Genomic DNA, 57,260 nt, shown 5'->3' with positions numbered 1-57,260 from the left:
ACATCCGCGCGGCGTGAACTATGCTGCAAAAATGACATTCTGTTGGGCGATTTATCGTGAAGAAGCGGCCTGTTCAGTAAGATATGCCAGATTTTTGCCATCTGAGGAGAGCAATGATGCCTGCGCAATTTTATCAACAACTTCGTCAGCAACTTGATGATGCACGTCAGGAAGGACTGTTTAAACAGGAGCGGATCATCACCTCTGCCCAGCAGACGGAGATCGCAGTGGGCAGCGATCCGGCAGTGATTAACTTCTGCGCCAATAACTATTTAGGTCTGGCGAACCATCCGGCGCTGATTCAGGCGGCGAAAGCGGGGATGGATTCGCATGGTTTTGGCATGGCGTCGGTGCGCTTTATCTGCGGCACCCAGGATAGTCATAAGCAGCTGGAAAAGCGGCTGGCAGATTTTCTGGGCATGGAGGATGCCATTCTTTACTCCTCCTGTTTCGATGCCAACGGTGGCCTGTTTGAAACCCTGCTTGATGCCCAGGATGCAATAATTTCCGACGCGTTGAATCACGCCTCCATTATTGATGGCGTCCGGCTGTGCAAAGCGCAGCGATATCGCTATGCCAATAATGACATGGTGCAGTTGCGCGCCTGTCTGCAGGAAGCGCGCGATAAAGGTGCCCGTCATATTTTGATCGCAACTGATGGCGTCTTCTCTATGGATGGGGTGATTGCGAATTTGCCCGCCATCTGCGATCTGGCAGATGAGTTCTCCGCGCTGGTGATGGTGGATGACTCCCATGCGGTGGGCTTTGTCGGGAATGCCGGACGCGGAACCCATGAATATTGCGACGTCATGGGTCGGGTCGACATCATTACCGGCACGCTGGGTAAAGCGCTGGGCGGCGCGTCCGGAGGCTACACTGCAGCAAAAGCTGAAGTAGTGGAGTGGCTGCGTCAGCGCTCCCGTCCTTATCTGTTCTCCAACTCACTTGCCCCGGCTATTGTAGCTGCCTCGCTGCGGGTGCTGGATCTGCTCAGCGAAGGCGATGGGCTGCGTCAGCGTCTGTGGGATAACGCCCGTTACTTCCGGGAGCAGATGACGGCCGCGGGCTTTACGCTGGCCGGTGCCGACCACGCCATTATTCCGGTGATGCTGGGTGAAGCCAGCGTCGCCCAGCAGTTTGCCCACCTGCTGCAGCAGGAAGGTATCTACGTGACCGGTTTCTTCTATCCGGTGGTGCCAAAAGGTCAGGCACGCATTCGCACCCAAATCTCTGCGGCGCACACCCAGCAACAACTGGAGCGTGCGGTGGCGGCCTTTACCCGCATCGGCAAACAACTGGGCGTCATCGCCTGAGGAGTCCGTCATGAAAGCACTCGCCAAACTGAAGAAGGAAGAGGGCATCTGGATGGTGACCGATGCGCCGGTTCCTGAGCCCGGTCATAATGATCTGCTGATTAAAATTCGTAAAACCGCCATCTGCGGCACCGATGTCCATATCTATAACTGGGATGACTGGTCACGCAAAACCATCCCGGTACCGATGATTGTCGGTCATGAATATGTGGGTGAGGTGGTTGCGATAGGACAGGAAGTGAAAGGCTTTACGATTGGCGATCGGGTCTCAGGTGAGGGGCATATCACCTGTGGGCACTGCCGCAACTGCCGCGCTGGACGCACGCATCTATGCCGGAATACGATGGGCGTGGGCGTTAACCGCCAGGGGTGCTTCGCGGAATATCTGGTCATTCCGGCCTTCAATGCGTTCAAAATACCCGACAATATTTCTGATGAGCTGGCGGCAATCTTCGACCCCTTCGGCAACGCCGTACATACCGCACTGTCGTTTGATCTGGTCGGCGAGGATGTGCTGATCTCCGGCGCAGGCCCAATTGGCATTATGGCTGCAGCGGTCTGTCGCCATGTCGGCGCACGTAACGTTGTGATCACGGACATCAATGAGTACCGCCTGGAGCTGGCGCGGAAAATGGGTGTCACGCGTGCGGTCAATGTGGCGAATGAGAACTTGAGGGATGTGATGCATTCACTGGGTATGACGGAAGGGTTTGATGTCGGTCTCGAAATGTCCGGTGCACCGCCTGCGTTTCGTAGCCTGCTGGAGGTGATGAACCACGGCGGGCGCATCGCACTGTTGGGCATTCCGCCGGGGGAGATGGCGATCGACTGGAATCAGGTGATCTTCAAAGGGCTTTTTATCAAGGGAATTTATGGCCGCGAAATGTTTGAAACCTGGTACAAGATGGCAGCACTGATCCAGTCCGGCCTCGATTTAACGCCTGTAATCACCCATCGTTTTGGCATTGACGATTTCCAGCAGGGCTTTGATGAGATGCGTTCAGGACGTTCGGGAAAGGTGATACTGAACTGGAATTAAAACAACGGCCGCCGGGGCGGCCGCCTGATTAGCCTTGCTTTTTCTCTTCATCGGTCAGGTAGCGGACTTTACGCGTATAGTCCTGGCCTTTAAAGTTCAGCGGCTGTTGCGGATCGGTCAGGTATTTTTGCCATTCCGACAACGGGAATCCGCCGTGAGCGCCAACCACTTCAGGTGGGATCACCGCCGACTGTCCGCCAATTTTCTTCGAGACTGGCCAGTTAGCCCATTCCCCCAGATTGACGGTTTTAATATCCAGCATGTCCAGTAACACCGCCAGCGGGAGCTGATCGGTAGGCGGCTGGCTGTCGTTCATTAAATTCCAGGTATCATTAAACAGCGTCAGCCACAGCGGTGAAATACGCTGCCAGACTTCTCGCGTAGCAGCCAGGTAAGCGCCGTTAACGTGGTCTGTCAGATAGGGCCTGATACTGTGCGGATAATAGGCGGGAATCGCTTCATCCGGCGCTCCCTCCAGCTTGGCAATCATTTTCCCCTGACGAAAACTGGAGTAAAGATGGCCTGGACCCATCATGATTTCAGGCATCTTAAGCAGATTGAGGTCGGAATCGATCATCAGAATGCCGTCGCCTTTTGCCTGCAGGGGCGCCTGCAATTTGATTAAACGGCTGCGATAGATCTGTTTGTAACGGTAGCTCTCTTCCCGGTGTGGGACATCCAGCGTTGCCACGCGGGTTTTTACGGGCAGGCTGCCAAAGGCGTGAGTGGGCTGATCGCTGACTATCACAATCTCTTCTGCTTCTGTCGCAAAGCGCGCCGCAAAATCAGCACTGAGCAGGGCTTCTTCAATATAGTCCGCGCCAGTGCAGGGAATCACGACAGACGTGACCGGCACAGTGCCCTGAACCGCTCTATTCGAATAAGGCAGGTTATGGCGCGCTCTGATATGACGGTAACGGGGATTCAAAAAATTAAGCATGAGGTTTCTTTTTGGCGACGCTTTGCAAAATATTCTCGACGCCGCTGATATAGGTTTCAATAGCGTACTGTTCACGTACGCGTTTCGCTGCCGCATTGGTCAGGCGCTGACGTAACTCCGCATCCTGCCACAGCGCAGTCAGATGCTGTGTCAGTTGCAACACGTTGCCATAATCAAACAGCAACCCGGTTTCATCATGACTGATCAATTCGGCAGTGCCGACTACGCGGGAGCCCACGACGGTGGTATTTACCAGCATCGCCTCCAGCACAACCCGTGGCAAGCCTTCACTGCGTGAGGCAAGAATAAAGGCATCAAAGGCTGTAAGGTAATCCATCGCATTGTTCTGGAAGCCCGTAAAGACCACGTGATGCTGGATGTTCTCTGCGGTAGCCAGTTGCAACAGATGCTGAAGCTCCGGGCCCGCTCCGACAATCATCATTCGCCAGTCTGCATCGGGGTTGGCGCGTTTAAAACGGCCCAGAGCCTGCAGAATGTGGTGATTAGATTTACGTAATATCAGGGAGCCGATCGTGCCAAACACAAAGGTCGACGGTGAGAGTTTAAAACGCTGGCGTACGTCAAGACGGCTGGGCAGAGGCTGGTGGATATCGATAGCATTACTGACGGTAAAACAGCGCTCCGCTTCCACGCCATGGCGGCGTAAGGTGTCACTAACACCCTGTGACACGGCAATGACCGCCTGACAATCCTGATTAACCATGTTAACCAGCCGCGGTTCCAGAACCGGATCGATACGGCAGTGCTGAACCACCGCGACCGGCAGGCTGCGCGCCGCCAGATAACCTTCCACATTGGTGCTGGGCTGGTTATTCATGTAGAGCGTGTCAAATTTCCCCAGTTGCAGCAATGAATTGATTTTGATGGCATTAGGCATAATGCGCCAGTGTGTATCAACTTTATCAATGGTGCGTTTCCTGAGTTTTTTATTGAAAAACAGCAGCGCCCGTGCGGCTTCTTTTATAAATTTGGCCCAGCGTGGTTGCCTGATTTGCGGAATAAAAAAGACCGGAATAGCCAGCGCATTCAGCGTGGCTTCGATGGTTTCGTCGTTGCCACGGCTGTAGTTGTGATAGAAGCAGCAGGTAATATCGAACTTTTGACGATCGATACGTTTCAACAGCTCCAGCATGCTGTTGGTGCCGCCGCCCCACTCTCTGCCGTTGTCCAGCAGCAGGATTTTTTGTTTATTAATCGTCATCCCTACACTGTTCCCGCAAAGCCCGTTATTGCCCGACCCAGGATTATAGTAATTTCTGTGCATAAATGAACGCTAAGCTCAGCACTTAGCATTCATGGCAAATTCAGAACAGATTTTTCAGCGTCTTAAACAGCGGACTGTTATTCACACTTTCGGCAATGACTGTCAAGGCTCTGGTCGCCGGAACCGGCGTCAGCGGCTGCTTCGGTTTACATATGTCGGCAGGCCGGAAGCGTGGCGTCACCGGTTTTGTCGGTGCCACAGGCATCCGTGCGTTGTTGTGAAGAGATTCGTTCAATAGCTCGCTGGGGCGAACCAGCGTAATGTCGGCTGGCAGCGTGGGTAACATCTGCTGCAGCACCCGTACGGTGTTAGGGTGAGGATGCCCAATGGCAATGGCGTACCCATCGCGCTGCGCCAGCTTTACCGCCCGACTGAACTGCTGGCGGATGGCGTTGATATCCTGGCTGTCATCAAGGAAGACCCGGCGTTTTAACACTTTGACCTGGGTACCCTGAGCGGCAGGAATAGCCTGACTATTGGCGATGGTCATGCTATCAAGAAAGTAGAGATTATAGTGGTTCAGCGCCTGCATCACCTTCTGCATACCGGGCAGGCTTGAGGTCATCCTGCTGCCCATATGATTGTTCAGACCCACGGCATAAGGCACGTTGTTAACCGCATTGCGCATGATGCGGGCGACCTCTTCGCTGCTCATCTCCGGCGTTAAGGTATCTTTTTCCAGCGGCTGTTTGCTCAGCGGCGCCATGGGCAGATGGATCAACACTTCGTGACCCCCCTGATGCGCTTTAATTGCCATTTCACGGGCATGGGGTGCGTTGGGTAATACCGCTACTGAAATAGCCTGGGGCATCTGCAGGACCTTGTTCTCTTCTGCAGGGCGATAGCCAACATCATCAATGACAATGGACAGTTTGCCCGCCTGCGCAGCGGAGCAGAACAGCAGGGCGCTCATCAGAACGGGGAGTTTTCGACGTTGCAGCAAAACTTATTTTCCTAACCACGGGAGTGGATTGACGGCCTGTCCCTGACGTCGGATTTCAAAATAGAGCGATGGGGTACCGCGGCCACCACTGGTGCCCACCAGTGCAATAGGCTGTCCTGCCTTCACCTGCGTACCCACGCTCACCAGCGCACTTTGGTTGTAGCCATACAGACTCATATCACCTTTACCGTGTTCCAGCACCACCACCAGACCGTAGCCCTGTAACCAGTCGGCCATCAGCACACGGCCATCGGCGATAGCTTTCACCTCGGTACCTTCCCGCGCATCAATTACCAGGCCTTTCCAGCGAAGTTCACCCTGTAGTTGTTCACCAAAGCGATGTTCAATGCGTCCGCGAACCGGCCACAACGCCTGACCGCCCGCACGACCGAGCCCACCAGTACGCGCCACCAGTTCGCGTTCGCTCTGGGTCGGCTGATAGCTGGAGCCTTTGGCTTTCGCCTGCGCCTGACGCTGACGCACTTTTTCAGCCTCACGCGCTTCGCGGGCTGCACGCTCGCGCGCCTCACGTTCCGCCCGGGCGATTTTATCCTGCAGACGGCTTTCATTCTGGCGCATCTCGACCAGATCGGCCTGATCTTTTTCCAGCGCGCTTTCCAGCGACGTCAGGGTTTTTTTACGTGCTTCGCTCGCCTGTTGCAGCTTCTGCTGCTGGCCCTGCTGCTGTGCCAGTAAGTCTTTCTGCTGCTGTTGCTTTTGCTCAAGTGTGACGCGTTGCTGATTTAAGTCCTGACGCGTCTTTTGCAGCGATTCAATGCTTTTCTGGCGGGCAGCATTCATATAACCAAAATAGGCCAGAATACGCTCACTGCGCTGGCTCTCTTCACCGCCCATCAAAAGCTGTACTCCGTTGTGCTTACCCTGACGAAACGCCGCATCAAGCTGCTCGGATAACAGGCTTTCCTGTTGGGTTTGCTGTTTTTCAAGACGGGCGATGGAGGTGGTGAGCTGTTTGATCTCACTATTCAGGGCGCTGAGGCTATTGCGGGTGTCACGCAGCTGACGGCTTGCCTGCGCGATGATTTTTTCCTGGCTTTGCAGCTGATCCAGTAATTTGCTGCGTTGCACCTTCTGCGCTTTGACGCTTTTCTCTTTCTCAGCAATGTTTTGCTGGATGGACTGCAGCTGAGATTTGCTGTCTTCTGCACTTTGGGCTGCGGCAGGCAATAACAGTGCCCCCGCACAAAGCAGGCTAAGGGAGAGGCTGGACAGGTGTATGAACAACGGCAGGTTATCGCCGTTGCGACGGGTCCTTGTGTGCGAAACGGTTGTTTTTCCCTTCATAGGCCAATGATTATTCCACGATGAACCGCCGCTTACCAGTGCTCCCCACTGGCATTTGCTTTTCCAGTTATGTCTACTTTCGCAATGACATACATTAAGCCTTACGCCATTTTTGCTATTCAGCCACTTTTTTTGGAAAATGGCGCACAAATCGATACTCTGGCCGCATAGCATCTGTACATGCGAAGTGGCGCAGGTATACTCAGAACCCTTGTTTTAGCTTATTAGCCCGGTCTGGAGTCGTTACCCCTCATGCAAGAAATTATGCAGTTTGCAAGCAATCACCCCATCCTGAGTCTGGCATGGGTCGTTTTACTCGTTCTGGTGATTGTGACTACCGTTAAAGGAATGTTCTCTAAGGTAAAAACGATCAGCCGCGGTGAAGCAACCCGCCTGATTAACAAAGAGGACGCGGTAGTGGTAGACGTGCGTTCGCGCGACGATTTCCGCAGAGGGCATATTTCAGGCGCTGTAAATGTGGCAGCCGCTGAGATTAAAAAAGGCAACATCGACGAACTGGCAAAGCACAAAGCACAGCCCATAATTGTGGTATGTGCAACCGGACAAAGCGCGGGTGATTCTGCTGCGCACCTTAGCGCTGCAGGCTTTGAGCAGGTTTCAGTGCTGAAAGATGGTATCAGTGGCTGGAGTGGTGAAAATCTGCCATTAGTCCGCGGTAAATAATCATACAGAGGTGTTGATCATGGCAAATGTTGAAATGTATACCAAGGCCACCTGTCCTTACTGCCATCGGGCGAAGGCGCTGTTAACGCAAAAAGGCGTATCGTTTCAGGAGATCCCTATTGATGGGGACATGGCGAAACGCGAAGAGATGATCAAGCGTAGCGGCCGTACCACCGTGCCTCAGATTTTTATTGATGCGCAGCACATTGGCGGCTGCGATGACTTATTCGCACTCGATAATCGCGAAGGTTTAGATCCCTTACTGCAGGCGTAATTTTACGCCGGACAATCTCATACATAGGATTTGGTCACATGTCAGAACATAACTCGAACGAAATGCAATTCCAGATTCAGCGCGTCTTCACCAAAGACATCTCTTTTGAAGCGCCTAATGCCCCGCAGGTTTTCCAGAAAGAGTGGGAACCGGACGTTAAACTGGATCTGGACACTGCATCTTCTCAGCTGGCTGACGAAGTTTACGAAGTGGTACTTCGTGTGACTGTAACCGCGACTGTGGGCGAAGAGACGGCTTTCCTGTGTGAAGTTCAGCAGGCCGGTATCTTCACCATCAGCGGTATCGAAGGAACGCAGATGGCACATTGCCTGGGTGCATACTGCCCGAACATTCTGTTCCCGTACGCTCGCGAATGCATTACCAGCCTGGTATCCCGTGGTACCTTCCCGCAGCTGAACCTGGCACCGGTTAACTTTGATGCGCTGTTCATGAACTATCTGCAGCAGCAGCAAGGTGAAGAAGGTGCTGAACCACATCAGGATGCCTGATGGAAACTCACGCTTCGATTAGCGTCATCGGTGCCGGTTCTTACGGCACCGCTTTGGCGATTACGCTGGCCCGTAACGGCCATCCGGTGCTGTTGTGGGGACATAACCCGACGCATCTGGCTCAACTTCAGAATGACCGCTGTAACACCGCTTTCCTGCCCGATGTGCCGTTTCCCGACAATCTTTCCCTTGAATCTGATCTGACCAAAGCTATTGCTGCCAGCCGCGACTTATTGATCGTGGTGCCGAGTCATGTCTTTGGCGATGTGCTGCAGCAGATCAAGCCTCATCTGCGACCAGACTCACGCATTGTCTGGGCGACTAAAGGGCTGGAAAAAGAGACGGGTCGTCTGCTGCAGGATGTGGCGCGTGAAATTGTCGGCGATACTATTCCGCTGGCCGTCATCTCCGGACCCACTTTTGCGAAAGAACTGGCAGCCGGATTACCGACCGCCATCGCGCTGGCCGCAACGGATGCGCAGTTTGCAGACGACCTGCAGCAGAAACTGCACTGCGGTAAGAGCTTCCGTGTTTATAACAACCCTGACTTTATTGGCGTACAGCTCGGCGGCGCAGTAAAAAACGTGATTGCTATCGGAGCCGGAATCTCCGACGGAATAGGTTTTGGCGCGAATGCGCGTACCGCACTGATCACCCGCGGTCTGACTGAAATGAGCCGGTTAGGTGCAGCGCTGGGTGCCGATCCCACGACGTTTATGGGCATGGCCGGTCTGGGCGATCTGGTACTGACCTGTACTGATAATCAGTCGCGTAACCGCCGTTTTGGCATGATGCTGGGCCAGGGCGAGGATGTAGATAGCGCACAACGCATTATCGGACAAGTTGTAGAAGGCTATAGAAACACCAAAGAAGTCAAGGCATTGGCTGCGCGGCTGGGTGTGGAAATGCCGATTACCGAGCAGATTTATCAGGTGCTGTATTGCGAAAAACCGGCGAGAGATGCAGCATTGAGCTTGCTGGGACGCACAAGGAAGGACGAAAACAGCACTTGCTAACGCAGGACGCGTAGCATCATTACCTGCAGCGCCCATTCAGGCGCTTTTTTTATCGGGAGAAAGCAGCAATGTCGTCTGATGAGTTAGAACTGGTCTGGAACAATATCAAAGCAGAAGCGCGTGCCCTGGCTGATTGTGAGCCGATGCTTGCCAGCTTCTTCCACGCGACATTGCTAAAACATGAAAATCTCGGTAGCGCACTGAGTTATATGCTGGCCAACAAGCTGGCTAACCCGATTATGCCCGCCATCGCCATTCGTGAAATCGTTGAAGAAGCCTATCGTGAAGATCCGTCGATGATTATGTCAGCGGCTTACGATATTCAGGCTGTGCGTCAGCGCGACCCGGCAGTGGATAAATACTCTACGCCGCTGCTCTACCTTAAAGGTTTTCACGCCTTACAGGCCTACCGCATTGGCCACTGGCTGTGGAATGAAGGCCGACGCGCACTGGCGGTTTACCTGCAGAACGAAATCTCTGTCTCCTTTGCCGTCGATATTCACCCCGCCGCCCATATTGGCCACGGCATTATGCTCGACCATGCCACAGGCATAGTGATTGGTGAAACCGCCGTGGTGGAAAATGATGTTTCGATTCTGCAATCGGTGACGCTGGGCGGTACCGGCAAAACCAGTGGAGACCGTCATCCGAAAATCCGTGAAGGGGTGATGATTGGTGCCGGCGCGAAAGTCCTTGGCAATATTGAAGTCGGCAAGGGAGCAAAAATCGGTGCCGGTTCCGTGGTGTTACAGCCCGTGCCGCCGCACACCACTGCCGCAGGCGTTCCCGCGCGTATCGTCGGTAAGCCAGGCAGTGAGAAGCCGTCGATGGATATGGATCAGCACTTCAATGGCAGCCTGGCCGGTTTTCAGTTTGGCGACGGCATCTAGTCTTTGATCAGCGCGCCCGCGTAATCAAGCTGGCGCCACGCTTCATAAACCACAACCGATACAGCATTCGACAAATTCATACTCCGGCTTTCTGCTCTCATCGGGATGCGGATTTTTTGCTGCGCCGGTAACGCGGCCAGGATCTCGGCAGGCAATCCGCGGCTCTCCGGCCCAAACAGCAGATAATCGCCCGCCTGATAGGCGACGGCGCTGTGTGCAGGCGTCCCTTTGGTCGTCAGTGCAAACAGACGCTCAGGCGACTCAGTGGCGATAAACGCCTGATAGTCAGCATGGAATTTGATGGCGGTGAATTCGTGATAATCAAGCCCGGCGCGACGTAAGCGCTTGTCATCCCAGGCAAAGCCGAGCGGCTGAATCAAATGAAGCTGGAAGCCCGTATTGGCGCAAAGGCGGATGATATTGCCGGTATTCGGCGGAATTTCTGGTTCAAACAAGACAATGTTAAGCATAAGGCCCCCGATGACAGGGGCCGAAGCATAGCAAATTATTGACGGCCGGAGGAGTAGAGCGGCAACCAGAGGGTCAGACGCAAACCGCCTAATGGACTGTCATCGGCTTTAACCCAGCCGCGATGTTGCTGCACGGCCGTTTCGACAATTGCCAGGCCAAGACCGGTGCCGCCTGATTCGCGATCGCGCGCTTCATCGGTTCGATAGAAAGGACGGAAAATCTGTTCACGATCTTCCGGACTCACGCCAGGACCATCATCATCGACGTGGACCGTGATACCGGAAATATCAACGGAGAAGCTGACGCTGATGTGCGTGTGTGAATAGCGCAGCGCATTGCGCACAATATTTTCCAGCGCACTCTCCAGCGCATGAGGGTTCCCATAAAGCGGCCACGGGCCTGGCGGATAGGGGATATCCATCTTCTTGCCCATCTGCTCAGCTTCGAAACGGGCATCTTCCAGCACCCCATTCCACAATTGATTTGCCTTCATTGCTTCGCTGACCAGCGCATTTTTATGCTGGGTGCGGGAGAGCACCAACAGATCGTTAATCATGCCATCGAGACGCTGTGCTTCCATCTCAATGCGGCCCAGCTCTTTACCTTCACCCTGACGCCGACGCAGCAGGGCGGTAGCCAGTTGCAGGCGGGTCAGTGGGGTGCGAAGTTCATGACTGATATCCGATAACAGACGTTGCTGACCGGTCATCATCCGTTCCAGCGCACTGACCATCTGGTTAAAGCTGGAACCCGCAGCCAGAAACTCCTGCGGACCCGACTCCAGTTCCGGATGCTGACGTAGATTCCCGCTTGCGACTTCGTCAGCAGCATATTTCAGCTTACGTGCCGGACGTGCCAGGCTCCAGGCCAGCCACAGCAGCAGCGGTGAGCTGATGAGCATGGTGACGATAAGCAGCAGCAACGGACGGTCAAACAGCAGATTGACGAAGTCGAGCTGAGAGCTATTGGCGGGACGGATCATGTAAAGCTGGTAGTTATCTTCGCCATCGCGAACGGCAAAAGGCCCTACCAGCTCAACGCGACCATATTTCTTCTTCTGAGGATGATCGGCATTGTCAGACTGGCCGATAAAATTGCGGATAACCTGCATTTCATTATGTTGCGCGCCAATCACCCGACCTTCACTGGTTACTAACAGCAGCCGCTGACCCGGCGGTGCCCATTTTTCCACGGCACGAAACAGACGACGCCACCACATCAGATCGTTAGGGGGATCCTGTGACAGCTCTGCTTCAACGTGTTGCTCAATCATGATGCCCTGCCGCTGTTCACTTTCCAGCAGCGAGGTCATCTGTCGTGAATCGAGCTTGGGAACCATCAACACCAGCATCAACACCAGCGCCAGCGTCAACCAGAAGATGGCGAAGATACGGGTGGTCAGACTTCCAATCATGATGCGGAAACCATCAGGTAGCCACGGCCACGTAAGGTTTTAAACCAGGGATGACCATCACGGCGCTCAGGCAGCTTGCGACGCAGATTCGAGATATGCATATCAATGGCACGGTCAAAAGGTGTCAGGCGTTTGCCCAGCACTTCCTGGCTCAGATGTTCACGCGACACGACCTGGCCCAGGTGCTGCGCCAGCAGATAGAGCAGGGTGAATTCTGTGCCGGTCAAATCCAGCGTAACGTCATCAAAACTGGCCTCCTGACGGCCGGGATTGAGTCTCAGACAGTCCACTTCCAGTGTGGGCGAGCTGTTGTCGTGTTGCTGCTGTTCACTCCAGTTAGAACGCCGCAAAATAGCGCGGATACGCGCCACCAGCTCGCGATCGTTAAACGGCTTAGGCAGATAGTCATCTGCGCCCAGTTCGAGGCCCAGAACACGATCCAGCTCGCTGCCGCGCGCCGTTAGCATGATGACGGGGGTTTGATGTTGCTGACGCAGTTCTTTCAGAGTGTCGATACCGTTTTTCTTCGGCATCATGACATCCAGTAAAAGCAAATCAATCGAGTTATCGATCAGGTTCAGCGCTTGTTCACCATCACTGGCGACGACCACTTCAAACCCTTCCATTTCTAACAGTTCTTTCAAAAGCGAAGTTAATTCGCGGTCGTCATCTACCAACAGGATTTTATTCATTTTTGTAGCCCTCCGCAGGCAAAATACCGTGTTCCTGGCGCACCTATCCATCGCTTTACGTAGTTTTACACCCCGTGACGGATGTTTGCAGCTGTCGCCGTACACTGGCTCTCGTTGAATCGCAAAACGGAACGAACTGGAGTATACGATGCGCAAATTAACCGCCGTCGTCCTTGCCTCAGCGATGGCTCTGAGTGTCGCCAGCGCAGATGCTAAAGATGCGACGACGATTGACGAGATGCATCATGGCGGATTGCCGACAGGCAGTATGACGCAAAATCCGCAAAGCCACATGTTCGACGGCATCGAGCTGACTGAAGAACAGCGTCAGCAGATGCGAGACCTTATGCAACAGGCAAGACATGATCGCCCGGTCGTTCATATTGACGATATCGCTGCATTACACGAATTAGTGACTGCAGACCAGTTTAACGAAGCGGCCATTCGCCAAAAGGCGGAAGTCATCGCCAGAGTTCAGGTTGAACAACAGGTCGAGATGGCGCGCGTACAGAATCAAATGTTTCAACTGCTAACGCCGGCCCAGCAGTCCGCGTTACAGAAAAATTACCAGCGGCGACTTAACGAGCTGCGACAGTTTTCGAATTTGCAGTCAGCTTCATCGCTGCAGGCAGTGAGTAGTACCAGCAGTAACCAGTAATATAGTATCCCTGTTTTCCTTGCCATAGACACATCCCTGTCTTCCCCCACCATGATGGTGGGGGTTTTTTTTATCTTTTTTTCACTTTTTTTATTTTGACAGGAATCATCACCGCACAACAAAACCCCCGTTTTATTAGCGCTTGTCGGGAATTTGTTGGGAAGAATCGCTGATTTCTTAATATCTGGAACACGCTGTAAATTTAAGCGAGCCGGTGAGCATTTTTTCATCACGAAAATATCATAACTTACTGAAACTAAATGAATTGCAGACAAGTCATTAACATTTTAATCATACTTTTCAGTGAGATACATTCCCCGCGTTACGCTTGCTGGTTCAGTCACACCTTCTACACTAAATCTTGTCACTGCAGGGAAGTTAAGTGTCTTTGCGAAGTCTCAGGGAGCAACAACCACATTATGTAGTCCTGATAAATCTATTAACGGAGTAAGTTATGGCAGAGCATCGTGGTGGTTCAGGTAATTTCGCAGATAATCCGCAAAAAGCGTCTGAAGCTGGCAAAAAAGGCGGACAGAACAGCGGCGGCGGAAATTTCAAAAACGATCGTGAAAAAGCATCTGAAGCCGGGAAAAAAGGCGGCAAAAAGTAGTCGCCGACACGTTCCTGGAATTAGCCCGCGGCTGAAAGTAGCCAGGCAATGATGTGTATAACACTTCGCCCCGTCCTTCCCAGGCCGGGGCTTGTTTTTTGTACCTGCTTATTCCTGTGGCGATTTCAAAACAGCCTTCTTCATCGAATGACCTCCTAAGCACAGCCCGCCTCCCGGTGTTAAACTTCAGCCATTCATCTATTTAAGTGTGCATCTTCACTGATGCTGCATAGGGAATCTGGCATGCAACACTCTTATGGCCGACTGGTAAAGCGTGCTGCGCTCGCGGCCACCATTCTTGCGTCTGTGCTGTTACTCGTGAAAATGTTTGCCTGGTGGTACACCGGTTCAGTGAGTTTGCTGGCTTCACTGGTGGACTCGCTGGTGGATATCGCTGCATCGTTAACCAACCTGCTGGTGGTGCGCTATGCGCTGCAGCCTGCTGATGAAAATCACACGTTCGGGCACGGCAAAGCGGAGTCGCTGGCGGCGCTGGCACAAAGTATGTTTATCTCCGGCTCGGCACTGTTTCTGTTTCTGACCGGCCTGCAGCATCTTGCCTCCCCCAGCGAGATGCGGGCGCCGGGTGTTGGTATTGTAGTAACCATTGTGGCACTGAGCTCAACGCTGGTACTGGTTGCCTTTCAGCGCTGGGTAGTGCGTAAAACCCGCAGTCAGGCCATTCGGGCTGACATGCTGCACTATCAATCCGACGTCATCATGAATGGCGCCATACTGATTGCGCTGGTGCTGAGCAGCTATGGCGTTGTACGGGCGGATGCCCTGTTTGCGCTGGGGATTGGTGTTTTCATTCTTTATAGCGCATTGCGGATGGGCTACGAAGCCGTACAGTCATTGCTGGATCGCGCATTGCCGGAAAATGAACGGCAGCAAATCCTGACGCTTGCGACAAACTGGCCGCAGGTGCAGGGCGTACATGATCTGCGAACCCGGCAGTCCGGCCCGACCAAATTTATTCAGCTTCATCTGGAACTGGAAGATCAGCTGCCACTGGTTCAGGCGCATCGGGTTGCCGACCAGGTTGAGAAAGCATTACGCAAAGAATTTCCCGGGTCTGACGTAATTATCCATCAGGATCCCTGTTCTGTGGTACCGTCTGAGACCAGGGACTCTTTAGGTTTTTAACGTAAATGAATCAAATCGATACGGAAGGGATGACGTAGCGCTAACTTTGCTGCAAAAAATAGTGAAAAGTTGTCTGACCTGAATCAATTCAGCAGCAAGCCTTTGATATACTATCTGCCATCACATGTCGCGCTAATCGTGAAATGATCTTCTGCAGCGATCGACAGGCAGGATTAACCCTTAGTTTTGAACAATCCAGAGGTTGTCATGATCAAAAAAATTGGTGTATTAACCAGCGGCGGTGACGCCCCAGGCATGAACGCAGCTATTCGTGGAGTGGTACGTTCCGCGCTGAGTGAAGGACTGGAAGTTTTTGGGATCTATGATGGCTATCTGGGATTGTACGAAGATCGCATGATCAATCTTGATCGCTACAGCGTCTCCGACATGATTAACCGCGGCGGCACTTTCCTGGGCTCAGCGCGTTTCCCCGAGTTCCGTAATGAAGATGTGCGCCAGGTTGCCATTGAGAACATGAAAAAGCGCGGCATTGATGCACTGGTGGTGATTGGTGGTGACGGATCTTACATGGGTGCTAAGCGCCTGACTGAAATGGGCTTCCCCTGCATTGGTTTGCCAGGCACCATCGATAACGATGTGGCCGGAACGGATTACACCATCGGTTATTTCACTGCACTGGAAACCGTGGTTGAAGCGATTGACCGTCTTCGCGACACCTCTTCCTCGCATCAGCGTATCTCGATTGTTGAAGTGATGGGCCGCTACTGTGGCGATCTGACCCTGGCGGCGGCGATTGCCGGTGGCTGCGAGTTCATCGTCCTGCCAGAATTCCCGTACACCCGCGAAGAGCTGGTAGCGGAAATCAAAGCAGGCATCGCCAAAGGTAAAAAGCACGCTATCGTGGCGATTACTGAGCACATCTGCGATATCGACGACCTGGCGCGTTTCATTGAAACAGAAACCAAACGTGAAACCCGTTCGACCGTTCTGGGCCATATTCAGCGTGGCGGTGCACCTTGTGCGTATGACCGTATCCTGGCGTCACGCATGGGCGCTTACTCCATTGAACTGCTGATGCAGGGTTACGGTGGCCGTTGCGTGGGTATTCAGAATGAGAAGATGGTGCATCACGACATCGTCGACGCGATTGAAAACATGAAACGTCCGTTCAAGCGCGACTGGCTCGACACGGCGAAAAAACTCTACTGATTCTTCTGCGGGGGTGTGCTGCACAGCATGCCCCGGCATATACCCGCTATATTCCCCCCGGTTATAACAGCTTATTTTTAATTCTTTTAGCTCTGTAATGGTTTATGTCACGCTTAGCCCATAACGACATTGGGAGAGTGCGTAATGAACAAGTGGAGTATCGGCGTTACCCTGTTGCTGGCCTCAACCAGCGTTCTGGCGAAAGACATTCAGCTGTTAAACGTTTCCTACGATCCAACCCGTGAGCTGTACGAACAGTACAACAAAGCGTTTAGTGCGCACTACAAACAGGAAACCGGCGATAATGTCGTGGTCCGTCAGTCGCACGGTGGCTCCGGCAAGCAGGCAACTTCAGTGATTAACGGCATCCGTGCGGATGTGGTTACGCTGGCGTTGCAATCGGATGTCGATGCTATTGCAGAACGCGGTCGTATTGATAAGAACTGGATTCAGCGTCTGCCAGACAACTCCGCGCCTTACACCTCCACCATTGTCTTCCTGGTCCGCAAAGATAATCCCAAGGGCATTCACGACTGGAGCGACCTGACTAAACCCGGTGTGTCTGTGATTACCCCTAACCCGAAAACCTCTGGCGGCGCACGCTGGAACTATCTGGCGGCCTGGGGCTGGGCGCTGGATCATAACAACGGCGATCAGGCCAAAGCGCTGGCGTATGTCAGAGCGCTGTTTAAAAACGTTGAGGTGCAGGATTCCGGTGCACGCGGCGCAACTAACACCTTCGTTGAACGCGGGATTGGTGATGTGCTGATTGCCTGGGAAAACGAAGCTTATCTGGCGGTTAACAAATTGGGTAAAGACAAGTTCGAGATTGTCACCCCGAGCGAATCGATTCTGGCTGAACCCACCGTGTCCGTGGTCGATAAAGTGGTAGATGAAAAGGGAACGCGCAAAGTCGCAGACGCCTATCTGAAATACCTCTACTCGCCAGAAGGTCAGACTATCGCTGCTCAGAACTACTATCGTCCGCGTGATGCTGAAATCGCGAAGAAATTTGCCAGCCAGTTTGCGCCGGTGAAGCTGTTTACCATCAAGGACAAATTTGGTGGCTGGGCAGAGGCTCAGAAAGCGCACTTCGCCGATGGCGGCAGCTATGACCAGGTCATGAAACCGTAATACGTTGCGGTCAGCGCTCCCTGCGCTGACCGCTCACCCGCAACAATCCCACCTTTCTCTTTTCTCTGCCCGGCTGCTGACTGATCTGCCCGAATTCCCCGTGACATTTTTTTCCCGCCAGGCGAGGATGCAGGCTGCTAAACCATTCAGGAAGCGTTGTTATGCCGACACATCGTCGTGCAACCAGTCTGGTTGCGGTTCTGCTGGTGCTGGTCATTGCGGGGATACTGGTTGCCGCACTGCATTTCAAAAAGAACAGTGATGCGCTGTGGCAGATTGTCAGCGAGAAATGTGTGCCTCATCAGCAGAGCAGCGGAGACCCGGCGCCCTGTCAGCGTGTCGATCAGCAGCATCGCTATGCCATGCTGAAAGATATGAATGGGCCGTTGCAGTATCTGCTGATCCCGCTCGACAAAATCACCGGCATCGAAAGCCCACGGTTACTGCAACCCGCTACGCCCAACTACTTTGCCCTTGCCTGGCATGAACGCTCTCTGCTTGCAGAGCGACGCGGCTCTCCCATTGATGATCGGGTTCTTTCACTGGCGATCAATTCACAGTATGGCCGTACGCAGAATCAACTCCATATTCATCTCTCCTGTCTGCGACCCGATGTGCGTCAACAGCTGGATCGGCTGACGCCGCAGCTTAGCGGTCAGTGGCAGGACATTACGCTGCGTAAGCACCGCTACTGGCTGCGAGCTCTGACGCCAGATGAACTGACTCAGCAGAGTGCCTTTATCCGGCTGGCCGATGAGCGGCCAGAGGCGCGCACAGAGATGGGGAAATATGGTCTGGCACTGGCGGAATTAAGCGATGGGCGACTGGTGCTGATGGCGATAGAGCGGAACTGGCTGCTGCTGAACAGGGGTTCGGCGGAGGAAGTGCAGGATCACGCCTGTGAGCTGATTGCGCCCATAAAAAAGGCGGCTTAAGCGCCGCCCTTGACCGGAATGCTAATGCTTAGGCGCTTTTTGCCGCCGCCGCTGCTTTAACGATTACCGCGAAAGCATCTGCTTTCAGTGACGCACCGCCAACCAGCGCGCCATCGATATCAGGCTGGGTGAACAGCTCAGCAGCATTCTTGTCGTTCACTGAGCCGCCATACTGAATGATGACCTGTTCTGCGATAGCCGCATCTTTCTTCGCAATATGATCACGAATGAATTTGTGCACGGCCTGTGCCTGAGCAGGGGTCGCAGATTTGCCGGTACCGATGGCCCAGACGGGCTCATACGCGATAACCGCATCTTTAAACGCTTCGGCGCCCTGCGTTTCCAGAACGGCATCCAGCTGACGAGCGCAGACTTCTTCGGTTTTACCCGCTTCGTTTTCCGCTTCGGTTTCACCAATGCACAGCACAGGAACCAGGCCCACTGACTTCAGCACCGCATATTTCTTCGCGATGAACTCGTCGCTCTCTTTGTGATAAGTGCGGCGTTCTGAGTGACCGATGATGATATATTTCGCGCCGATATCTTTCAGCATCTCTGCGGAAACTTCACCGGTAAACGCGCCAGACAGGTTAACGTCCACGTTCTGCGCACCCAGTGCGATGTGGCTACCGGAGATGGCATGTTTTGCCTGCTCGAGATAGAGCGCTGGCGGTGCAATGGCCACGCCACAACCGTCAACGCCAGAGAGTTCCTTGCGCAGACCCGCGATCAGTTCAGCAGTGAGTTGCTTGCTGCCATTCAACTTCCAGTTACCCATAACCAGTGGATGTCGCATTCTATCCTCCGCATAACGCGATACATGAAAAATCGCTGCCAGCTGGCAGCGTTGTCTGCGAAACAGTATAGAGATCAAATGTAGCGATGGCTTTGCTTTTCGTCATTTTCAGCGACATCTTCAGGGGGGAGCGAGCGCAAGTTTTACCGGCTCGACAGCGAAGGTTAGCCCCTTGTCGCCGTTATCAGCGACCACAAAGCGAAGCGCGCCATCGACCTGCGCAAAGTAAGGCAAATCCTTGCCCTCCTTCAGTAAGCTCTCCAGCTTTTTGCGTCCCTCGTCTGCACCTAATCCCGGTACAAAGAAGCGCAGCATAGCGGTCATGTAGGCCATGGCTTTTTGCTCAGAGGCGTTCTGATCCGGGCCAGGCAGTGGCAGCCAGGTGATCTGCAGCGTCTTGATTTTGCCGGTACCGGGCTCCAGCGCGGTAGACGCATAGAGCGTCTCGTTAATTTTGCTGGCAGCACGCGTCAGGTTACTTTTGTCGCCCCGATTATCAATGGCGCGATATTCCGGCAGCATCAGCGTCGCATTAGCCAGATTATACTTTTCGCGAAACTGGCCGATAGTCATATCAAAGGTGGGAGCACCCGCCAGCAGGTAGGGCGCGGTGGGTAATGCATCGGGCCGTTCCTGCGGTGGCGGATCGGCGGCAAAGACCGGAACCGTCAGCGCAAACGATAACAGCAGTGCGCCAGGCAAATTCTTCATTTTGTCGATCCTAACCCGTAAACTCAGGCGCAAATTAAAACGGTTTTTATCCGCGAGGTCAAAAGCGCGGCGGTTCTTTTCTCTCTGGATGATAATGCATGACGTTACAACAATGGTGTTTTTCCTGGCGTGGCAGGCTGGGACGACGTGATTTCTGGATCTGGCAGGCAGTCTGGTTGCTGACAACGACACTGTTATTTACCCTGGCAGCAAACGACTGGGTTGATACCCAGATGGCGGCTTTTGGCGTGGTCTGCCTGCTGTGGCCCGCCAGCGCGGTCATTGTAAAACGTCTGCACGATCGTAATCGTCCCGGCTACTGGGGATTTCTGGTGATAGTGGCCTGGCTGCTGGTGGCGGGAAACTGGAGCATGCTGGGCGGCATTCTGCCCTGGCTGCTGGGTCGCGCCATTCCCTTTGTGTTATTCGCTGGCCTGCTGCTCGAACTCGGCGTTTTTCGCGGCACCCCCGGCGCTAACCGGTTTGGTACCGCGACGCAGCCGGTGCGATACCGGCAACTGGCTCACCAGTAATGTTCGCTGGTGATATGGCCCGGCTTGCGCTTCAGGTGTTTACGCATTTCGCGCGTCTCTTTCAGTAATTGCTGGGTGTCGCGCACCATCTGCGGGTTGCCGCACAGCATCACATGGCTGCTGTCGGCATCCAGCGTTAATCCGGTGGCACGCTCCAGCTCGCCATTTTCGATCAGCGCCGGAACCCGGCCCGTCAGCGAACCGGGGATCGTTTCGCGGCTCACCACCGTCTGGATGTGCAGCTTGCCCTGATAACGCTGTTGCAGCTGCTGCATCAGTGGCAGAAAGCTCAGGTCGTCCGCATAGCGTGCGGCATGGACCAGCACGATGTTTTCAAAGCGATCCAGTCCTTCGCCCTGCTGAAGCATAGAAAGGTAAGGGCCAATAGCGGTGCCGGTTGCCAGCATCCATAATGTTCTGCACGCCGGAACTTCATCAAGCACAAAGAATCCTGCGGCTTCTTTCGTGACCATCACCTGATCGCCAGGCTGAAGGGCCTGCAGATGCGGACTCAGCTTGCCATCGGGCACGGTAACCAGGTAAAACTCCAGCAGGTCATCCTTTGGCGCATTGACGAAAGAGTAAGCGCGCTGCACCCGCTCGCCGTCAATTTCCAGAGCCAGTTTGGCAAATTGCCCCGCGATAAAGGGATCGATGGGCGCTGTTACCCGCAGACTGAACAGCGCATCCGTCCAGTTTTTCACTTCCTTTACTTCAGCATTGACCCACTCAGCCATAATCACTCCCTGGTTGTTGATTATTCCGGCAGGTTTCTATTTTCGCGGCTGCCCGATGAGATTGCCAGCTTGTGGCCAGGCAAAGGCTCTAATCGACAAACTGTTGCTTTGTCTTTACAGGCTGGTGCATAAACTTGACAGGCGCAAGCCGGGACCTTTCGGCCTGCCTCTCGCTTTGTCATCTAATCCTGATATTTTGCCCGGCATAACAAGATGACTGGCGGGTGAACCGCTGTTTTAACCTCCTTTCACAGAAAGAAATTTTGCATAATCATGATTAGTAAACTGGAAAATCGCCCGCTGCTGGTGATGCTCATTGTGCTGGTGGCTGTCGGGCAGATGGCGCAGACCATCTACGTTCCGGCGATGTCGGTGATGGCGGACGCGCTGAATGTGCGGGATGGCGCGCTGCAGCGTGTGATGGCGGCCTATCTGATGACCTATGGCGGATCCCAGCTGATCTACGGCCCGCTGTCAGACAGTGTCGGTCGGCGTCCGGTGATCCTGGCAGGCATGATGATCTTTATGATCGGCGCAATCACGGCATTGATGGCGACCTCACTCGATATGCTGGTGCTCGGCAGCGCGATTCAGGGACTGGGAACTGGCGTAGCTGGCGTAATGGCACGTACCATGCCGCGTGATCTCTATGAGGGGCACGCGCTGCGCCGTGCCAACAGCCTGCTTAATATGGGCATTCTGGTCAGCCCGTTGCTGGCACCGGTGATTGGTGCACTGTTGACCCAGCTCTTTGGCTGGCACGCCTGTTTCGCCTTTCTGCTGCTGCTCTGTCTGGCGGTTACTTTGTCTATGGCGCGCTGGCTGCCGGAAACCCGGCCACAGAGTGCTGAAGTGACCCCGTTCTTCAAACGCTATGCCCGGCTGCTCAGCGACGCAAATTTCGTTCGCTACATTGTCCTGCTGATTGGTGCGCTGGCGGGTATTGCGGTATTTGAGTCGAGCTGTGGCGTGCTGCTCGGCGGCGTGCTCGGCCTGCACAGCCTGACCGTCAGTATCCTGTTCATTCTGCCCATTCCGGCGGCGTTCTTCGGTGCCTGGTTCGCGGGACGCGAGCAGGGTTCATGGCACAGCCTGATGTGGTGGGGCGTGAATAGCTGTCTGCTGGCAGGCATCCTGATGTGGATCCCGGCATGGTTTGGCGTAATGAATATCTGGACGCTGCTGGTTCCGGCCGCGCTGTTCTTCTTTGGGGCTGGCATGCTGTTCCCGCTGGCGACTTCAGGGGCAATGGAGCCGTATGCCTGGCTGGCTGGCAGCGCGGGTGCACTGATTGGCGGAATGCAGAACCTGGGATCGGGTCTTGTCGCGTGGCTTTCAGCCATGATGCCGCAGCGCGATCAGTTCAGTCTTGGCATGCTGATGTTCTTTACGGCACTGGTGATGCTGCTCTGCTGGTTGCCGCTCTCACGTCAGCCGGAGCGCGGCAACCAGCCGGTTACAGGATAAACGAATGGAGCGCCGGATCCTTACGGTCAAGATAATGAATCGACTGGATGCGGCGAATAGTGCGAGATTTACCGCGAATCAGCAGGGTTTCGCTGGTGGCGATATTGCCCTGACGCGTAATGCCTTTCAGTAGTTCGCCACTGGTAATGCCGGTGGCGGCAAACACCACGTTGTCATTGCGCGCCATCTCACCTAGCGTCAGCTTCTTACCCGCTTCGATCCCCATCTCCGCACAGCGCTGCAGCTCCTGCTCGCCGAGGCGACGGTTTTCAGCACTATCGCCTTTGACGTGATGACGCGCCAGCAGCCGACCCTGCATATCACCGTCCAGCGCACGGATCACCGCTGCTGAAACGACGCCTTCCGGTGCGCCGCCGATGCCATACATCACATCGACTTCGCTGTCTGGCATGCAGGTCAGAATTGAGGCGGCAACGTCACCATCCGGGAAGGTAAATACCCGCACGCCCAGCTGCTGTAACTCGCTAATCACCACATCATGACGTGGCTTAGCCAGGATGGATACGGTCAGCTGTGACAACGGCTTGTTCATCGCTATTGCGATATTACGCAGGTTAGTTTCAAGCGGCAGGTCGAGGTCGATCGCGCCCTGTGCTGCAGGACCCACAATCAGTTTTTCCATATACATGTCTGGAGCGTGCAGAAAGCTGCCTTTATCGCCCACGGCCATCACAGCCAGCGCATTCGCCTGGCCCAGTGCCGTCATGCGGGTACCCTCAATCGGATCGACGGCAATATCAACGGCATCGCCGTGACCGGTACCGACTTTTTCACCGATATAGAGCATCGGGGCTTCGTCGATTTCACCCTCACCGATCACAATCTGACCGTCAATTTCAATGGAGTTCAGGACATGACGCATGGCATGGACAGCCGCACCGTCAGCCGCATTTTTGTCACCGCGTCCTAACCAGTGATAGCCTGCCAGGGCGGCAGCTTCGGTTACGCGGGAAAATTCAATGGCAAGTTCTCGTTTCATGGCATCTACCTGACAAAAAACCGGCAGGCAGTGTAACACAGCGGGGGAGTGGGGCGGGGAAAAGGCCCGCGACGGCAATGTCGCGGGCGTTGATATTACTCCTGTTCTTCCCACGCCTGTGCGCGGGCAACCGCTTTTTTCCAGCCAGCATAACGGAAGTTACGCTCGGTGGTTTCCAGGCTTGGACGGAACTCACGCTCAATAACGGCTTTAGAGCGCACTTCATCAAGATCCTGCCAGAAGCCAACAGCCAGACCCGCCAGATACGCAGAACCCAGCGCGGTCACTTCACGCACTTCCGGACGCTCAACACGGGTGCCGAGGATGTCAGCCTGGAACTGCATCAGGAAGTTGTTGGACACCGCACCGCCGTCTACACGCAGCGCCTGCAGGCGGGTATTGGCATCATTCTGCATCGCTTCCAGAACGTCACGTGTCTGATAAGCGATCGACTCCAGCGTCGCGCGGATGATGTGGTTAGAGTTTGCGCCACGGGTCAGACCGAAGATCGCGCCACGGGCATACGGGTCCCAGTAAGGTGCGCCCAGGCCGGTGAAAGCAGGCACCATGTAAACGCCGTTGGTATCTTTCACTTTCATCGCGAAGTATTCAGAGTCAGCCGCTTCACTGATCAGCTTCATCTCATCACGCAGCCACTGAATAGAGGCACCACCGATAAACACGGCACCTTCCAGCGCATAGTTCACTTCACCGCGCGGGCCACAGGCGATGGTGGTCAGCAGGCCGTGGGTTGAGGTCACCGCTTCAGTACCGGTGTTCATCAGCATGAAGCAGCCGGTGCCGTAGGTATTTTTCGCCATGCCAGGCTGTACACACAACTGGCCATACAGCGCGGCCTGCTGGTCACCGGCGATACCGGCGATAGGAATACGTGTACCGCCTTTACCACCAATGTTGGTCTGACCGTAAACTTCAGAAGAGGACTTCACTTCTGGCAGCATTTCACGCGGGATATCCAGGATATCCAGCATGCGCTGATCCCACTCCAGCTTGTGAATGTTGAACATCATAGTACGGGAGGCGTTGGTGTAGTCGGTGATGTGCACGCGTCCCTGAGTCATTTTCCAGACCAGCCAGGTATCGACGGTACCGAACAGCAGCTCGCCACGTTTTGCACGCTCACGCGCACCTTCAACGTGATCCAGAATCCACTTCACTTTCGTACCGGAGAAGTAAGGGTTAATCACCAGACCCGTGGTGTGCTGGATGTACTCTTCCAGACCCTCTTTCTTCAGTTTGTGACAATAGTCAGCGGTGCGGGGATCCTGCCAGACGATGGCGTTGTAGATCGGCTTACCGGTCTCTTTTTCCCAGACGATAGCGGTTTCGCGCTGGTTGGTGATACCGATTGCCGCAATCTCATCAGAGCGGATATCGGCATGTGCCAGCACTTCAACCAGCGTAGAGCTTTGTGAAGCCCAGATATCCATTGGGTCATGCTCAACCCAGCCCGCTTTCGGGTAGATCTGGGTGAATTCGCGCTGCGATACCGCGACGATGTTGGAGTCGTGGTCGAGAATGACGGCGCGTGAACTGGTTGTACCCTGATCGAGTGCGACAATGTATTTTTTATCTGTGGTAGTCATAAATTCATTCCTGATGATAAAAAGTGAAACTTACGCTTTACGCTGCTGAGCGCGTGCAACCGGTTTGTCTGCTGGAACACTCGGTTCCTGTGCGGCACCTGGCAGGTAGCGGCCAATCAGTGTGCGGTAACCTACTGCACCCAGGCAGGCACCCACCAGCGGGCCAAAAATTGGTACCAGGAAGTAAGGGATATCTTTACCACCCGTGAAGGCAACGTTACCCCAGCCAGCGAAGAAGGCGAACAGCTTAGGTCCGAAATCACGTGCCGGGTTAAGCGCAAAGCCGGTCAGCGGACCCATTGAGCCACCAATGACTGCGACCAGCAGACCGATCAACAGCGGCGCCATCGGTCCACGTGGGACACCGTTGCCATCGTCGGTCAGCGCCATAATCACCGCCATAAGCACTGCGGTAATAACCATTTCAACCAGGAACGCCTGGCCTACGCTGATGTGCGGATTAGGATAGGTTGAGAAGATACCCGCCAGGTCCAGACTCTGAACCGTACCGCGTACCATCTGATGACTCTGTTCGTAATCGAAAAACAGGCTGTAGTAGAGACCATAAACCAGCGCGGCCGCGCAGAATGCCCCGGCGATTTGCGCCAGAATATACGGCACCACTTTACGGCCTTCAAAGTTGGCGAACAGGCAGAGTGCAACGGTAACGGCAGGGTTCAGATGCGCGCCAGATACCCCAGCGGTAAGATAGACAGCCATTGAGACGGCTAAGCCCCAGATGATGCAGATTTCCCACTGACCGAAGGCGGCACCGGCAAGTTTCAGCGCAGCTACACAGCCTGCGCCAAAGAAAATAATCAAGCCTGTCCCCAGAAATTCGGCAATACACTGACCTTTGAGCGTGTTAGTTGTCTGACTCATAATAGTGGTTCCTGAAGCGAGGTTAAATTTTATCAGTTTTTGTTCTCAGTCCGTGAGGCACCCAGCTTTAATGTAGGGCTGATGTGAATTTATCGTTAACGAACATAAACGAGAAATAGCGAAATCATTTTTTGTGTACTGCGTCATAAAAATGCGCGTTTTCGCGTATTCTGGCTTTCCTTAGCCCATATTCGCGCCTGATGACAGAGAGGGTGGACACGTGCTGGAAAGCAGACGCAGTAAGCGCAGCGCAAATTCAGGGATTGGCTGAAAAGTGTTACAGACTGCGCTCGCAGCGGCCGCGTTGCTGGACTTGAGGGGTGAGGCTACATACAATCGGGACAACGTTGCTGGCTTAAGCTGGCATCATCAACGCCTTGCAGGAATTTAGGAGAGGTCAGAAAGATGTCATTTGAAGTATTTGAGAAACTTGAAGCGAAAGTACAGCAGGCGATTGATACCATCACGCTGTTGCAGATGGAAATCGAAGAGCTGAAAGAGCAGAACAACTCACTGCGTAACGATGCGCAACAAGTCGCGGGTAACCACGATGCGCTGATGCGCGAAAATCAGCATCTGAAAGAAGAGCAACACGTGTGGCAGGAACGTCTGCGTGCATTGCTGGGAAAAATGGAAGAGGTTTGAAGCCTCAGCTGATGTGAAAAACGGGTGCTCTGGCACCCGTTTTCATGTCTGGCCTATTCGAGGTCCAGCGCATCCTCTGACAGAATGATACCGGTGTTGTCGGCATAGAGATGGTCACCAGAGAAGAAGGTGACGCCGCCGAAGTTGACGCGCACATCGCTTTCGCCAATCCCTTCACCCGCAGCGCCGGCCGGAATCGCGGCAATGGCCTGAATGCCAATCTCCAGCTCTTCCAGCTCATCAACCTGACGTACCGAACCGTAAACCACCAGGCCTTCCCATTCGTTAGTTGCCGCCAGGCGTGCCAGTTGGGCATCGACCAGCGCACGGCGCACTGAGCCGCCGCCATCAATCACCAGTACGCGACCACGGCCATTCTCTTCCAGCAGATCGTAGAGTAAGCCGTTGTCTTCAAAGCATTTCACTGTGGTAATCTGACCACCGAATGAAGTGCGCCCACCAAAGTTTGAAAAAAGCGGTTCAACAACATTCACTTCTTCATGGTAGATATCGCAGAGTTCAGATGTATCGTATTTCATAAGGGTTTCGTCTGTTTGCCACAGGAAGGGTAAGTATATCGCTATATGCAGATTGTTGGCAAAATCATCAGTATGAAAAAAGCATCGTTCGATCAAGAACATGCATAAAAAAGCCCAGCCGGGTGGGCTGGGCTTCGGAAAAGCGCTGAATCAGTGAATCAGAGAATGAAGCGGCTAAGGTCTTCGTCAGCCACCAGTTCATCCAGGTGTTTAGCCACATAGTCAGCATCAATGGTAAAGGATTCACCGTGACGATCGCTGGCGTCATACGAGATATCTTCCATCAGACGCTCCAGCACGGTATGCAGGCGGCGCGCACCGATGTTCTCGGTGGTTTCGTTAACCTGCCATGCGGCTTCAGCGATCCGGCGAATACCCTCTTCGGTGAACTCAATGTTCACGCCTTCGGTATTCATCAGTGCTTTGTACTGCACGGTAATCGAGGCATTCGGTTCGGTCAGGATGCGCTGGAAATCATTGACGGTCAGCGCCTGTAGCTCAACACGAATCGGCAGACGACCCTGAAGTTCCGGAATCAGATCGGAAGGGCTGGCAACCTGAAACGCGCCTGAGGCGATAAACAGGATATGGTCGGTTTTGACCATGCCGTGCTTGGTGGAGACGGTGCAGCCTTCAACCAGCGGCAGCAGGTCGCGCTGAACGCCTTCGCGAGAGACATCGGGTCCGCCCGCATTCTGGCCGCCGCGCTTACAGATTTTATCGATCTCATCGATGAACACGATACCGTGCTGCTCGACCGCTTCAATCGCATCCTGCTTAAGCTCTTCCGGGTTAACCAGTTTTGCCGCTTCTTCTTCGATCAGGAGCTTCATCGCTTCTTTGATCTTCAGCTTGCGGGCTTTCTGCTTCTGGCCGCCGAGGTTCTGGAACATCGACTGCAGCTGGCTGGTCATCTCTTCCATGCCCGGAGGCGCCATGATTTCGACGCCTGGGCTGCTGGCCGCCAGATCGATTTCAATCTCTTTATCATCCAGCTGGCCTTCGCGCAGCTTCTTGCGGAATGACTGACGCGCTGCAGAGGGTTCAGCACTCTGCTCAGCCTGACCCCAGTTGTTTTTCGCGGGTGGAATCAGCACATCAAGAATGCGCTCTTCTGCCATCTCTTCGGCACGGTATTTATTCTTTTCAATCGCCTGACTGCGCACCATCTTGATGGCGGAATCAGTCAGATCACGAATGATAGAGTCCACTTCCTTACCGACATAACCGACTTCGGTAAACTTGGTCGCCTCGACTTTGATGAACGGTGCATTCGCCAGCTTTGCCAGACGACGTGCGATCTCGGTTTTACCGACACCGGTCGGACCGATCATCAGGATATTTTTTGGGGTCACTTCATGGCGCAGCTCTTCGTCGAGCTGCATGCGGCGCCAGCGGTTGCGCAGTGCAATAGCCACGGCGCGCTTGGCGCTGTCCTGGCCGATGATAAAGCGGTTCAGTTCGCTAACGATTTCGCGTGGAGTCATCTCAGACATATTTATACCCTTACGCCTTAGACGTTAATTCTTCGAAATTAACGTTGTGGTTAGTGTAGATGCAGATATCACCCGCGATATTCAGCGACTTCTCGACGATGTCGCGTGCGCCCATTTCGGTATTCTCCAGCAGCGCACGTGCCGCTGCCTGGGCGAAAGGCCCACCGGAGCCGATGGCGATCAGATCGTTTTCAGGCTGGATGACATCACCGTTACCGCTGATGATCAGTGAGGCTGACTCATCCGCGACGGCCAGTAAAGCTTCAAGGCGGCGCAGCATACGGTCGGTACGCCAGTCTTTGGCCAGCTCCACCGCTGCTTTCACCAGGTGGCCCTGATGCATTTCCAGTTTACGTTCGAAAAGTTCAAACAGGGTGAAGGCGTCTGCGGTGCCGCCAGCAAATCCGGCAATCACCTTATCGTTGTATAAACGACGCACTTTTTTAACGTTGCCTTTCATCACGGTATTGCCGAGCGTAGCCTGGCCATCACCGCCAATCACTACCTGGCCGTTGCGTCGTACACTTACTATTGTTGTCACGGGCAGACCCCTTGTTGCTGTCGGAAAAGGACTCCGCGCACGGGGCGCGGAGTATCATGCAACAGATATGGGGCGGGTTTGACGGGTTTCAACCCCCAACGGAGAGCGGAATACAGCTGGAGTGTCCGGAACTGCGAAGACGTTTCAGGGTGCTGTCAGCGGATGCGCGATCTTTATACGGACCAATCACCACACGATTCCAGCCGCCACCGGTGGTAATGCGGCTTTCAAAGCCTTCAAAGGCTAAGCCCGCACGTACCGACTCAGCCTGGTCAGTGCCTTTGAACGAACCACACTGCACCATCCAGCGCTGCGAAGAGGCTTTCTCCGCCGGTTTCGCCTTCGCGGTCTCCTGTGGCTTTGTCTGCACGTCTGGTTCCCGCGTTACTGGCGCAGGTTGCGACTGGCGCTGTACGTTTTGCTGCTGCTGCTGCTGCTGCTGCTGCTGCTGACGTTGCAACTGCTGCTGTTGTTGACGCTGTTGCTGTTGCTGCAACTGCAGCTGGCGTTGCTGTTGTTGCTGAGCCTGCAACTGCTGACGTTGTTGCTGAACCTGTTGCTGCTGCTGAACCTGCTGCTGTTGCTGAACCTGCTGCTGTTGACGTTGCAGCTGTTGCAATTGCTGCTGATGCTGCAGCGTCTGCTGACGTTGCGCCGGCGTCTGTTCATTCCACGGCACTTCATTGAGCTGTGTTGGCTGCTGACGCATATCAGCCTGCATCTGCTCCAGCAACTGGCGCTGTTCATCGGTCAATTGGGTCTGTGACTTCACTTCGCCACCCGAAGAGGGTTCGATCGGTGTCGGCACAGTAACCTGACGGTTTTCCAGCTCTTTAATGTATTTCCAGCGTTCTTCAGGCTTCGGCGGTAAGCCATTGCCGTTGGCTTTATGATCCGTAATGACCGGCACGTCTTCTTTCTTATGATGCGCCAGGAACCATAAACCACCGGCAAAGGTCACCAACACAGCGACCGCCAGTACAATCATCAATTTAGAAGTTCCCGAACCGCCTTTGCTCTTCTTGCCACGGCTGGGGCTTTTTTTGCGACGCGTCCCTGTTGAACGCCCGCGGCCTACATAATCTTTTTGTGCCACTCTCGTTCTTATACCCTTCAAAAATAGTGCCAGTTGGGCGAAATGATGATTTTTACGCGCCCGGCAAGGAGTCCGCCATGTTACTTAAGGGCCGGAACTTTGACCAGCTGTGTTCGCCTTAAGAATCTACTGAAAAAACCAGACGAATACGCTTATTTTTCACGCTTTTTTGCGCGTGCCGTACTGCCCCGAATCGTTAAACCGGCATCCAGCAGCCGCGAGCCGCTGATCACCCGTTTGCCATTTAACTCATCCAGCAGCAGAAGCATCGCTTCCCGGCCTATCTGATAGCGTGGTTGTGTGACCGTCGTCAGCGGTGGCTCGCAGTAACGTGATAACTCAATGTCATCAAATCCCACCACAGAGAGATCTTCCGGTATCCGCAGCCCGCAGCGTCTGGCCTGATTCATCGCGCCCAGCGCCATAATGTCGCTGTGACAGAACAACGCGCGCGGCGGTTGCGGCAGAGTCATCAGCTGATTCATGGCGGCAACGCCTGCTTCAAAGGTGAAGTCACCGCGCACAATATAGGTGGGATCGACCGTCAGCCCGCTGCGACGCATCGCCTGGACATAACCCTGTAAACGATACTGACAGAGTGGCATCTCTTCCGGCCCGGCGATACAGGCGATCTGCGTATGACCTAACTGCAGCAGATGATTTACCGCTTCAAACGCGGCAGTCAGGTTATCAATGTGAACCGTGGGCAGCGACATTTCCGGTGCAAACTCATTCGCCATCACCATGGGTGGCAAGTTGCGTTGCTCATCAATGCTGGCATCAAAAGGCAGTTGTGAGCCAAGCAGCACCATGCCATCGATCTGTCGTGTGACCATCAGGTTAAGAAAGGTTCTCTCCTGCTGATTCTGATGGGCGCAATCGCCGATCAGCACCAGATAGCCCTCTTCGGCGGCTGTGACTTCGACGCCGCGAATGATTTCACTAAAGAAGGGATCGCAGATGTCAGGGACAATGACCAGAATGGTACGCGTCTCATTACGACGCGCGTTGCGTGTGGGGCCATGGGCCGCATAGCCGACGGCGGCAACCGCCTTCTCGACTTTATGGCGGGTAGCCGCAGAAACCTTCTCTGGATTCATCAGCGCACGCGATACGGTGGCGGTTGAGACGCCCGCGTGTTCCACGACATCCTTCATCGTGGCGGCGGGCGGTTGTTGATTCTGCTCCAACACATGCTCCTGACGCGTTATGGCGCGTTCGATTTTGTTTTTGCCTGACCTGAAAGCAAACCGGGCAACATTGTTAACGATTGCCCGGCTGGTTGTTACTTAATTTGCATAAAAATTGTGACTTATGCGACATTTTTCGATCTGGCTCGCAGTGTCAGAAAAAATCAGCTCTCTGTCGGGTCAATATCCAGCGTCCATTTCACTTTGCGCGCGGCGGGTAGCGTGGAAACCAGCGGCAATGAACTGCTCAGCAGCTGTTGCAAACGCTGTCGGGAAGGATGCTGCAGCAGCAGTTGCCAGCGCCAGCGTCCGCTGCGTTTTGGCTGCAGAGCCGGCAATGGACCCATAAACCACATCGCCTTGTCATTGAGCGGGCTCGCCTCCAGCAAGTTACGGAGTTGTTGCAGAAATTCCGCCGCCTGCTGATTGTCCATATCTTCCGCGCGGAACAGCGCATGGCGGCTCCAGGGCGGCAGGTGAACTGCCTGTCGCTCCAGCAGCGCCTGCTGCGCAAATGCCGAATATCCCTGGTGCAGCAGTGTCTGAAGCAGAGGATGTTCCGGATGATGCGTCTGTAATAACACCTCGCCCTGCTTGCCAGCGCGGCCAGCACGACCGGCGACCTGAGTATAGAGCTGCGCAAAGCGTTCTGCCGCGCGAAAATCGGCTGAGAAAAGTGCGCCATCAACATCCAGCAGCGACACCAGGGTGACATCCGGGAAATGATGCCCCTTGGCCAGCATCTGGGTGCCGACCAGAATGCGTGCGCCGCCGCGATGAACGTCAGCCAGATGCTGCTCCAGCGCCCCTTTGCGGCTGGTGGTATCACGGTCAATTCGCGACACCGGCACGCCGGGGAAGAGTGTACCGAGCTGCTGCTCCAGCTGTTCGGTTCCGACACCTACCGGCAGCAGATGCGTTGAACCACACTGCGGGCATTGATTAGGCAGCGGACGCTGGCTGTCGCAATGGTGGCAGCGTAACTGGCGATGATGCTGGTGCAGCGTGTAATAGCGATCGCAGCGGGTACATTCGGCAATCCAGCCGCAGTCGTGACAGAGCAGGGCGGGCGAAAAGCCGCGGCGGTTAAGAAACAGCAGCACCTGATTATCGGCCTGCAGATGCTGGCGCATTTTACCAATCAGGCCCGGTGCCAGGCCGCCGATCAGCTGCACACCTTTTAAGTCGATAAGCTGTTGCAGCGCCGGTCTGGCATTGCCGGCGCGCTTTGTCAGGTCGAGCTGGCGATACTTGCCGCTGCGGACATTGTGCAGCGTCTCCAGAGCGGGGGTCGCCGATCCCATAACAATCGGGATATCCTCTTCATGCGCGCGGAAAACGGCCAGATCGCGCGCCTGATAACGCCAGCCTTCCTGCTGTTTATAAGAGCTGTCATGCTCTTCATCAATGATGATGACGCCAGGACGGGCCAGCGGCGTAAACAGCGCCGATCGCGTGCCAATCACAATCGCCGTTTCACCGCGCCGTGCACGTAACCACACCGCCAGCCGCTCACTGTCATTTAAGGCGGAGTGCAGCACATCGATGGGCGCATCGAAACGTTCGCGAAAGCGGGCGATAGTCTGCGGAGTTAAGCCAATCTCCGGCACCAGCACCAGCGCCTGTTTACCGCGTGCCAGCACATTTTCCAGCACGCTGAGGTAAACCTCGGTTTTGCCGGAACCGGTAATGCCCGCCAGCAGCCACGCAGCATAATGCTCATCATCTGCCCGAATCGCACCTACTGCCATCGCCTGATCCGTATTCAGTCGCAGACGCTCGCCTTTCACAGCATAGGTAGTACGCCAGTCGTGCATCTGCGGCTGATGCTCATGCAGTTCGCACAACCCTTTGGCCCGCAGCGCCTGCAGCGTGGCTTCCGTAAGGTCATGTTCACTGACCTGATGACGATAGAGGGGTTGCTGACGCAGTGCTGCCAGTGCCTGCTGCTGTTTCGGGGCCCGCTTTAAACTTTCGGGTGCCGTTGCCCGGCCCTGCTCGGTAATTTCCCAGCGCCATAAGGGATTATCCTGCGCCGCTTTGCCCTGGCGCAGCAGCACTGGAATGGCATGGCTCAGCACTTCTCCCTGCGGCGAATGATAGTAGCTGGCGGCCCAGTTAAGGATGCGCCACAGCGACGACGGATAGAGTGACTCACTATCCAGCACCTCGATCACTTGCCTGAGTTGTGCTTCCGGCAGATCGCTGCTGTCACGAAAGGCGACCACAATCCCGATCATCCTGCGATTGCCAAAGGGCACACTTACGCGACCGCCGATGACCGGCTGCGCACCCTGTGGCGGCAGATAGTCAAACAGGCGGGGCAAGGGGACGGGCAGGGCGACCTGGACTACGGGCATAACTCTCTCTTTCCGGCATCATCATCGGGGAAGCTAGTGTACACGCTGACCCTGATGGCGGGTATCTCAGCAGATATTTGCAGCAATCGAAACTTACCTGTATAATATGCCGCCTTCGGTGAGAAATATCTGGCCGGAGTACACCCTATAATGTTCAACCGCGTGTGGTGCTGTGCAGGTCAAAGCCTGGCACGGAGAGCGACACGGCCTTCTATGAGGTTTCCCATGAAACAAGGTATTCACCCGAAATACGAAGCAGTTACTATCAAATGTACCTGCGGCAACGAGATCCACACCCGTTCAACACTGACTCACGAACTGAACCTGGACGTTTGTGGCAAATGCCACCCGTTCTATACCGGTAAGCAGCGTGAAGTGGCAACTGGTGGCCGTGTTGACCGCTTTAACAAGCGTTTCAGCGTGCCAGGCGCTAAAAAATAAGATTAAAAGGCACCTGAACCTGCGGGTTCGGCGGCAAGAAAAAACCCAGCTTCGGCTGGGTTTTTTTATGCGCTGACGAATTAATATTCCCAGGTGTCGGGATCGATGCCCATATCGCGCATGATCTTTTTCGCTTCTTCAGGAATTTCATCGCTGCGTTCTTTACGCAGGTCCACGTCGTCTGGCAACGGTTGCCCGGTAAAGGCATGCAAAAAGGCTTCGCAAAGCAGCTCACTGTTGGTGGCGTGACGCAGGTTGTTCACCTGACGACGGGTACGCTCATCCGTTAAAATCTTCAGCACGCTCAATGGGATAGATACTGTAATCTTCTTGACCTGCTCGCTCTTCTTACCGTGCTCAGCGTACGGGCTGATATATTCGCCGTTCCATTCAGCCATGGGTTACCTTAATTAATAAACGTTAAATGTGAGGAAATCAGCGAATTATGCCTGATTTTTTCCTGCCTGACCCCTGATATGGCGGGTTTTCTTCGCTCACTGCCTCTGCATCACAGAGGGGAACGCCAGGCGATGACGCATAATTTTAGCGGTTATTGCGTTTTTGCTCAATCTATACGCAAAGACATTTAGATGTCCAGATGTATTGACGTCTAATTAGAGGGTGATATCCTGTGGCCTACATTTTATTCACTCTTCAGGAACAATTCGCTCATGACGCGTAAACCGGCAACCATCGCAGTGCGCAGCGGTCTGAATGATGACGAGCAATATGGCTGCGTTGTCCCGCCAATCCACCTCTCTACGACCTACAACTTCCTGGATTTTAATGAGCCTCGTGCGCATGACTACTCCCGTCGTGGCAACCCCACGCGTGATGTCGTACAGCGTACCCTGGCCGAACTGGAGGGAGGAGCGGGCGCGGTTTTAACTAATACCGGGATGTCGGCGATTCACCTGGTGACGACGGTGTTCCTGAAGCCTGGCGATCTGCTGGTTGCGCCACACGACTGTTATGGCGGCAGCTATCGGCTGTTTGACAGCCTGAGCAAGCGCGGCGCGTATCGGGTTAAATTTGTCGATCAGGGCGACCCGGTGGCGCTGCAGGCGGCACTGGATGAAAACCCTAAACTGGTGCTGATTGAAAGCCCCAGCAATCCGCTGCTGCGCGTAGTGGATATCAGCGCGATTTGCGCCGCTGCCCGCGCAGCAGGTGCTATCAGCGTGGTGGACAACACCTTTATGAGTCCGGCGCTGCAGAACCCTCTGGCGTTGGGTGCCGATCTGGTGATCCATTCCTGTACCAAATACCTCAATGGCCACTCCGATGTGGTAGCGGGCGCAGTGATTGCCAAAGATCCGCAACTGGCAACCGACCTGGCCTGGTGGGCGAATAATATTGGTGTAACTGGCGCGGCATTTGACAGCTATCTGCTGCTGCGCGGAATTCGTACCCTGTCGCCGCGCATTGCGGCCGCACAACGCAACGCACTCGCGATTGTTGAGTATCTGAAGCAGCAGAAGCGGGTGAAAAAGTTGTATCATCCTTCGCTGCCGGAAAACGCCGGACACGAACATGCCGTACGTCAGCAGCGCGGCTTTGGTGCCATGCTGAGTTTTGAAATCGACGGTGATGAGGCACTGCTGCGCCGCTTCCTGAAAGCGTTGCGGCTCTTTACGCTGGCGGAATCGCTGGGTGGCGTGGAAAGTCTGATCTCCCATACCGCCACCATGACGCACGCGGGTATGTCAGCAGAAGCACGCGCGGCAGCGGGCATTTCCGATACGCTGCTACGGGTTTCTGTTGGTATTGAAGATCACGAAGATTTAATTGCCGATCTGGATAATGCATTCCGGATCGCAGCCGAGGGTTAAGTATGACGATTTCAGCAGGCGCGGGAACGCCGACTATCAGGCAGTTGCATAAGTTTGGTGGCAGCAGTCTGGCCGATGCGCGTTGCTATCAGCGCGTTGCCAGCATTATGGCGGATTACAGCCAGCCGGGCGACCTGATGGTGGTCTCTGCGGCAGGTTCAACCACCAACCAGCTGATTAGCTGGCTGAAGCTGAGCCAGAGCGATCGCCTCTCTGCGCACCAGGTGCAACAGGCCTTGCGTCGCTACCAGAGCGAACTGATCGGTGCGCTGCTGCCTGCTGAGATCGCCGAACCTTTAATTATTGCGTTTATTCGCGATCTGGAAAAGCTGGCGGCCCTGCTGGATGCGCCGATTACCGATGCGGTCTATGCCGAAGTGGTCGGGCACGGTGAAGTCTGGTCAGCACGCCTGATGTCAGCGGTCCTGAGCCAGCGTGATCTGCAGGCCTGCTGGCTGGATGCGCGTGAGTTTTTGCGTGCTGAACGTGCCGCTCAGCCACAGGTGGATGAGGGTAAATCCTGGCCACTGCTGCAGACTTTGCTGGCGCAGCATCCCCATAAGCGCATCGTGGTCACCGGCTTTATCAGCCGTAACGATGCCGGTGAAACCGTCCTGCTTGGCCGTAACGGCTCCGACTATTCCGCTACGCAGATTGGTGCGCTGGCAGGCGTCGGACGTGTGACTATCTGGAGCGATGTGGCGGGCGTTTACAGCGCCGATCCCCGCAAAGTCTCTGATGCCTGTCTGCTGCCGCTGTTAAGGCTGGATGAGGCCAGTGAGCTGGCGCGTCTGGCGGCACCGGTGCTGCATACCCGTACGCTGCAGCCGGTTTCCGGCAGTGATATCGATTTGCAATTGCGCTGCAGTTATCAGCCGGAGCAGGGCTCAACCCGAATTGAACGCGTGCTGGCCTCCGGAACAGGCGCGCGCATCGTCACCAGCCATGACGATGTTTGCCTGATTGAGATTCAGCTGCCAGAGCAGCATGACTTTGCCATCCTTCACAAAGAGATCGACCTGTTGCTGAAGCGCGCGCAGCTGCGACCGCTGGCGTTTGGCGTTCATCCTGACCGTCAACTGCTGCAGCTCTGTTATACCTCCGAAGTGGTTAACAGTGCCTTTACGCTGCTACAGGATGCCGGTTTACCGGGCCATCTGCAGCTGCGCGATGGCCTTGCGCTGGTGGCGCTGGTTGGCGCAGGCGTTACCCGCAATCCGCTGCATACCCATCGCTTCTGGCAGCAGTTAAAAGATCAGCCGGTTGAGTTCATCTGGCAGTCAGAAGAGCACATCAGCGTGGTCGCGGTGCTGCGCGTCGGCCCGACGCAGCATCTGATTCAGGGACTCCATCAGTCGCTGTTCCGTGCAGAAAAGCGCATCGGCCTGATGCTGTTTGGCAAAGGCAATATCGGTTCACGCTGGCTGGAGCTGTTTGCCCGCGATCAGGAAACGCTGTCAGCGCGGACCGGCTTTGAATTTGTGCTGGCGGGTGTCGCGGATAGCCGTCGCAGTCTGCTGAGCTATGAAGGGCTGGATGCCAGTCGGGCACTCGCCTTCTTTGATGATGAAGCGGTGGAACGCGATGAAGAGTCGCTGTTCCTGTGGATGTGCGCGCATCCGTTTGATGACCTGGTAGTGCTGGATGTCACAGCCAGCACACCGCTGGCACAGCAGTATCTCGACTTTGCCAGCCACGGCTTTCACGTGATCAGCGCCAATAAGGTCGCGGGTGCGTCAGACAGTCAGACCTGGCGGCAGATTCGTGATGCCTTTACCAAAACCGGGCGTCACTGGCTCTATAACGCCACCGTAGGCGCAGGCCTGCCGATCAATTACACGGTGCGCGACCTGCGTGACAGCGGCGATACCATCCTGGCAATCAGCGGGATCTTCTCCGGTACGTTGTCCTGGCTGTTCCTGCAGTTTGATGGCATGGTGCCGTTTACCGAGCTGGTGGATCAGGCCTGGCAGCAGGGCTTAACCGAGCCGGATCCGCGCGCCGATCTCTCGGGTCAGGATGTGATGCGTAAGCTGGTGATCCTGGCGCGTGAAGCAGGCTACAACATCGAGCCGGATCAGGTACGGGTGGAATCGCTGGTGCCAGACAACTGTCAGCAGGGCTCAGTAGACCACTTCTTTGAAAATGGTGAAGAGCTGAATGAGCAGATGCTGCAGCGTCTGGAAGCCGCGCAGGAGATGGGCCTGGTGCTGCGTTACGTTGCCCGGTTTGATGCCAACGGTAAAGCACGTGTCGGTGTCGAAGCGGTGCGTCCGGAACATCCGCTGGCTTCGCTGCTGCCGTGCGACAACGTCTTTGCGATTGAAAGTCGCTGGTATCGCGACAATCCGCTGGTCATCCGCGGACCCGGTGCTGGCCGTGATGTTACCGCAGGTGCAATACAGTCAGATATTAATCGCCTCGCACAGTTGCTGTAATTTCTCTTAAACAGGCGCTTCGGCGCCTGTTTTCAATGCGTTATCTCTCCTCTGTTGAAACTTCTTCAAGTTGATTGAAAATTGATCACGTCTGTTGATCATTTTTAAGTTGACGACATCCGCAGATTACGTCATTTTGAACATCTGGACGTCTAAACGTGTAGATGTTCGCAGGCCGATTGTTAATCGATGAGGGTGCAGGATGAGTTTCTTTCATGCCAATCAGCGCGAAGCGCTAAACCAGAGCCTGGCTGAGCTGAACGGGCAAATTAATGTTTCATTTGAGTTCTTCCCGCCGCGTACCAGCGAAATGGAAGAGACCCTCTGGAGCTCCATCGATCGTCTGAGCAGCCTGAAACCAAAATTCGTTTCCGTTACCTACGGCGCGAACTCAGGGGAACGCGACCGCACCCACAGCATTATCAAAGGCATTAAAGATAGAACCGGGCTGGAGGCTGCACCCCATCTGACCTGTGTTGATGCCACGCGGGATGAACTGCGCACCATTGCTCAGGATTACTGGAACAATGGCATTCGCCATATTGTGGCGCTGCGCGGTGACCTGCCTCCCGGCAGCGGCAAGCCTGAGATGTACGGCAGCGATCTGGTGTCGCTGCTGAAAGAGGTCGGCGATTTTGATATTTCCGTCGCCGCCTATCCTGAAGTCCATCCCGAAGCGAAAAGCGCCCAGGCCGATCTGATTAACCTGAAGCGAAAAATTGATGCCGGCGCAAACCGGGCAATTACCCAGTTCTTCTTTGACGTTGAAAGCTATTTACGTTTTCGCGATCGCTGTGTTTCGACCGGCATTGATGTAGAAATTGTGCCGGGCATTCTGCCGGTCTCTAACTTTAAACAGCTCCAGCGCTTTGCCACGCTGACCAATGTGCGTGTGCCAGGCTGGATGAACGCGATGTTTGCCGGTCTGGATGATGATCCGGAAACGCGCAAAATGGTGGGCGCCAATATCGCGATGGACATGGTAAAAATCCTGTCACGCGAAGGGGTGAAAGATTTCCATTTTTACACCCTGAACCGTGCCGAAATGAGTTACGCCATCTGTCACACGTTAGGTGTGCGTCCTGCCGCTGCGGCTTAACCCTCTTGTTTCAGCCAATAAAAAAGTCGGGAACGTCCCGACTTTTTTGTTTTTCTGGCGGGCAGCGCTGACCGCTGTCAGCGCCTGACCACGATTAACCGGTATTGCGCATACCTGCCGCCACACCTGCAATCGTCACCATCAGCGCCTGCTCTACGCGGGCATCCGGCTCCTCACCACGGGCTTCCTGCGCACGTGAACGATGCAGCAGTTCTGCCTGGAGTACGTTGAGCGGATCGGTATAGACGTTACGCAGCGCAATCGACTCGGCAATCCACGGCTGGTCAGCCATCAGGTGTGAGTCATTGGCGATGGTCAGTACCGCTTTGATATCCGCAGCAAGCTGTTCGCGCAGTTGTTTACCCAGCGGCCAGAGTGATTTATCGACCAGACGCTGATCGTAATATTCCGCCAGCCACAGGTCGGCTTTCGAGAAGACCATCTCCAGCATCCCCAGACGGGTGGAGAAGAATGGCCAGTCGCGGCACATCGCTTCCAGCTGATCCTGATGACCGGCTGCCATCGCCTGCTGCAATGCAGCACCGGCACCCAGCCAGGCAGGCAGCATCAGACGGTTCTGCGTCCAGGCGAAAATCCATGGAATCGCACGCAGCGACTCTACGCCACCGGTAGGACGGCGTTTGGCCGGACGTGATCCCAGCGGTAATTTACCCAGCTCCTGCTCCGGCGTCGCCGAACGGAAATAAGGGACGAAGTCAGCGTTTTCACGCACATAACCACGATACATCGCACAGGAGTCAGCTGAGAGCTGATCCATAATGTCGCGCCATTCGCGTTTTGGCTCTGGCGGTGGCATCAGGTTTGCTTCCAGAATTGCGCCGGTGTAGAGCGACAGGCTGGCGATGGTCACGGCCGGTAAGCCATATTTAAAGCGGATCATCTCACCCTGTTCTGTCACACGCAGACCGCCGCGCAGGCTGCCTGGCGGTTGTGACAGCAGTGCGGCATGGGCGGGCGCGCCGCCACGACCAATGCTGCCGCCGCGTCCGTGGAACAGCGTCAGTGAAATACCGGCCTTCTCGCAGGTTTTAATCAGGGCATCCTGTGCCTGATATTGCGCCCAGCTGGCGGCCATGACACCGGCATCTTTCGCCGAGTCAGAATAGCCAATCATCACCATCTGTTTGCCCTGAATAAAGCCGCGATACCAGTCGATGCTCAGCAGCTGGCTCATCACGTCGTTCGCGTTATTCAGGTCATCAAGCGTTTCAAACAGCGGTGCAACCGGCATGGCATAACCGATACCCGCTTCTTTCAGCAGCAGATGCACGGCCAGCACGTCGGAAGGGGTTTTCGCCATCGAAATAACATAGGCGGCGATAGAACCCTGCGGGGCTTCCGCCGCGACACGACACGTCTCCAGCACTTCACGCGTCTCATCGCTGGGTTCCCAGGTACGAGGCAGCAGCGGGCGCTTGGAATTCAGTTCACGGATCAGGAACGCCTGCTTGTCCGCTTCAGACCAGCTTTCATAATCGCCGAGGCCCAGATAACGGGTCACTTCGGCAATCGCCTCTGTGTGACGGGTGCTCTCCTGGCGCAGATCGATACGCACCAGCGGCACGCCGAAGCATTTCACGCGGCGCAGCGTATCAAGCAACTGACCGTTAGCGATAATGCCCATGCCGCACTGTTGCAGTGACTGATAGATGGCAAACAGCGGGTCCCACAGTTGATCGTTGGAGACCAGCAGATCGGCCGGACGCGGCAGGCGTTCGCCTTTCAGGCGGCGTTCCAGGAACGACTGGGTCGTCATCAGCTGACTGCGCAGACGTTTCAGGATCACACGGTAAGGTTCCAGCGCTTCCGGCTCGCCGCTGAGTTCGCGGATCTCTTCACTGCACTCGGACATCGACAGCTCGGAGATCAACACGCCGATATCGCGCAGGAACAGGTCAGTGGCTTTCCAGCGGCTCAGCTGCATCACATGGCGGGTAATCGACGCCGTGACGTTCGGGTTACCGTCGCGGTCGCCACCCATCCACGAGGTGAACTGAACCGGCACGAAATCGACCGGCAGCCTGATGCCAAACGCCTCTTCGACCTGCTCGTTCAGCTCACGCAGGAAAGCAGGAACGCCTTCCCACAGGCTGTTTTCTACGACGGCAAAGCCCCATTTGGCTTCGTCTACTGGGGTCGGACGATATTTACGGATCTCATCGGTGTGCCACGCCTGCGCCACCAGCTGGCGCAAACGGCGCATAATCTGGTTGCGTTCGTAGTCGGAGACATCGCTGTGATCAAGCTGCTTCAGGCAGCTGTTAACTTCAACCAGCTTGTGAATCAGTGTACGACGGGTGATTTCGGTCGGGTGCGCAGTCAGCACCAGCTCCAGAGACAGTGATTCAATGGCCGCAAGGATGTCGCTTTCGCTGATATCTTTCTGCTGTTTCAGGGTATCAAAGGTCTTTTTCAGCAGTTCAGGATGGTTCTCACCCTCACCACTTTGCGAGATGGTCTGATACTGCTCAGCCACGTTAGTGAGGTTCAGAAACTGGCTGAAAGCGCGTGCAACCGGCAGAAGCTCCTCGTTGGAGAGGTTCTGCAGCGTATTGAGCAGTTCTTTACGATGAGTGTCATTTCCTGCACGGGATGACTTGGAGAGCTTACGGATGGTTTCAACCTGGTCGAGGATGTTCTCTCCCAGTGCATCCTTAATCGTATCCCCGAGCAGTTTGCCGAGCATACTGACATTACTTCGCATTGCGGAATATTGTTCGTTCATTGGACCCTGACACCCTTATCGTCTTGAAAAACTCATACACCCGACCTTTCAGGCAGCAGAAAAATCAGCAACATTGTGTCCCCGATAATCTACAGGGAACCGGCTCCGTTGCCGCCTGTCCACATTCTGAAACGTTCTGGATAATCACCCGGTGGGCATAACATCGTCTTTTATCTAGCCACGTAATGCTGCGTTCGTCAAATGCGTTAAAGTGCACTGAAGATGTGGCTAACTAACGGAAATTCGTAGAATTTATAGAGAAAGAAGCGGGATAAGTTATTCTTATTGTTAAATCCCGCAGATTGCGGGGGCATTTTGCTGTTAATACAGTGAAATGCCCCATTTGCTGTCAATCAGTGACAAAAATGCTGCACAACCTGACTGATTAGCGCCCGTGTCGGCTTAATAAATGCCGTATCAATAAATTCGTCGGGCTGATGCGCCTGATTGATTGAGCCCGGGCCCAGGACCAGTGTTGGGCAGAGTGTTTGAATAAACGGCGCCTCGGTACAGTAATTCACCACCTCGGTTGGCGTACCCAGTAATTTCTCAACCACACTCACCAGTTCTTGATTTACCGGACACTCATAGCCCGGAATCGGCGGATGCAGTTCGGCCACGGTGACCCGGCCCGGCCAGCGTGCACTCACCGGTGCCAGCGCCTCGTTCAGCAACCCATCCAGATCGCTCAGTGACAGGCCCGGCAACGGACGAATATCCATATGCAGTTCACAGCAGGCGCAGATACGGTTCGCGGCGTCTCCGCCATGAATATGGCCGAAATTCATGGTCGGATAAGGGATAGCGAAGCCGTCATGGTGATAACGCTCCTGCAGCGTCGTGCGCAGTTGCATCAGATGAGTGATCGACTCATGCATCAGTTCAATGGCGTTGACACCGCGTGCCGGATCGCTGGAATGGCCCGATTTCCCCTCGATGCGAATCACATTCGACAGATGGCCTTTGTGCGCGCGCACCGGTTTAAGCGAAGTCGGTTCACCGATGATGGCACAGTCGGGACGCAGCTGCGTCGATTCAGAGAAATATTTGGCGCCAGCCATGGTGGTCTCTTCATCGGCCGTGGCAAGGATATAGAGCGGTTTGCTCAGCGTGCTGACATCCACATCGCGCAGCGTGTCGAGAATAAAGGCGAAGAAGCCTTTCATGTCTGCTGTGCCCAGGCCGTAGAGCTTGTTGTCATGCTCAGTCAGAGTAAAGGGATCGCGCGTCCAGCGGCCATCATCAAAGGGAACGGTATCCGTATGACCGGCTAACAGCAGGCCGCCCGCACCGGTGCCGGTGCGCGCCAGCATATTAAATTTATTGCGGGTGCCGGGCACCGGCTGCACTTCAACGCTGAAGCCAAGGTCGCGGAACCAGCCGGCCAGCAAATTGATTAAAGTTTCATTACTCTGATCCAGTGCGGCATCGGTTGCGCTGATCGACGGTGTGGCGATTAACTGGCGGTACAGTTCAATAAAAGGCGGTAATTTTGTCTTCACTGTTGGCGGTCCTTGGGTTAGGATGTATCCATATTCATGCAGTAATAGTGAATAAAAATACATTAACGTCCTCTGCAAGGGAACCATAAATCACTGCAGATGACAGGGTGGGTAACGGGGCAAGGCCGCGACCCGGAACGTGCGACTGTAAAAAGGGTTACAGCCTGATGTTGAATACGCTGATCGTTGGTGCCAGTGGTTATGCCGGTGTAGAGCTTGCCACCTTCCTGAATCGCCATCCACATATCAACATAACCGCTTTGGCGGTTTCTGCGCAAAGCCCTGATGCTGGCAAGCGCCTCTCTGACCTCCATCCACAGCTGAAAGGCGTAGTGGATTTACCGCTACAGCCGCTGAGCAGCGCAGCTGAGTGGGCAGACAAAGTGGATGTGGTGTTCCTGGCGACGGCGCATGAAGTCAGCCACGATCTGGCGCCGGAATTCCTTAAGGCCGGTTGTGTCGTGTTCGACCTGTCAGGCGCGTTCCGCGTTAATGACGCTGATTTTTATACCCGCTTCTATGGCTTCACCCATCAGCATGGTGACTGGCTGGACAAAGCGGTGTACGGCCTGGCGGAATATCAGCATGAGAAAATTCAGCAGGCGCAGCTGGTAGCGGTACCGGGTTGCTACCCGACCGCTGCGCAACTGGCACTGAAACCCCTGGTGGATGCCGGACTGTTGAACGATGCGCAGTGGCCAGTCATTAACGCCACCAGTGGCGTGAGCGGTGCCGGACGTAAAGCCAATGTCGGCACCAGTTTCTGCGAAGTAAGTCTTCATCCTTATGGCCTGTTTAACCATCGTCACCACCCGGAAATTGTTGCGCACCTCGGTACACCCGTGATCTTTACGCCGCATCTGGGCAGTTTCCCGCGCGGTATTCTGGCAACGATTACCTGCCGTCTGAAAGCGGGTGTCAGCCGCGAAGATATCGCCGCTGTTTTCCATCGCGCCTATGACAATAAGCCACTGGTGCGGCTCTATGATAAGGGCGTGCCGGCGCTGAAAGCCGTTGTGGGCCTGCCTTACTGTGATATCGGTTTTGAAGTACAGGGCGAACATCTGATTGTCGTCGCCGCCGAAGATAATCTGCTGAAAGGCGCGGCATCGCAGGCGGTACAGTGCCTGAACATCCGGTTCGGCTTCCCTGAAACGCAGTCACTGATTTAACGGACAACTAGACCATGACCAATCCATTGATTATTAAGCTGGGCGGTGTGCTGTTAGACAGCGAAGAAGCGCTGGCCCGTTTGTTTGAAGCGCTGCTGAAATATCGCAGCGCCCATCAGCGTCCGCTGCTCATTGTCCACGGCGGCGGTTGCCTGGTCGATGAACTGATGAAAAAGCTGGCGCTGCCAGTCATGAAGAAAAATGGCCTGCGCGTCACCCCAGCCGATCAGATCGACATCATTACCGGTGCACTGGCGGGAACCGCAAACAAAACGTTGCTGGCCTGGGCAAAAAAATCGGGCATCAACGCGGTCGGCCTCTGCCTGGGCGATGCGGGCATTGTGAATGTCGCTCCGTTTGATGAAGAACTTGGCCATGTTGGCCACGCAACGCCGGGTAATCCGGCCTTGCTGAACACGCTGCTGGCGGCGGGTTACATGCCGGTGGTGAGCTCAATTGGTATTACTGACAGCGGCGACCTGATGAACGTCAACGCTGACCAGGCGGCAACCGCGCTGGCTTCGACGCTGGGTGCCGATCTGGTTCTGTTATCCGACGTCAGTGGTATTCTCGACGGCAAAGGTCAGCGCATCGAAGAGATGACCGCCGACAAAGCTGAGCAGCTGATTTCCCAGGGCATTATTACCGATGGCATGATTGTTAAAGTCCACGCGGCACTTGATGCGGCGCGTACACTGGGTCGCCCGGTCGATATTGCCAGCTGGCGTCACGCTGAGCGGCTGACTGATCTTTTTAACGGCGTGTCGATTGGCACCCGGATTCTCGCTTAACGACTCTGATTCAAGGATTACGAAATGCAAACGCAAAACATCAAAAAAATCGTTCTGGCTTACTCCGGTGGTCTTGATACTTCGGCCATCATTCCATGGCTGAAAGAGAACTACGGCGGCTGTGAAGTGGTCGCATTTGTAGCGGATATTGGTCAGGAGCGCGGCGATCTGGAAGGTGTTGAGAAGAAAGCCCTGCAGTCTGGCGCCTCTGAATGTCACGTGGTTGACCTGCGTGAAGAGTTCATCAGCGACTACGTTTATCCGGTACTGCAGACCGGCGCGTTGTATGAAGGAACCTATCTGCTGGGCACCTCTATGGCGCGTCCTATCATCGCAAAAGCGCAGGTTGAGCTGGCACTGAAAGTAGGCGCGGATGCGCTGTGTCATGGTGCAACCGGTAAAGGCAATGACCAGGTGCGTTTCGAAACCACCTACACCGCGCTGGCACCACAGCTGAAAGTCGTGGCACCGTGGCGTGAATGGAACCTGCGTTCACGTGAAGCACTGCTGGACTATCTGAAAGAGCGCAACATTCCGACCACCGCTTCGCTGGAAAAAATCTACAGCCGTGACGAAAACGCCTGGCATATCTCCACCGAAGGCGGCGTGCTGGAAAGCCCGGCCAATGCACCAAATAAAGATTGCTGGGTCTGGACTGTCGATCCGCTGGAAGCGCCTGACCAGCCTGAAGACGTGACTGTAACCGTTGAGAAAGGTCGTGTTGTGGCGGTTAACGGCGAAAAACTGAGTCCGTTCCAGTGTCTGGAAAAACTGAACGTGCTGGGCGCAAAACATGGCGTCGGCCGTATCGATATCGTTGAAAACCGTCTGGTAGGCATTAAATCCCGCGGCTGCTACGAAACCCCTGGCGGCACCATCATGGTGAATGCGCTGCGTGCGGTTGAGCAGCTGGTCCTGGATCGCGATAGCTTCAAATGGCGTGAGCAGCTGGGCCACGAGATGTCTTACGTCGTTTATGATGGTCGCTGGTTCGCTCCGCTGCGTAAGTCGATTCAGGCTGCTGCCGAATCGCTGGCGGAAGAAGTTAACGGTGAAGTGGTGCTGCAGCTCTACAAAGGCCAGGCGACAGCCACTCAGAAGCGTTCTGCGAACAGCCTCTACTCGGAAGAGTTCGCTACCTTCGGTGAAGATGAAGTTTACGATCACCGTCACGCGGGCGGCTTTATCCGTCTGTTCTCGCTCTCTTCGCGTATCCGCGCCCTGAACGAGCAGAAGAAGTAATTTTTCAGGCGGGGTGCGCCTCGCCTCACAGTTTTGATTCAGGGGCGGCATTTATGCCGCCTCTTGTTTAACGATTCAGAGGAGTTTTCACATGGCACTTTGGGGTGGACGGTTTACTCAGGCAGCGGATCAACGTTTTAAACAGTTCAATGACTCGCTGCGCTTCGATTACCGCCTGGCAGAGCAGGACATCATTGGCTCTGTTGCCTGGTCCAAAGCGCTGGTGACGGTCAATGTGCTGACTCAGGATGAGCAGCAGCAACTTGAAGCGGCCCTGAATTCGCTATTGAATGAAGTGCGTGAAAATCCTGAACAGATTCTGCAGAGCGATGCCGAAGATATTCACAGCTGGGTTGAAGGTAAGCTGATCGACAAAGTCGGCTCGCTGGGCAAAAAGCTGCACACCGGCCGTAGCCGCAACGATCAGGTCGCGACCGATCTGAAACTGTGGTGCAAGGTACAGATCGAAGCGCTGCTGGGCGCCACACGTGAGCTGCAGCAGGCGTTAGTGGTTACCGCCGAAGCCAATCAGGATGCAGTGATGCCGGGCTACACCCACTTGCAGCGTGCGCAGCCGGTGACGTTTGCGCACTGGTGTCTGGCCTACGTTGAAATGCTGGCGCGTGACGAGAGCCGTCTGCAGGATACCCTGAAGCGTCTTGATGTCAGCCCGCTGGGCTGTGGCGCACTGGCCGGTACCGCTTACGAGATTGATCGTCAGCAGCTGGCAGGCTGGCTGGGCTTCGCTTCCGCCACACGTAACAGTCTGGATACCGTATCAGACCGCGATCACGTGCTGGAACTGCTCTCTGACGCGGCCATTGGCATGGTGCATCTGTCGCGCTTTGCGGAAGATATGATTTTCTTCAACACCGGCGAAGCAGGCTTTATTGAGCTGTCAGATAAAGTGACCTCAGGCTCATCACTGATGCCGCAGAAGAAAAATCCGGATGCGCTGGAGCTGATTCGCGGCAAATGTGGTCGTGTGCAGGGTGCACTGACCGGCATGATGATGACGCTAAAAGGTCTGCCGCTGGCCTACAACAAAGATATGCAGGAAGACAAAGAAGGGCTGTTTGACGCGCTGGATACCTGGCTCGACTGTCTGCATATGTCAGTGCTGGTGCTGGATGGCCTGCAGGTTAAACGTCCGCGTTGCCAGGAAGCCGCTGAACAGGGCTACGCAAACTCTACTGAGCTGGCCGACTATCTGGTCGCCAAAGGTGTGCCGTTCCGTGAAGCACACCATATCGTTGGAGAAGTTGTCGTGGCGGCTATCGGGCAGGGCGTAGCACTTGAAGCGCTGTCGCTGGCACAACTTCAGCAGTTCAGCGCGGTGATTGGCGAGGATGTCTATCCGATTCTGGCGCTGCAATCGTGTCTGGATAAGCGTAATGCGCAGGGCGGTGTTTCTCCGCAGCAGGTTGCCCGCGCTATCGGTGACGCTAAACAGCGTCTGGCGTGATCAGCAGGTAAAAAAAAAGCGGGCACATTAAAATGCCCGCCAACCTCTAGCTTCAGAACTACTATTTTTTATAGGCACATCATCAAAGCGCCCGCTCTCCCGGCCGACGCTCAGACTCTCTTACGCTGACAGCAAGTATTGACGCAGATCTTCACTGCCGCCAGCATGACGACCGCCCATGAAGACCTGCAGTACCGTCGCCAGGCCTGAAACGGCTCCTGAACTGACGGTTGTCGAATCCTGTCCCATCACAATTTTCGTACTCAATGACATGCTCACTCAGCCTCTGTATGGCCTGCGCACAGAAGCCGCAGCTGGCTTTATAGAGATGAAGACAGACTCCTGAGCTTTTTGTTGCGCGCATTATTCCCAACCACCCTTGATAGGGCCAATCGTTCATTGCTATTCTATCTATCGCCACGGGCTATCGTGGTTTGGAGGGTAATAATGAATATTCGTGATCTTGAATATCTGGTTTCGCTTGCTGAACACCGTCATTTCCGCCGTGCGGCGGATGCATGTCATGTCAGTCAGCCCACGTTAAGCGGGCAGATCCGTAAGCTGGAAGATGAGCTGGGTGTGATGCTGCTGGAGCGCACCAGCCGTAAAGTGCTGTTCACGCAGGCAGGTTTACTGCTGGTGGATCAGGCGCGTACGGTGCTGCGTGAAGTGAAAGTGCTGAAAGAGATGGCCAGTCAGCAAGGGGAAGCGATGTCAGGTCCGCTGCATATCGGCCTCATCCCGACCACCGCGCCGTATTTACTGCCACAGATTATCCCGACGCTGCACCAGACCTTCCCGAAACTGGAGATGTATCTGCACGAAGCGCAGACGCAACAGCTGCTGTCACAGCTCGACAGTGGCAAGCTCGACTGTGCGATTGTTGCGCTGGTCAAAGAGAGTCAGGCCTTTATCGAAGTGCCGCTGTTTGATGAGCCAATGAAGCTGGCTGTCTATGCCGATCATCCGTGGTGCGATCGCGATCGTGTGCCAATGTCCGATCTGGCCGGCGAGAAATTGCTGATGCTGGAAGATGGACACTGTCTGCGTGACCAGGCGATGGGATTCTGCTTTGAGGCGGGTGCCGATGAAGATACCCATTTCCGGGCGACCAGTCTTGAGACACTGCGCAATATGGTGGCGGCAGGCAGTGGCATTACGCTGTTACCGGCGCTGGCAGTTCCACCAGAGCGTATTCGCGACGGTGTCTGCTATCTCACCTGCTACAAACCGGTGCCACAGCGCACGATCGCGCTGGTCTATCGTCCGGGTTCACCTCTGCGCAGCCGTTATGAACAGCTGGCAGAGGCAATTAAAACCCACATGGCACACTATTTCGACGCTGCGTTAAAACAGGCGGTTTAAGCCGTTTAACGCCGCAACGCGATAGGCTTCGGCCATCGTCGGATAGTTAAAGGTGGTATTCACGAAGTACTCAATCGTGTTGCCACCATTTTTTTGCTCCATGATCGCCTGACCGATGTGAATGATCTCAGCGGCACGCTCGCCAAAGCAGTGGATCCCCAGAATCTCTTTGGTTTCCCGATGGAACAGAATCTTCAGACTGCCGACGTTCATGCCCACAATCTGCGCGCGTGCCAGATGTTTAAACTGCGCGCGGCCCACTTCGTAAGGCACCTTCATTGCCGTAAGCTGCTGCTCGGTTTTACCCACGGAGCTGATTTCCGGAATGGTGTAGATACCGGTTGGGATATCTTCAATCAGGTGTGCTGACGCTTCCCCTTTGATAATCGCCTGTGCGGCAATACGGCCCTGATCGTAGGCGGCTGAGGCCAGGCTTGGATAGCCAATCACGTCACCGACGGCATAAATGTGCGGCTGCGCTGTCTGATACATGCTGTTCACTTTCAGCAGGCCACGCCCATCGGCTTCCAGACCGACGTTTTCCAGCGAAAGGGAATCGGTGTTACCGGTGCGGCCGTTGGCGTACAGCAGGCAATCCGCTTTCACTTTCTTGCCCGACTTCAGATGCATGATGACGCCATCTTCCACGCCTTCGATCTTCTCAAACTCTTCATTGTGACGAATCACTACGCCGCTATTCCAGAAGTGGTATGAGAGAGAATCCGACATCTCCTGATCGAGAAACGCCAGCAGGCGATCGCGGGTATTAATCAGGTCAACTTTGACGTTGAGACCACGGAAAATCGATGCATATTCACAGCCGATGACGCCAGCGCCGTAAATAATGACGTGACCCGGTTCGTGGTGCAGATTAAGGATAGAGTCGGAGTCGTAGACGCGGGGATGCGTAAAGTCGACATTATCAGGATGGTAAGGCCGTGAACCACAGGCGATAACAAACTTCTCTGCCGTCAGCGTCTCACGCGTGCCATCAGGTTGTTCAATCTCAATCGTATTGGCATCAACAAAATGGGCATCGCCCTGATAAAGCTCACAGCGGTTACGCTCGTAGAAGCCCTGGCGCATGGCTGTCTGCTGGCTGATCACGCTTTCAGTGTGATTAAGAATGTCGGCGAAAGAGGAGCGAAGCAGTCGGGTATGATCGCTGTAGAGCGGGTTTTGGTTGAATTCGATAATGCGACTGACGGCGTGGCGAAGGGCTTTGGAAGGGATGGTTCCCCAGTGCGTACAGCCGCCGCCGATGTTGTGGTAGCGTTCGACCACGGCGATGCGCGCTCCCTGTTTTACCAGCCCCATCGCCGCCCCTTCACCGCCGGGCCCTGAGCCAATCACAATGGCATCGTAATCGTAAGACTTTTGCATACCGATACGTCCTATTATTTATACATTTTTACAACGAGATTCTAACATCTCGTCGCGCACTTCTGAATTCTATCAGCGATTTTCATCACATTTTGACAAAGTGTGAGGTTCACAGGCAGTGACAAAGAATGCCAATCTGTACGCTGAAAATTTTGCTATAGTGCCCGCTCAACACCGCTAAAGGCAGAGAGAATGGGCGTCAGAGCGCAACAAAAAGAACGTACACGACGTACACTGATTGAAGCAGCGTTCAGTCAGCTCAGCGCCGAACGCAGTTTTGCCAGTTTGAGTTTGCGGGAAGTTGCCCGTGAAGCGGGGATTGCACCCACCTCCTTTTATCGTCATTTCAAGGATGTTGATGAGCTTGGCCTGACGATGGTGGACGAAAGTGGGCTGATGCTGCGACAGCTGATGCGTCAGGCACGACAGCGTATCGCCAAAGGCGGCAGCATCATTAAAACGTCGGTGTCGACCTTTATGGAGTTCATCGGCAACAACCCCAACGCTTTCCGCCTGTTACTGCGTGAACGTTCCGGCACCTCTGCTGCTTTCCGTGCCGCCGTGGCGCGTGAAATTCAGCACTTTATCGCTGAACTGGCTGACTATCTTGAGGTCGAAAATCGCATGCCGCGCAGTTTTACCGAAGCGCAGGCTGAAGCGATGGTGACCATTGTCTTCAGCGCCGGTGCAGAAGCACTGGACGTTGATGCTGAGCAGCGACGTAAGCTTGAGGATCGGCTGGTGTTACAGCTGCGGATGATCGCCAAAGGCGCTTATTACTGGTACCGCCGTGAGCAGGAACGACTGGCGGTCACCCTGGAAAAACCCGAAGAGCAATGAGTAAGGATCAGTTCATGACCCACCCAGGTACCCGCGATAAAAGCACTCTGGCACTGGCTTTTATTACCGGCTTAGCGATTAACGGTTCGTTTTCTGTGCTGTTCAGCGCCTTTGTTCCCTTTTCGATTTTTCCGCTGATTGCGCTGGGTCTGGCGGCCTGGTGTCTGCATCAGCGGTATCTCAACACCAACATGCCGGACGGCATGCCAGGCCTGGCGGCGGCGTTTTTCCTGCTGGGGATTCTGGTTTATAGCGCGCTGGTGCGGGCAGAATACCCGGACATTGGCTCAAATTTCGTTCCCACCGTTCTGATGGTCGCGCTGGTGTTCTGGATTGCGACGCGGTTTAAGCGCAAGCGTAATCAGTAGGGATATCGGCAGGGAAAAAAAACGGGAACCTCAGGGTTCCCGTTTTTGTTTACGCTTTACGCGTCAGCAGCACACCGCATTCCATGTGGTGGGTGTAGGGGAACTGATCAAACAGCGCCAGCCGCGTCACGTCGTGCGTTTCTGACAACGTTTGCAGATTGTCGCTCAGGGTTTGTGGGTTGCAGGAGATATAAAGGATGCGCGGATACGCCTGCACCATTTTCACCGTCTCTTCATCCAGGCCGCTACGTGGTGGATCGACAAATATCGTCTCGCACTCGTAGCTGGTCAGATCAATCCCTTCCAGACGATTAAAGCTGCGCACGCCATTCATCGCCTGAGTAAACTCCTCCGCCGCCATGCGAATGATCTGCACGTTATCAATCTGGTTCACGGCAATGTTGTATTGCGCCGACGCAACAGAAGGCTTGGCGATTTCCGTTGCCAGAACGCGGCGGAAATTGCGCGCCAGCGCCAGCGAGAAGTTGCCGTTACCGCAGTAAAGCTCCAGCAGGTCACCCTGTGAATCCTGCGTCACATCCAGCGCCCACTCCAGCATCTGAATATTCATTGCCGCGTTAGGCTGGGTAAAACTGTTCTCGACCTGACGATAGATAATCTCGCGACCCGCAACCGGCAGACACTCATCGACATAGTCGCGATCCAGACAGATTTTGGTTTTGGTCGCACGGCCAATTAACTGCACATCCAGACCTTCTGCACGCAGTTGATCACGCAGCGCGGCGGCGGCCTGCTGCCACTCATCATCCAGCTTGCGATGATAGAGCAGTGAAATCACAATCTGATTGCTCATGGTTGACAGATAGTCGATCTGGAACAGCTTGTGACGCAGGGTGCGGTTATCACGGATCGCGGCGATCATCTTTGGCATCAGCTGATTGATCAGCTGGCTGGCTGCCGGGAACTGATCGACCCGGATCCGCTCGCGCGTCTGCTGATCAAAGATGATGTGATAGATATCATCACCGTCGTGCCACAGGCGGAATTCGGCGCGCATCCGATAGTGGCTGACCGGCGAACGGAACACCTCCACGTCGGGCGCAGCAAACGGCGTCATCATCGTCTCTAAACGACTGACTTTTTCCGCCAGCTGTGCGTCATAGTCTTCAATGGGGAGATGTTCGGGTGTCATGAGTAATCCTGATTAATAGCTTACCAGCGGGCGATTGTAGGCATTCACTTGCTGATGTCCAGTCCCACAGCGATAAGATATTTAGCAGTCTGGACTTCCGTATCTCCACTCCGTAGACTGCAGACGCCGGCCTCAAGCCCGAGTTAATAGGGAATCCAGTGTGAATCTGGAGCTGACGCGCAGCGGTAAGGAATGTCGTGATGAGTGCAATTGCAGACACTGTCCTCCGGGATGGGAAGTCATCATCATTTATGGTTCCCAGCCCGAAGACCTGCCGGTGTAACGTCGCTACTCGTACAATCATCGCGTTCTATTGATTGTCGGCCTGCGGCATCCTGCTTCGTCTTATGGATGCGATTAAAATGACAAAAAAAACTGCATCGCTGTTCGCTCTGAGCGCAACGGCGATTTCTCTCTGGGCGCAAAACGGTTTTGCGCAGGGGAATGATGATACGCAAATCGTTACTGCCAACCGTTTTGCCGAACCTGTTTCCGGGGTGCTGGCGCCGACAACCGTCGTCACGCGTGATGAGATTGATCGCTGGCAGGCCAAAAGTCTGACAGATGTGATGCGCCGTCTGCCGGGTGTCGATGTCGCGCAAAGCGGCGGGCTAGGGCAGCAGAGTTCGCTGTTTATTCGGGGTACTGAGTCCAGACATGTGCTGATCCTGATTGATGGTATCCGGCTTAATCAGGCGGGTATTACCGGTTCGTCCGACCTCAGCCAGATCCCCCTGTCGCTGGTGCAACGCATCGAATATATTCGCGGCGCACGTTCCGCGGTTTACGGTTCTGATGCCATTGGCGGCGTGGTGAATATTATTACGGGCCGTTCGCAACCGGGCACGACGCTGACGGCGGGCATGGGATCCAACGGCTATCAATCGTATGACGGCTCAACCCAGCAGATGCTGGGCGACGCGACAAAGCTTACCCTGGCAGGCAACTATACCTACACCAAAGGGTATGACGTGGTGGCGGGCTATCCCAATGACTATGGCCCGGCGCAGCACGATCGCGACGGCTTCATGAGCAAAACCCTGTATGGCAACCTTGAGCATCAGTTCAGCGATGAACTCAGTGGTTTTGTGCGCGGCTATGGCTTTGATAACCGCACTGCCTATGACGGGTCTTACACGTATGATGACAGCTTCACGAATATCATCGGCCTGGCGGATACCCGTCAGCTCTACAGCCAGACCTGGGACACCGGGTTACGCTTCAACCGCGACGTCTACTCCACCCAGCTTATTGCCAGTTATGGCCATACCAAAGACATTAACTACGATCCGCGCAATGGCCGCTACGGCGCTGCATCCACCTTTGATGATGTCACTCAGTACAATCTGCAGTGGGGCAATACTGTGCAGGTGGGGCAGGGCGCCGTCAGTGCGGGTGTTGACTGGCAGAAAGAGACAACGGAACCGGGCACGAACTATTTATCAGATGGCTATGAACAGCGTAATACCGGCCTCTACGTGACCGGGCAGCAACAGTTTGGCAGCGTCACTCTTGAGGGTGCGGTACGTGGTGACGATAACAATCAGTTCGGCTGGCATAACACCTGGCAGACGGCGGCGTCATGGGAGTTTATTTCCGGGTACCGCGCGTTCGCTTCGTATGGTACTGCTTTCAAAGCGCCTAATCTGTCGCAGGTATACAGCCCATTTTATGGCAACCGCGACCTCGATCCTGAAAAAAGTAAGCAGTGGGAAGGCGGCTTTGAGGGGCTGACCGGGCCGGTGAACTGGCGCGTGTCGGGCTATCGCAACGACATTGATGACCTGATTGAAGGCGATCCGCAGACCTTCCGCTACTACAACATTGAGAAGGCACGTATTAAAGGCGTTGAAGCCACCGCTGGATTCGATACCGGGCCGCTGACGCATCAGCTCTCATATGATTATGTCGATGCGCGGGATGGCAGCACCGATCAGCCGCTCGTTCGCCGGGCTAAGCAGCAGGTCAAGTATCAGCTTGACTGGACACTGCATGAGTTTGACTGGTCCGTGACTTATCACTATCTGGGCGACCGTTATGATACCGACTTCAACAGCACGCCCAGCCGTCGTGTGAAATTAGGCGGTGTCAGCCTGTGGGATCTCGCCGTCTCATATCCTGTCACTTCACAACTCACGGTTCGTGGTAGAATTGCCAACCTGTTCGATAAAGATTACGAGACAGTGTATGGCTATCAGACTCCAGGACGAGAGTATTACCTCAGCGGCAGCTACAACTTCTGATTTGCGTCCCACCGTGCTGGTGTTTGATTCCGGCGTCGGTGGGCTTTCTGTCTATGATGAGGTCCGTCAGCTGTTGCCGGATCTTCATTATCTCTATGCCTTCGATAACGCTGGGTTCCCTTACGGCGAGAAAAGCGAAACCTTCATCGTGGAACGCGTGGTCGCTATCGTTGAGGCCATTACACAGCGTTATCCTCTCTCATTAGTCATCATCGCCTGCAATACGGCCAGCACGGTTTCATTGCCTGCTTTACGTGAACGCTTTGCGTTTCCTGTCGTGGGTGTGGTTCCGGCGATCAAACCTGCCGCGCGCCTGACGCGAAATGGTGTGGTCGGGTTGCTGGCGACGCGGGCTACGGTGCGCCGTCCTTATACCCACGAGCTGGTGGCGCAATTCGCCGGTTCCTGCAACATCGAGATGCTGGGATCGGCGGAGCTGGTGGAACTGGCTGAAGCTAAGCTACACGGTGCTGAGGTTGCACTGGATGAGGTGCGCCGTATTGTTCAGCCGTGGCTGCGGATGGCTGAACCACCGGACACGGTTGTTTTAGGCTGTACGCACTTCCCTTTACTGCGCGAAGAGCTGCAGCAGGTGTTACCTGAAGGGACGCGTCTGATTGATTCCGGTGCGGCAATTGCCCGACGAACAGCCTGGCTACTGGAACATGAAGCGCCTGAAGTAAATTCTTCGCAACAGAACATCGCATTCTGCACGGAGCTGGATGGTGAAGCGGTACAATTATCACCCGTTTTACAGCGTTATGGCTTCCCGTTGCTTGAAAAACTGGCGTTTTAGCGGCTTTTCGCTGAAAAAAGAAGCACTCGAAATTTTATTTGAAATTAGCACTTGTCAGCCTCCGAGAACTCCCTATAATGCGCCTCCACTGACACGGCACAACGGCTTACGAAGCGCCGGGTTAAGTAGGTTCGAAATCATACGAACCAGTGAGTTAAGCGAAAATAAATGCTTGACTGACAATGCGGAAAGCGTAATATACGCAGCCCGCGCCGCAGTAAATCGCGGCATGCTCTTTAACAATTTATCAGGCAATCTGTGTGGGCACTCGCAGGATTGATATCAGCGTCTCCGGACGCAACAAAATATCAAAGCCTCACGAGTGAACACATAATGAAATTCATTATGACGTTTTA

Annotated in this window: 54 protein-coding genes and 1 riboswitch; of the genes, 29 read left to right on the top strand and 25 right to left on the bottom strand. The window is 54.7% G+C overall.

Annotated elements, in window-relative coordinates:
* The first annotated feature begins 116 nt into the window (after positions 1–116).
* Both H7K52_RS17880 and tdh read left to right on the top strand, forming a co-directional pair.
* The gene (locus H7K52_RS17880; RefSeq protein WP_008926948.1) at positions 117–1,313 is read left to right on the top strand and encodes a glycine C-acetyltransferase; all 1,197 of its coding nucleotides are present in this window, start codon (positions 117–119) and stop codon (positions 1,311–1,313) included.
* A 10-nt stretch (positions 1,314–1,323) separates the two neighbouring features.
* Positions 1,324–2,352, top strand: coding sequence for an L-threonine 3-dehydrogenase (gene tdh / locus H7K52_RS17875; protein WP_008926947.1), 1,029 nt, complete (start codon positions 1,324–1,326; stop codon positions 2,350–2,352).
* Positions 2,353–2,380: 28 nt separating this feature from the next.
* Here tdh and H7K52_RS17870 read toward each other — a convergent pair whose 3' ends face one another.
* From H7K52_RS17870 to envC, 4 genes are all read right to left on the bottom strand, one after another.
* On the bottom strand, positions 2,381–3,292 hold the full coding sequence (locus H7K52_RS17870) for a hypothetical protein (protein ID WP_105100105.1): 912 nt from the start codon (positions 3,290–3,292) through the stop codon (positions 2,381–2,383).
* Positions 3,285–4,514, bottom strand: a complete 1,230-nt coding sequence (locus H7K52_RS17865) for a glycosyltransferase (protein WP_182630288.1) — start codon at positions 4,512–4,514, stop codon at positions 3,285–3,287. Before H7K52_RS17865 ends, H7K52_RS17870 begins: the two co-directional genes overlap by 8 nt.
* 103 nt (positions 4,515–4,617) lie before the next feature.
* Positions 4,618–5,520, bottom strand: coding sequence for a divergent polysaccharide deacetylase family protein (locus H7K52_RS17860; protein ID WP_182630287.1), 903 nt, complete (start codon positions 5,518–5,520; stop codon positions 4,618–4,620).
* 3 nt (positions 5,521–5,523) lie between these two features.
* Positions 5,524–6,825, bottom strand: coding sequence for a murein hydrolase activator EnvC (gene envC / locus H7K52_RS17855; protein ID WP_003851287.1), 1,302 nt, complete (start codon positions 6,823–6,825; stop codon positions 5,524–5,526).
* A gap of 252 nt (positions 6,826–7,077) precedes the next feature.
* Here envC and H7K52_RS17850 point away from each other — a divergent pair, with 252 nt between their 5' ends.
* The 5 genes from H7K52_RS17850 to cysE all read left to right on the top strand — a co-directional run bounded on the left by H7K52_RS17850 (position 7,078) and on the right by cysE (position 10,198).
* Positions 7,078–7,509 carry a rhodanese-like domain-containing protein gene (locus H7K52_RS17850; protein ID WP_003851285.1) on the top strand — a complete coding sequence of 144 codons (432 nt, stop codon included), beginning with the start codon at positions 7,078–7,080 and terminating at the stop codon, positions 7,507–7,509.
* A 19-nt stretch (positions 7,510–7,528) separates the two neighbouring features.
* Complete coding sequence (gene grxC, locus H7K52_RS17845; protein WP_008926942.1) at positions 7,529–7,783, top strand: glutaredoxin 3; 255 nt, start codon at positions 7,529–7,531, stop codon at positions 7,781–7,783.
* Positions 7,784–7,821: 38 nt separating this feature from the next.
* Positions 7,822–8,292, top strand: coding sequence for a protein-export chaperone SecB (gene secB, locus H7K52_RS17840; protein ID WP_003851281.1), 471 nt, complete (start codon positions 7,822–7,824; stop codon positions 8,290–8,292).
* Positions 8,292–9,308 (top strand): NAD(P)H-dependent glycerol-3-phosphate dehydrogenase, encoded by a 1,017-nt coding sequence (gene gpsA, locus H7K52_RS17835; protein WP_182630286.1) that lies wholly within the window; start codon positions 8,292–8,294, stop codon positions 9,306–9,308. The genes secB and gpsA overlap by 1 nt, the downstream gene beginning before the upstream one ends.
* Positions 9,309–9,376: 68 nt before the next feature.
* A complete protein-coding gene (gene cysE, locus H7K52_RS17830; protein ID WP_003851279.1) occupies positions 9,377–10,198 on the top strand; it encodes a serine O-acetyltransferase in 822 nt (273 codons plus the stop codon).
* On the opposite strand, the gene trmL is transcribed toward cysE, so the two are convergent.
* The 3 genes from trmL to cpxR are packed head-to-tail and all read right to left on the bottom strand — an operon-like array spanning position 10,195 to position 12,775.
* Positions 10,195–10,668, bottom strand: coding sequence for a tRNA (uridine(34)/cytosine(34)/5-carboxymethylaminomethyluridine(34)-2'-O)-methyltransferase TrmL (gene trmL / locus H7K52_RS17825; RefSeq protein ID WP_003851277.1), 474 nt, complete (start codon positions 10,666–10,668; stop codon positions 10,195–10,197). The two genes, cysE and trmL, sit on opposite strands and share 4 nt — an antisense overlap.
* Positions 10,669–10,703: 35 nt before the next feature.
* On the bottom strand, positions 10,704–12,083 hold the full coding sequence (gene cpxA / locus H7K52_RS17820; RefSeq protein WP_003851276.1) for an envelope stress sensor histidine kinase CpxA: 1,380 nt from the start codon (positions 12,081–12,083) through the stop codon (positions 10,704–10,706).
* Entirely contained in the window at positions 12,080–12,775 is a 696-nt protein-coding gene (cpxR, locus tag H7K52_RS17815) for an envelope stress response regulator transcription factor CpxR (protein WP_003851274.1), read from the bottom strand. Before cpxR ends, cpxA begins: the two co-directional genes overlap by 4 nt.
* A 148-nt stretch (positions 12,776–12,923) precedes the next feature.
* Between cpxR and cpxP the strand changes: the two genes are divergently transcribed.
* The 6 genes from cpxP (at position 12,924) to H7K52_RS17785 (ending at position 18,428) form a co-directional block, all read left to right on the top strand.
* Complete coding sequence (gene cpxP, locus H7K52_RS17810; RefSeq protein ID WP_003851271.1) at positions 12,924–13,433, top strand: cell-envelope stress modulator CpxP; 510 nt, start codon at positions 12,924–12,926, stop codon at positions 13,431–13,433.
* Between the two features lie 454 nt (positions 13,434–13,887).
* Positions 13,888–14,043: a con-10 family general stress protein gene (locus H7K52_RS17805; protein WP_003851267.1), complete on the top strand. Its 156-nt coding sequence runs from the start codon at positions 13,888–13,890 to the stop codon at positions 14,041–14,043.
* Positions 14,044–14,286: 243 nt separating this feature from the next.
* Positions 14,287–15,189 carry a CDF family cation-efflux transporter FieF gene (gene fieF, locus H7K52_RS17800; RefSeq protein ID WP_182630285.1) on the top strand — a complete coding sequence of 301 codons (903 nt, stop codon included), beginning with the start codon at positions 14,287–14,289 and terminating at the stop codon, positions 15,187–15,189.
* A 207-nt stretch (positions 15,190–15,396) separates the two neighbouring features.
* Positions 15,397–16,359 (top strand): 6-phosphofructokinase, encoded by a 963-nt coding sequence (gene pfkA, locus H7K52_RS17795; protein ID WP_003851263.1) that lies wholly within the window; start codon positions 15,397–15,399, stop codon positions 16,357–16,359.
* A gap of 144 nt (positions 16,360–16,503) precedes the next feature.
* The gene (locus tag H7K52_RS17790; RefSeq protein ID WP_003851261.1) at positions 16,504–17,493 is read left to right on the top strand and encodes a sulfate ABC transporter substrate-binding protein; all 990 of its coding nucleotides are present in this window, start codon (positions 16,504–16,506) and stop codon (positions 17,491–17,493) included.
* 161 nt (positions 17,494–17,654) lie between these two features.
* Positions 17,655–18,428: a CDP-diacylglycerol diphosphatase gene (locus H7K52_RS17785; protein ID WP_003851260.1), complete on the top strand. Its 774-nt coding sequence runs from the start codon at positions 17,655–17,657 to the stop codon at positions 18,426–18,428.
* Between the two features lie 28 nt (positions 18,429–18,456).
* Here H7K52_RS17785 and tpiA read toward each other — a convergent pair whose 3' ends face one another.
* Together tpiA and H7K52_RS17775 are read right to left on the bottom strand one after the other, a co-directional pair.
* Positions 18,457–19,224, bottom strand: a complete 768-nt coding sequence (gene tpiA / locus H7K52_RS17780; protein WP_003851259.1) for a triose-phosphate isomerase — start codon at positions 19,222–19,224, stop codon at positions 18,457–18,459.
* Positions 19,225–19,344: 120 nt separating this feature from the next.
* The gene (locus H7K52_RS17775; protein ID WP_003851254.1) at positions 19,345–19,935 is read right to left on the bottom strand and encodes a DUF1454 family protein; all 591 of its coding nucleotides are present in this window, start codon (positions 19,933–19,935) and stop codon (positions 19,345–19,347) included.
* A gap of 98 nt (positions 19,936–20,033) precedes the next feature.
* Between H7K52_RS17775 and H7K52_RS17770 the strand changes: the two genes are divergently transcribed.
* Positions 20,034–20,468: a DUF805 domain-containing protein gene (locus tag H7K52_RS17770; protein ID WP_003851252.1), complete on the top strand. Its 435-nt coding sequence runs from the start codon at positions 20,034–20,036 to the stop codon at positions 20,466–20,468.
* Here H7K52_RS17770 and fpr read toward each other — a convergent pair.
* Positions 20,459–21,205: a ferredoxin--NADP(+) reductase gene (fpr, locus tag H7K52_RS17765; RefSeq protein WP_003851251.1), complete on the bottom strand. Its 747-nt coding sequence runs from the start codon at positions 21,203–21,205 to the stop codon at positions 20,459–20,461. The two genes, H7K52_RS17770 and fpr, sit on opposite strands and share 10 nt — an antisense overlap.
* Positions 21,206–21,478: 273 nt before the next feature.
* On the opposite strand from fpr, the gene emrD reads away from it, so the two are divergent.
* Positions 21,479–22,672: a multidrug efflux MFS transporter EmrD gene (gene emrD / locus H7K52_RS17760; protein WP_003851249.1), complete on the top strand. Its 1,194-nt coding sequence runs from the start codon at positions 21,479–21,481 to the stop codon at positions 22,670–22,672.
* On the opposite strand, the gene glpX is transcribed toward emrD, so the two are convergent.
* The 3 genes from glpX to H7K52_RS17745 form a co-directional block, all read right to left on the bottom strand.
* Positions 22,662–23,672: a class II fructose-bisphosphatase gene (gene glpX / locus H7K52_RS17755; protein ID WP_008926941.1), complete on the bottom strand. Its 1,011-nt coding sequence runs from the start codon at positions 23,670–23,672 to the stop codon at positions 22,662–22,664. The genes emrD and glpX overlap by 11 nt on opposite strands.
* 95 nt (positions 23,673–23,767) lie before the next feature.
* On the bottom strand, positions 23,768–25,279 hold the full coding sequence (gene glpK, locus H7K52_RS17750; RefSeq protein ID WP_003851245.1) for a glycerol kinase GlpK: 1,512 nt from the start codon (positions 25,277–25,279) through the stop codon (positions 23,768–23,770).
* Positions 25,280–25,309: 30 nt separating this feature from the next.
* Positions 25,310–26,161, bottom strand: a complete 852-nt coding sequence (locus tag H7K52_RS17745) for an MIP/aquaporin family protein (RefSeq protein WP_003851244.1) — start codon at positions 26,159–26,161, stop codon at positions 25,310–25,312.
* Between the two features lie 405 nt (positions 26,162–26,566).
* Here H7K52_RS17745 and zapB point away from each other — a divergent pair, with 405 nt between their 5' ends.
* The gene (zapB, locus tag H7K52_RS17740; protein ID WP_003851242.1) at positions 26,567–26,806 is read left to right on the top strand and encodes a cell division protein ZapB; all 240 of its coding nucleotides are present in this window, start codon (positions 26,567–26,569) and stop codon (positions 26,804–26,806) included.
* 53 nt (positions 26,807–26,859) lie between these two features.
* Here the strand turns inward: zapB and rraA are convergent, their stop codons facing one another.
* The 6 genes from rraA to priA all read right to left on the bottom strand — a co-directional run bounded on the left by rraA (position 26,860) and on the right by priA (position 34,028).
* Entirely contained in the window at positions 26,860–27,345 is a 486-nt protein-coding gene (gene rraA, locus H7K52_RS17735) for a ribonuclease E activity regulator RraA (protein ID WP_003851240.1), read from the bottom strand.
* Between the two features lie 158 nt (positions 27,346–27,503).
* Positions 27,504–28,841, bottom strand: a complete 1,338-nt coding sequence (gene hslU / locus H7K52_RS17730; RefSeq protein ID WP_003851236.1) for an HslU--HslV peptidase ATPase subunit — start codon at positions 28,839–28,841, stop codon at positions 27,504–27,506.
* 10 nt (positions 28,842–28,851) lie between these two features.
* A complete protein-coding gene (gene hslV / locus H7K52_RS17725) occupies positions 28,852–29,382 on the bottom strand; it encodes an ATP-dependent protease subunit HslV (RefSeq protein WP_003851234.1) in 531 nt (176 codons plus the stop codon).
* Positions 29,383–29,470: 88 nt separating this feature from the next.
* Positions 29,471–30,478 carry a cell division protein FtsN gene (gene ftsN, locus H7K52_RS17720; protein WP_039660594.1) on the bottom strand — a complete coding sequence of 336 codons (1,008 nt, stop codon included), beginning with the start codon at positions 30,476–30,478 and terminating at the stop codon, positions 29,471–29,473.
* A 152-nt stretch (positions 30,479–30,630) separates the two neighbouring features.
* A complete protein-coding gene (cytR, locus tag H7K52_RS17715) occupies positions 30,631–31,668 on the bottom strand; it encodes a DNA-binding transcriptional regulator CytR (protein WP_182630284.1) in 1,038 nt (345 codons plus the stop codon).
* Positions 31,669–31,832: 164 nt separating this feature from the next.
* Entirely contained in the window at positions 31,833–34,028 is a 2,196-nt protein-coding gene (priA, locus tag H7K52_RS17710) for a primosomal protein N' (RefSeq protein ID WP_182630283.1), read from the bottom strand.
* Positions 34,029–34,253: 225 nt separating this feature from the next.
* Here priA and rpmE point away from each other — a divergent pair, with 225 nt between their 5' ends.
* A complete protein-coding gene (gene rpmE / locus H7K52_RS17705) occupies positions 34,254–34,469 on the top strand; it encodes a 50S ribosomal protein L31 (protein WP_003851227.1) in 216 nt (71 codons plus the stop codon).
* Between the two features lie 80 nt (positions 34,470–34,549).
* Here rpmE and metJ read toward each other — a convergent pair whose 3' ends face one another.
* Positions 34,550–34,867 (bottom strand): met regulon transcriptional regulator MetJ, encoded by a 318-nt coding sequence (gene metJ / locus H7K52_RS17700; protein ID WP_003851225.1) that lies wholly within the window; start codon positions 34,865–34,867, stop codon positions 34,550–34,552.
* A 273-nt stretch (positions 34,868–35,140) separates the two neighbouring features.
* Between metJ and metB the strand changes: the two genes are divergently transcribed.
* From metB to metF, 3 genes are all read left to right on the top strand, one after another.
* Positions 35,141–36,301: a cystathionine gamma-synthase gene (metB, locus tag H7K52_RS17695; RefSeq protein ID WP_003851223.1), complete on the top strand. Its 1,161-nt coding sequence runs from the start codon at positions 35,141–35,143 to the stop codon at positions 36,299–36,301.
* A gap of 2 nt (positions 36,302–36,303) precedes the next feature.
* On the top strand, positions 36,304–38,739 hold the full coding sequence (locus tag H7K52_RS17690) for a bifunctional aspartate kinase/homoserine dehydrogenase II (protein ID WP_182630282.1): 2,436 nt from the start codon (positions 36,304–36,306) through the stop codon (positions 38,737–38,739).
* Between the two features lie 202 nt (positions 38,740–38,941).
* Positions 38,942–39,838: a methylenetetrahydrofolate reductase gene (metF, locus tag H7K52_RS17685; RefSeq protein ID WP_182630281.1), complete on the top strand. Its 897-nt coding sequence runs from the start codon at positions 38,942–38,944 to the stop codon at positions 39,836–39,838.
* A 94-nt stretch (positions 39,839–39,932) separates the two neighbouring features.
* On the opposite strand, the gene ppc is transcribed toward metF, so the two are convergent.
* Positions 39,933–42,584 (bottom strand): phosphoenolpyruvate carboxylase, encoded by a 2,652-nt coding sequence (gene ppc, locus H7K52_RS17680; RefSeq protein ID WP_008926935.1) that lies wholly within the window; start codon positions 42,582–42,584, stop codon positions 39,933–39,935.
* Positions 42,585–42,937: 353 nt separating this feature from the next.
* Positions 42,938–44,086, bottom strand: a complete 1,149-nt coding sequence (gene argE / locus H7K52_RS17675; RefSeq protein ID WP_182630280.1) for an acetylornithine deacetylase — start codon at positions 44,084–44,086, stop codon at positions 42,938–42,940.
* A gap of 167 nt (positions 44,087–44,253) precedes the next feature.
* Between argE and argC the strand changes: the two genes are divergently transcribed.
* From argC to argH, 4 genes are all read left to right on the top strand, one after another.
* The gene (argC, locus tag H7K52_RS17670) at positions 44,254–45,258 is read left to right on the top strand and encodes an N-acetyl-gamma-glutamyl-phosphate reductase (RefSeq protein ID WP_003851214.1); all 1,005 of its coding nucleotides are present in this window, start codon (positions 44,254–44,256) and stop codon (positions 45,256–45,258) included.
* Between the two features lie 14 nt (positions 45,259–45,272).
* Positions 45,273–46,049, top strand: coding sequence for an acetylglutamate kinase (argB, locus tag H7K52_RS17665; protein ID WP_078805310.1), 777 nt, complete (start codon positions 45,273–45,275; stop codon positions 46,047–46,049).
* A 24-nt stretch (positions 46,050–46,073) separates the two neighbouring features.
* Entirely contained in the window at positions 46,074–47,291 is a 1,218-nt protein-coding gene (locus H7K52_RS17660; RefSeq protein ID WP_003851209.1) for an argininosuccinate synthase, read from the top strand.
* A gap of 91 nt (positions 47,292–47,382) precedes the next feature.
* Positions 47,383–48,756: an argininosuccinate lyase gene (argH, locus tag H7K52_RS17655; RefSeq protein WP_003851207.1), complete on the top strand. Its 1,374-nt coding sequence runs from the start codon at positions 47,383–47,385 to the stop codon at positions 48,754–48,756.
* A 120-nt stretch (positions 48,757–48,876) separates the two neighbouring features.
* Here argH and H7K52_RS17650 read toward each other — a convergent pair whose 3' ends face one another.
* Positions 48,877–49,023, bottom strand: a complete 147-nt coding sequence (locus H7K52_RS17650; protein WP_153574532.1) for a thioredoxin domain-containing protein — start codon at positions 49,021–49,023, stop codon at positions 48,877–48,879.
* 180 nt (positions 49,024–49,203) lie between these two features.
* Here H7K52_RS17650 and oxyR point away from each other — a divergent pair, with 180 nt between their 5' ends.
* A complete protein-coding gene (oxyR, locus tag H7K52_RS17645; RefSeq protein WP_003851204.1) occupies positions 49,204–50,121 on the top strand; it encodes a DNA-binding transcriptional regulator OxyR in 918 nt (305 codons plus the stop codon).
* Here the strand turns inward: oxyR and sthA are convergent.
* On the bottom strand, positions 50,104–51,504 hold the full coding sequence (gene sthA, locus H7K52_RS17640; RefSeq protein WP_003851201.1) for a Si-specific NAD(P)(+) transhydrogenase: 1,401 nt from the start codon (positions 51,502–51,504) through the stop codon (positions 50,104–50,106). The two genes, oxyR and sthA, sit on opposite strands and share 18 nt — an antisense overlap.
* Before the next feature lie 192 nt (positions 51,505–51,696).
* On the opposite strand from sthA, the gene fabR reads away from it, so the two are divergent.
* Both fabR and H7K52_RS17630 read left to right on the top strand, forming a co-directional pair.
* Positions 51,697–52,344 carry an HTH-type transcriptional repressor FabR gene (gene fabR, locus H7K52_RS17635; RefSeq protein WP_003851200.1) on the top strand — a complete coding sequence of 216 codons (648 nt, stop codon included), beginning with the start codon at positions 51,697–51,699 and terminating at the stop codon, positions 52,342–52,344.
* 14 nt (positions 52,345–52,358) lie between these two features.
* On the top strand, positions 52,359–52,712 hold the full coding sequence (locus tag H7K52_RS17630) for a YijD family membrane protein (RefSeq protein ID WP_003851197.1): 354 nt from the start codon (positions 52,359–52,361) through the stop codon (positions 52,710–52,712).
* A gap of 49 nt (positions 52,713–52,761) precedes the next feature.
* On the opposite strand, the gene trmA is transcribed toward H7K52_RS17630, so the two are convergent.
* A complete protein-coding gene (trmA, locus tag H7K52_RS17625) occupies positions 52,762–53,865 on the bottom strand; it encodes a tRNA (uridine(54)-C5)-methyltransferase TrmA (protein WP_008926930.1) in 1,104 nt (367 codons plus the stop codon).
* A gap of 110 nt (positions 53,866–53,975) precedes the next feature.
* Positions 53,976–54,158, top strand: a riboswitch (cobalamin riboswitch).
* A gap of 69 nt (positions 54,159–54,227) precedes the next feature.
* Between trmA and btuB the strand changes: the two genes are divergently transcribed.
* Both btuB and murI read left to right on the top strand, forming a co-directional pair.
* The gene (gene btuB / locus H7K52_RS17620) at positions 54,228–56,108 is read left to right on the top strand and encodes a TonB-dependent vitamin B12 receptor BtuB (protein WP_078805334.1); all 1,881 of its coding nucleotides are present in this window, start codon (positions 54,228–54,230) and stop codon (positions 56,106–56,108) included.
* Positions 56,053–56,904 carry a glutamate racemase gene (murI, locus tag H7K52_RS17615; RefSeq protein WP_182630279.1) on the top strand — a complete coding sequence of 284 codons (852 nt, stop codon included), beginning with the start codon at positions 56,053–56,055 and terminating at the stop codon, positions 56,902–56,904. The genes btuB and murI overlap by 56 nt, the downstream gene beginning before the upstream one ends.
* Positions 56,905–57,260 lie beyond the last annotated feature (356 nt).

This window comes from Pantoea hericii, assembly GCF_014155795.1.
Taxonomy (GTDB): domain Bacteria; phylum Pseudomonadota; class Gammaproteobacteria; order Enterobacterales; family Enterobacteriaceae; genus Pantoea; species Pantoea eucalypti.
Note: the sequence above shows the minus strand (reverse complement) of the source record. Positions and strands in the feature narration are given on the sequence as shown.

Bases quoted from the DNA above. Each gene is read 5' to 3' on its own strand.
- H7K52_RS17880 (WP_008926948.1), top strand. From the start codon at position 117: ATGCCTGCGCAATTTTATCAACAACTTCGTCAGCAACTTGATGATGCA.
- tdh (WP_008926947.1), top strand. From the start codon at position 1,324: ATGAAAGCACTCGCCAAACTGAAGAAGGAAGAGGGCATCTGGATGGTG.
- H7K52_RS17870 (WP_105100105.1), bottom strand. From the start codon at position 3,292: ATGCTTAATTTTTTGAATCCCCGTTACCGTCATATCAGAGCGCGCCAT.
- H7K52_RS17865 (WP_182630288.1), bottom strand. From the start codon at position 4,514: ATGACGATTAATAAACAAAAAATCCTGCTGCTGGACAACGGCAGAGAG.
- envC (WP_003851287.1), bottom strand. From the start codon at position 6,825: ATGAAGGGAAAAACAACCGTTTCGCACACAAGGACCCGTCGCAACGGC.
- H7K52_RS17850 (WP_003851285.1), top strand. From the start codon at position 7,078: ATGCAAGAAATTATGCAGTTTGCAAGCAATCACCCCATCCTGAGTCTG.
- grxC (WP_008926942.1), top strand. From the start codon at position 7,529: ATGGCAAATGTTGAAATGTATACCAAGGCCACCTGTCCTTACTGCCAT.
- secB (WP_003851281.1), top strand. From the start codon at position 7,822: ATGTCAGAACATAACTCGAACGAAATGCAATTCCAGATTCAGCGCGTC.
- gpsA (WP_182630286.1), top strand. From the start codon at position 8,292: ATGGAAACTCACGCTTCGATTAGCGTCATCGGTGCCGGTTCTTACGGC.
- cysE (WP_003851279.1), top strand. From the start codon at position 9,377: ATGTCGTCTGATGAGTTAGAACTGGTCTGGAACAATATCAAAGCAGAA.
- trmL (WP_003851277.1), bottom strand. From the start codon at position 10,668: ATGCTTAACATTGTCTTGTTTGAACCAGAAATTCCGCCGAATACCGGC.
- cpxA (WP_003851276.1), bottom strand. From the start codon at position 12,083: ATGATTGGAAGTCTGACCACCCGTATCTTCGCCATCTTCTGGTTGACG.
- cpxR (WP_003851274.1), bottom strand. From the start codon at position 12,775: ATGAATAAAATCCTGTTGGTAGATGACGACCGCGAATTAACTTCGCTT.
- cpxP (WP_003851271.1), top strand. From the start codon at position 12,924: ATGCGCAAATTAACCGCCGTCGTCCTTGCCTCAGCGATGGCTCTGAGT.
- H7K52_RS17805 (WP_003851267.1), top strand. From the start codon at position 13,888: ATGGCAGAGCATCGTGGTGGTTCAGGTAATTTCGCAGATAATCCGCAA.
- fieF (WP_182630285.1), top strand. From the start codon at position 14,287: ATGCAACACTCTTATGGCCGACTGGTAAAGCGTGCTGCGCTCGCGGCC.
- pfkA (WP_003851263.1), top strand. From the start codon at position 15,397: ATGATCAAAAAAATTGGTGTATTAACCAGCGGCGGTGACGCCCCAGGC.
- H7K52_RS17790 (WP_003851261.1), top strand. From the start codon at position 16,504: ATGAACAAGTGGAGTATCGGCGTTACCCTGTTGCTGGCCTCAACCAGC.
- H7K52_RS17785 (WP_003851260.1), top strand. From the start codon at position 17,655: ATGCCGACACATCGTCGTGCAACCAGTCTGGTTGCGGTTCTGCTGGTG.
- tpiA (WP_003851259.1), bottom strand. From the start codon at position 19,224: ATGCGACATCCACTGGTTATGGGTAACTGGAAGTTGAATGGCAGCAAG.
- H7K52_RS17775 (WP_003851254.1), bottom strand. From the start codon at position 19,935: ATGAAGAATTTGCCTGGCGCACTGCTGTTATCGTTTGCGCTGACGGTT.
- H7K52_RS17770 (WP_003851252.1), top strand. From the start codon at position 20,034: ATGACGTTACAACAATGGTGTTTTTCCTGGCGTGGCAGGCTGGGACGA.
- fpr (WP_003851251.1), bottom strand. From the start codon at position 21,205: ATGGCTGAGTGGGTCAATGCTGAAGTAAAGGAAGTGAAAAACTGGACG.
- emrD (WP_003851249.1), top strand. From the start codon at position 21,479: ATGATTAGTAAACTGGAAAATCGCCCGCTGCTGGTGATGCTCATTGTG.
- glpX (WP_008926941.1), bottom strand. From the start codon at position 23,672: ATGAAACGAGAACTTGCCATTGAATTTTCCCGCGTAACCGAAGCTGCC.
- glpK (WP_003851245.1), bottom strand. From the start codon at position 25,279: ATGACTACCACAGATAAAAAATACATTGTCGCACTCGATCAGGGTACA.
- H7K52_RS17745 (WP_003851244.1), bottom strand. From the start codon at position 26,161: ATGAGTCAGACAACTAACACGCTCAAAGGTCAGTGTATTGCCGAATTT.
- zapB (WP_003851242.1), top strand. From the start codon at position 26,567: ATGTCATTTGAAGTATTTGAGAAACTTGAAGCGAAAGTACAGCAGGCG.
- rraA (WP_003851240.1), bottom strand. From the start codon at position 27,345: ATGAAATACGATACATCTGAACTCTGCGATATCTACCATGAAGAAGTG.
- hslU (WP_003851236.1), bottom strand. From the start codon at position 28,841: ATGTCTGAGATGACTCCACGCGAAATCGTTAGCGAACTGAACCGCTTT.
- priA (WP_182630283.1), bottom strand. From the start codon at position 34,028: ATGCCCGTAGTCCAGGTCGCCCTGCCCGTCCCCTTGCCCCGCCTGTTT.
- rpmE (WP_003851227.1), top strand. From the start codon at position 34,254: ATGAAACAAGGTATTCACCCGAAATACGAAGCAGTTACTATCAAATGT.
- metJ (WP_003851225.1), bottom strand. From the start codon at position 34,867: ATGGCTGAATGGAACGGCGAATATATCAGCCCGTACGCTGAGCACGGT.
- metB (WP_003851223.1), top strand. From the start codon at position 35,141: ATGACGCGTAAACCGGCAACCATCGCAGTGCGCAGCGGTCTGAATGAT.
- H7K52_RS17690 (WP_182630282.1), top strand. From the start codon at position 36,304: ATGACGATTTCAGCAGGCGCGGGAACGCCGACTATCAGGCAGTTGCAT.
- metF (WP_182630281.1), top strand. From the start codon at position 38,942: ATGAGTTTCTTTCATGCCAATCAGCGCGAAGCGCTAAACCAGAGCCTG.
- ppc (WP_008926935.1), bottom strand. From the start codon at position 42,584: ATGAACGAACAATATTCCGCAATGCGAAGTAATGTCAGTATGCTCGGC.
- argC (WP_003851214.1), top strand. From the start codon at position 44,254: ATGTTGAATACGCTGATCGTTGGTGCCAGTGGTTATGCCGGTGTAGAG.
- argB (WP_078805310.1), top strand. From the start codon at position 45,273: ATGACCAATCCATTGATTATTAAGCTGGGCGGTGTGCTGTTAGACAGC.
- H7K52_RS17660 (WP_003851209.1), top strand. From the start codon at position 46,074: ATGCAAACGCAAAACATCAAAAAAATCGTTCTGGCTTACTCCGGTGGT.
- argH (WP_003851207.1), top strand. From the start codon at position 47,383: ATGGCACTTTGGGGTGGACGGTTTACTCAGGCAGCGGATCAACGTTTT.
- oxyR (WP_003851204.1), top strand. From the start codon at position 49,204: ATGAATATTCGTGATCTTGAATATCTGGTTTCGCTTGCTGAACACCGT.
- sthA (WP_003851201.1), bottom strand. From the start codon at position 51,504: ATGCAAAAGTCTTACGATTACGATGCCATTGTGATTGGCTCAGGGCCC.
- fabR (WP_003851200.1), top strand. From the start codon at position 51,697: ATGGGCGTCAGAGCGCAACAAAAAGAACGTACACGACGTACACTGATT.
- H7K52_RS17630 (WP_003851197.1), top strand. From the start codon at position 52,359: ATGACCCACCCAGGTACCCGCGATAAAAGCACTCTGGCACTGGCTTTT.
- trmA (WP_008926930.1), bottom strand. From the start codon at position 53,865: ATGACACCCGAACATCTCCCCATTGAAGACTATGACGCACAGCTGGCG.
- btuB (WP_078805334.1), top strand. From the start codon at position 54,228: ATGACAAAAAAAACTGCATCGCTGTTCGCTCTGAGCGCAACGGCGATT.
- murI (WP_182630279.1), top strand. From the start codon at position 56,053: ATGGCTATCAGACTCCAGGACGAGAGTATTACCTCAGCGGCAGCTACA.